General features: G+C 72.1%; 52 protein-coding genes (2 of these 52 only partly in view). 31 read left to right on the top strand and 21 right to left on the bottom strand.

What is annotated here, in order from left to right:
• Positions 1–640, top strand: partial view of an ABC transporter permease gene (locus AB0C02_RS05415; RefSeq protein ID WP_357541424.1) — the 3' portion only. Its footprint begins 71 nt before the window's first position; 640 of the gene's 711 nt are visible here — the last part of the coding sequence; its start codon lies beyond the left edge, outside the window; the stop codon is at positions 638–640.
• 37 nt (positions 641–677) lie between these two features.
• On the opposite strand, the gene valS is transcribed toward AB0C02_RS05415, so the two are convergent.
• The 5 genes from valS to AB0C02_RS05440 form a co-directional block, all read right to left on the bottom strand.
• The gene (valS, locus tag AB0C02_RS05420) at positions 678–3302 is read right to left on the bottom strand and encodes a valine--tRNA ligase (protein WP_357541426.1); all 2625 of its coding nucleotides are present in this window, start codon (positions 3300–3302) and stop codon (positions 678–680) included.
• A 66-nt stretch (positions 3303–3368) separates the two neighbouring features.
• The gene (locus AB0C02_RS05425; protein ID WP_357541428.1) at positions 3369–3881 is read right to left on the bottom strand and encodes a methylated-DNA--[protein]-cysteine S-methyltransferase; all 513 of its coding nucleotides are present in this window, start codon (positions 3879–3881) and stop codon (positions 3369–3371) included.
• On the bottom strand, positions 3878–5374 hold the full coding sequence (locus AB0C02_RS05430) for a DNA-3-methyladenine glycosylase 2 family protein (RefSeq protein ID WP_357541430.1): 1497 nt from the start codon (positions 5372–5374) through the stop codon (positions 3878–3880). Before AB0C02_RS05430 ends, AB0C02_RS05425 begins: the two co-directional genes overlap by 4 nt.
• 61 nt (positions 5375–5435) lie before the next feature.
• Positions 5436–5942, bottom strand: a complete 507-nt coding sequence (locus tag AB0C02_RS05435) for a hypothetical protein (RefSeq protein ID WP_357541432.1) — start codon at positions 5940–5942, stop codon at positions 5436–5438.
• Positions 5939–6448 carry a SigE family RNA polymerase sigma factor gene (locus tag AB0C02_RS05440; RefSeq protein ID WP_357541434.1) on the bottom strand — a complete coding sequence of 170 codons (510 nt, stop codon included), beginning with the start codon at positions 6446–6448 and terminating at the stop codon, positions 5939–5941. The genes AB0C02_RS05435 and AB0C02_RS05440 overlap by 4 nt, the downstream gene beginning before the upstream one ends.
• A gap of 175 nt (positions 6449–6623) precedes the next feature.
• On the opposite strand from AB0C02_RS05440, the gene AB0C02_RS05445 reads away from it, so the two are divergent.
• From AB0C02_RS05445 to AB0C02_RS05485, 9 genes are all read left to right on the top strand, one after another.
• The gene (locus tag AB0C02_RS05445; protein ID WP_357541436.1) at positions 6624–7070 is read left to right on the top strand and encodes a hypothetical protein; all 447 of its coding nucleotides are present in this window, start codon (positions 6624–6626) and stop codon (positions 7068–7070) included.
• 34 nt (positions 7071–7104) lie between these two features.
• Positions 7105–7851 carry a peptidase E gene (locus AB0C02_RS05450; RefSeq protein WP_357541438.1) on the top strand — a complete coding sequence of 249 codons (747 nt, stop codon included), beginning with the start codon at positions 7105–7107 and terminating at the stop codon, positions 7849–7851.
• A 51-nt stretch (positions 7852–7902) separates the two neighbouring features.
• Positions 7903–8988, top strand: a complete 1086-nt coding sequence (gene ychF, locus AB0C02_RS05455) for a redox-regulated ATPase YchF (RefSeq protein ID WP_357541440.1) — start codon at positions 7903–7905, stop codon at positions 8986–8988.
• 430 nt (positions 8989–9418) lie between these two features.
• Complete coding sequence (locus AB0C02_RS05460; protein WP_357541442.1) at positions 9419–9766, top strand: hypothetical protein; 348 nt, start codon at positions 9419–9421, stop codon at positions 9764–9766.
• Between the two features lie 275 nt (positions 9767–10041).
• A complete protein-coding gene (locus AB0C02_RS05465; protein ID WP_357541444.1) occupies positions 10042–11583 on the top strand; it encodes a hypothetical protein in 1542 nt (513 codons plus the stop codon).
• A 130-nt stretch (positions 11584–11713) separates the two neighbouring features.
• Positions 11714–12211 carry a SigE family RNA polymerase sigma factor gene (locus tag AB0C02_RS05470; protein ID WP_357541446.1) on the top strand — a complete coding sequence of 166 codons (498 nt, stop codon included), beginning with the start codon at positions 11714–11716 and terminating at the stop codon, positions 12209–12211.
• A complete protein-coding gene (locus AB0C02_RS05475; RefSeq protein ID WP_357541448.1) occupies positions 12208–13248 on the top strand; it encodes a hypothetical protein in 1041 nt (346 codons plus the stop codon). Before AB0C02_RS05470 ends, AB0C02_RS05475 begins: the two co-directional genes overlap by 4 nt.
• Positions 13249–13290: 42 nt before the next feature.
• Positions 13291–14082, top strand: a complete 792-nt coding sequence (locus tag AB0C02_RS05480; protein ID WP_357541450.1) for an alpha/beta hydrolase — start codon at positions 13291–13293, stop codon at positions 14080–14082.
• 12 nt (positions 14083–14094) lie between these two features.
• The gene (locus AB0C02_RS05485) at positions 14095–14622 is read left to right on the top strand and encodes a GNAT family N-acetyltransferase (RefSeq protein WP_357541451.1); all 528 of its coding nucleotides are present in this window, start codon (positions 14095–14097) and stop codon (positions 14620–14622) included.
• Positions 14623–14781: 159 nt separating this feature from the next.
• Here the strand turns inward: AB0C02_RS05485 and AB0C02_RS05490 are convergent, their stop codons facing one another.
• Positions 14782–15198, bottom strand: a complete 417-nt coding sequence (locus tag AB0C02_RS05490; RefSeq protein ID WP_357541453.1) for a GntR family transcriptional regulator — start codon at positions 15196–15198, stop codon at positions 14782–14784.
• 349 nt (positions 15199–15547) lie between these two features.
• Here AB0C02_RS05490 and AB0C02_RS05495 point away from each other — a divergent pair, with 349 nt between their 5' ends.
• Together AB0C02_RS05495 and AB0C02_RS05500 are read left to right on the top strand one after the other, a co-directional pair.
• Positions 15548–15772 (top strand): DivIVA domain-containing protein, encoded by a 225-nt coding sequence (locus tag AB0C02_RS05495; RefSeq protein WP_357541806.1) that lies wholly within the window; start codon positions 15548–15550, stop codon positions 15770–15772.
• 2 nt (positions 15773–15774) lie between these two features.
• Complete coding sequence (locus tag AB0C02_RS05500; RefSeq protein WP_357541455.1) at positions 15775–16035, top strand: hypothetical protein; 261 nt, start codon at positions 15775–15777, stop codon at positions 16033–16035.
• Positions 16036–16054: 19 nt separating this feature from the next.
• Here the strand turns inward: AB0C02_RS05500 and AB0C02_RS05505 are convergent, their stop codons facing one another.
• From AB0C02_RS05505 to AB0C02_RS05515, 3 genes are all read right to left on the bottom strand, one after another.
• Entirely contained in the window at positions 16055–16759 is a 705-nt protein-coding gene (locus tag AB0C02_RS05505; RefSeq protein WP_357541457.1) for an ElyC/SanA/YdcF family protein, read from the bottom strand.
• A gap of 458 nt (positions 16760–17217) precedes the next feature.
• A complete protein-coding gene (locus AB0C02_RS05510) occupies positions 17218–17580 on the bottom strand; it encodes a PH domain-containing protein (protein WP_357541459.1) in 363 nt (120 codons plus the stop codon).
• Between the two features lie 34 nt (positions 17581–17614).
• Positions 17615–17923 carry a 4a-hydroxytetrahydrobiopterin dehydratase gene (locus tag AB0C02_RS05515; RefSeq protein ID WP_357541461.1) on the bottom strand — a complete coding sequence of 103 codons (309 nt, stop codon included), beginning with the start codon at positions 17921–17923 and terminating at the stop codon, positions 17615–17617.
• A 184-nt stretch (positions 17924–18107) separates the two neighbouring features.
• On the opposite strand from AB0C02_RS05515, the gene AB0C02_RS05520 reads away from it, so the two are divergent.
• Positions 18108–18539, top strand: coding sequence for a (deoxy)nucleoside triphosphate pyrophosphohydrolase (locus tag AB0C02_RS05520; protein WP_357541463.1), 432 nt, complete (start codon positions 18108–18110; stop codon positions 18537–18539).
• Between the two features lie 58 nt (positions 18540–18597).
• Here AB0C02_RS05520 and AB0C02_RS05525 read toward each other — a convergent pair whose 3' ends face one another.
• The 5 genes from AB0C02_RS05525 to AB0C02_RS05545 all read right to left on the bottom strand — a co-directional run bounded on the left by AB0C02_RS05525 (position 18598) and on the right by AB0C02_RS05545 (position 25516).
• Positions 18598–19665, bottom strand: a complete 1068-nt coding sequence (locus AB0C02_RS05525) for a succinate dehydrogenase/fumarate reductase iron-sulfur subunit (protein WP_357541465.1) — start codon at positions 19663–19665, stop codon at positions 18598–18600.
• On the bottom strand, positions 19665–21578 hold the full coding sequence (locus tag AB0C02_RS05530) for a fumarate reductase/succinate dehydrogenase flavoprotein subunit (protein WP_357541467.1): 1914 nt from the start codon (positions 21576–21578) through the stop codon (positions 19665–19667). Before AB0C02_RS05530 ends, AB0C02_RS05525 begins: the two co-directional genes overlap by 1 nt.
• Before the next feature lie 13 nt (positions 21579–21591).
• The gene (locus tag AB0C02_RS05535; RefSeq protein WP_357541469.1) at positions 21592–22413 is read right to left on the bottom strand and encodes a hypothetical protein; all 822 of its coding nucleotides are present in this window, start codon (positions 22411–22413) and stop codon (positions 21592–21594) included.
• A gap of 248 nt (positions 22414–22661) precedes the next feature.
• The gene (locus AB0C02_RS05540) at positions 22662–24089 is read right to left on the bottom strand and encodes a metallopeptidase TldD-related protein (RefSeq protein WP_357541471.1); all 1428 of its coding nucleotides are present in this window, start codon (positions 24087–24089) and stop codon (positions 22662–22664) included.
• On the bottom strand, positions 24086–25516 hold the full coding sequence (locus AB0C02_RS05545) for a TldD/PmbA family protein (protein ID WP_357541473.1): 1431 nt from the start codon (positions 25514–25516) through the stop codon (positions 24086–24088). Before AB0C02_RS05545 ends, AB0C02_RS05540 begins: the two co-directional genes overlap by 4 nt.
• Before the next feature lie 239 nt (positions 25517–25755).
• On the opposite strand from AB0C02_RS05545, the gene AB0C02_RS05550 reads away from it, so the two are divergent.
• The 5 genes from AB0C02_RS05550 to AB0C02_RS05570 all read left to right on the top strand — a co-directional run bounded on the left by AB0C02_RS05550 (position 25756) and on the right by AB0C02_RS05570 (position 31750).
• Positions 25756–26859 (top strand): ABC transporter ATP-binding protein, encoded by a 1104-nt coding sequence (locus AB0C02_RS05550; RefSeq protein WP_357541475.1) that lies wholly within the window; start codon positions 25756–25758, stop codon positions 26857–26859.
• A 55-nt stretch (positions 26860–26914) separates the two neighbouring features.
• On the top strand, positions 26915–27913 hold the full coding sequence (locus AB0C02_RS05555; RefSeq protein WP_357541477.1) for a dipeptide ABC transporter ATP-binding protein: 999 nt from the start codon (positions 26915–26917) through the stop codon (positions 27911–27913).
• Entirely contained in the window at positions 27910–28908 is a 999-nt protein-coding gene (locus AB0C02_RS05560; protein WP_357541479.1) for an ABC transporter permease, read from the top strand. Before AB0C02_RS05555 ends, AB0C02_RS05560 begins: the two co-directional genes overlap by 4 nt.
• A gap of 9 nt (positions 28909–28917) precedes the next feature.
• Positions 28918–29904 carry an ABC transporter permease gene (locus AB0C02_RS05565; protein WP_357541481.1) on the top strand — a complete coding sequence of 329 codons (987 nt, stop codon included), beginning with the start codon at positions 28918–28920 and terminating at the stop codon, positions 29902–29904.
• Between the two features lie 109 nt (positions 29905–30013).
• Positions 30014–31750, top strand: a complete 1737-nt coding sequence (locus tag AB0C02_RS05570) for an ABC transporter substrate-binding protein (protein ID WP_357541483.1) — start codon at positions 30014–30016, stop codon at positions 31748–31750.
• 46 nt (positions 31751–31796) lie between these two features.
• Here the strand turns inward: AB0C02_RS05570 and AB0C02_RS05575 are convergent, their stop codons facing one another.
• The gene (locus AB0C02_RS05575) at positions 31797–33941 is read right to left on the bottom strand and encodes a prolyl oligopeptidase family serine peptidase (protein WP_357541485.1); all 2145 of its coding nucleotides are present in this window, start codon (positions 33939–33941) and stop codon (positions 31797–31799) included.
• An 86-nt stretch (positions 33942–34027) separates the two neighbouring features.
• Between AB0C02_RS05575 and mshB the strand changes: the two genes are divergently transcribed.
• The 3 genes from mshB to AB0C02_RS05590 all read left to right on the top strand — a co-directional run bounded on the left by mshB (position 34028) and on the right by AB0C02_RS05590 (position 35997).
• On the top strand, positions 34028–34951 hold the full coding sequence (gene mshB, locus AB0C02_RS05580) for an N-acetyl-1-D-myo-inositol-2-amino-2-deoxy-alpha-D-glucopyranoside deacetylase (RefSeq protein ID WP_357541487.1): 924 nt from the start codon (positions 34028–34030) through the stop codon (positions 34949–34951).
• Between the two features lie 17 nt (positions 34952–34968).
• Entirely contained in the window at positions 34969–35442 is a 474-nt protein-coding gene (locus AB0C02_RS05585) for a hypothetical protein (protein ID WP_357541808.1), read from the top strand.
• Positions 35443–35532: 90 nt separating this feature from the next.
• On the top strand, positions 35533–35997 hold the full coding sequence (locus AB0C02_RS05590; protein ID WP_357541489.1) for a hypothetical protein: 465 nt from the start codon (positions 35533–35535) through the stop codon (positions 35995–35997).
• A gap of 7 nt (positions 35998–36004) precedes the next feature.
• Here AB0C02_RS05590 and AB0C02_RS05595 read toward each other — a convergent pair whose 3' ends face one another.
• The gene (locus AB0C02_RS05595; protein ID WP_357541491.1) at positions 36005–36964 is read right to left on the bottom strand and encodes a GNAT family N-acetyltransferase; all 960 of its coding nucleotides are present in this window, start codon (positions 36962–36964) and stop codon (positions 36005–36007) included.
• A gap of 79 nt (positions 36965–37043) precedes the next feature.
• Between AB0C02_RS05595 and fdxA the strand changes: the two genes are divergently transcribed.
• Entirely contained in the window at positions 37044–37370 is a 327-nt protein-coding gene (gene fdxA / locus AB0C02_RS05600) for a ferredoxin (protein ID WP_088992046.1), read from the top strand.
• Positions 37367–38476: a succinyldiaminopimelate transaminase gene (gene dapC, locus AB0C02_RS05605; RefSeq protein ID WP_357541810.1), complete on the top strand. Its 1110-nt coding sequence runs from the start codon at positions 37367–37369 to the stop codon at positions 38474–38476. Before fdxA ends, dapC begins: the two co-directional genes overlap by 4 nt.
• A 57-nt stretch (positions 38477–38533) precedes the next feature.
• On the opposite strand, the gene AB0C02_RS05610 is transcribed toward dapC, so the two are convergent.
• On the bottom strand, positions 38534–40375 hold the full coding sequence (locus AB0C02_RS05610; protein ID WP_357541493.1) for a M48 family metallopeptidase: 1842 nt from the start codon (positions 40373–40375) through the stop codon (positions 38534–38536).
• Between the two features lie 209 nt (positions 40376–40584).
• Here AB0C02_RS05610 and AB0C02_RS05615 point away from each other — a divergent pair, with 209 nt between their 5' ends.
• From AB0C02_RS05615 to AB0C02_RS05625, 3 genes are read left to right on the top strand one after another with little or no spacing between them, the layout of a single operon-like run.
• Positions 40585–41589, top strand: a complete 1005-nt coding sequence (locus AB0C02_RS05615) for a prephenate dehydrogenase/arogenate dehydrogenase family protein (protein ID WP_357541495.1) — start codon at positions 40585–40587, stop codon at positions 41587–41589.
• Between the two features lie 5 nt (positions 41590–41594).
• A complete protein-coding gene (locus AB0C02_RS05620; RefSeq protein WP_357541497.1) occupies positions 41595–42242 on the top strand; it encodes an SIMPL domain-containing protein in 648 nt (215 codons plus the stop codon).
• Positions 42242–42889, top strand: coding sequence for a nucleoside/nucleotide kinase family protein (locus AB0C02_RS05625; protein WP_357541499.1), 648 nt, complete (start codon positions 42242–42244; stop codon positions 42887–42889). The genes AB0C02_RS05620 and AB0C02_RS05625 overlap by 1 nt, the downstream gene beginning before the upstream one ends.
• On the opposite strand, the gene AB0C02_RS05630 is transcribed toward AB0C02_RS05625, so the two are convergent.
• Positions 42866–45436, bottom strand: a complete 2571-nt coding sequence (locus AB0C02_RS05630) for a hypothetical protein (protein WP_357541812.1) — start codon at positions 45434–45436, stop codon at positions 42866–42868. The two genes, AB0C02_RS05625 and AB0C02_RS05630, sit on opposite strands and share 24 nt — an antisense overlap.
• 86 nt (positions 45437–45522) lie before the next feature.
• On the bottom strand, positions 45523–46089 hold the full coding sequence (locus tag AB0C02_RS05635) for a sugar O-acetyltransferase (RefSeq protein ID WP_357541501.1): 567 nt from the start codon (positions 46087–46089) through the stop codon (positions 45523–45525).
• A 140-nt stretch (positions 46090–46229) separates the two neighbouring features.
• Between AB0C02_RS05635 and AB0C02_RS05640 the strand changes: the two genes are divergently transcribed.
• On the top strand, positions 46230–49577 hold the full coding sequence (locus AB0C02_RS05640; RefSeq protein WP_357541503.1) for a S8 family serine peptidase: 3348 nt from the start codon (positions 46230–46232) through the stop codon (positions 49575–49577).
• A gap of 48 nt (positions 49578–49625) precedes the next feature.
• Here AB0C02_RS05640 and dapD read toward each other — a convergent pair whose 3' ends face one another.
• On the bottom strand, positions 49626–50585 hold the full coding sequence (gene dapD, locus AB0C02_RS05645) for a 2,3,4,5-tetrahydropyridine-2,6-dicarboxylate N-succinyltransferase (RefSeq protein ID WP_357541505.1): 960 nt from the start codon (positions 50583–50585) through the stop codon (positions 49626–49628).
• A 24-nt stretch (positions 50586–50609) separates the two neighbouring features.
• Between dapD and dapE the strand changes: the two genes are divergently transcribed.
• A complete protein-coding gene (gene dapE / locus AB0C02_RS05650; RefSeq protein WP_357541507.1) occupies positions 50610–51683 on the top strand; it encodes a succinyl-diaminopimelate desuccinylase in 1074 nt (357 codons plus the stop codon).
• Positions 51684–51748: 65 nt separating this feature from the next.
• Here the strand turns inward: dapE and AB0C02_RS05655 are convergent, their stop codons facing one another.
• Positions 51749–51910 carry a hypothetical protein gene (locus tag AB0C02_RS05655; RefSeq protein WP_357541509.1) on the bottom strand — a complete coding sequence of 54 codons (162 nt, stop codon included), beginning with the start codon at positions 51908–51910 and terminating at the stop codon, positions 51749–51751.
• A 156-nt stretch (positions 51911–52066) separates the two neighbouring features.
• Between AB0C02_RS05655 and AB0C02_RS05660 the strand changes: the two genes are divergently transcribed.
• From AB0C02_RS05660 to AB0C02_RS05670, 3 genes are all read left to right on the top strand, one after another.
• Complete coding sequence (locus tag AB0C02_RS05660) at positions 52067–52930, top strand: TIGR00730 family Rossman fold protein (RefSeq protein ID WP_357541511.1); 864 nt, start codon at positions 52067–52069, stop codon at positions 52928–52930.
• Between the two features lie 4 nt (positions 52931–52934).
• Positions 52935–53480, top strand: a complete 546-nt coding sequence (locus AB0C02_RS05665; protein WP_357541513.1) for a TIGR00730 family Rossman fold protein — start codon at positions 52935–52937, stop codon at positions 53478–53480.
• A 138-nt stretch (positions 53481–53618) separates the two neighbouring features.
• Positions 53619–56919, top strand: the 5' portion of a protein-coding gene (locus AB0C02_RS05670; protein ID WP_357541515.1) for an ATP-dependent DNA helicase. 230 nt of this gene lie beyond the right edge of the window; the window shows 3301 of its 3531 coding nt (coding positions 1–3301); the start codon lies at positions 53619–53621; the stop codon falls past the right edge of the window.

The following is a 56919-nucleotide window of genomic DNA, read 5'->3' on the forward strand; positions in this document are numbered from 1 at the left end:
GCCCGCGCTGCTGCTTACGCTCGCGATCGTCTCCCGCGCCCTGGGTGTGCACCCGAGCCAGTGGGGGCCGCCGGTGCTGGTCGGGCTCGGGTTGGCCGTGGTGCTGCCGGTGGTCGCGCTGATCGTCGGCACCGGCGTGCTCGGGGCCGAGATCGACGACGGCACGGTGGTGCACATTCTCACCAAGCCGCTGCCCCGCTGGCAGATCGTGTTGCCGAAGCTCGCGGTGGCCACCGGGGTCAGCGCGGCCACCGTCGCCGTCCCGCTCTACGTCGCGGGCGTGCTCGCCGATTCGGTACGCCTCGGCCTGGCGCTCGCCGCGGCCTCGGCGCTCGGCGCGCTGGCCTACTCGGCGCTGTTCCTGGCGCTCAGCCTGCTGACCCGGCGGCCCGTGCTGCTCGGCCTGGTCTACGTGCTGATCTGGGAGGGCCTGCTCGGCCGGTTCGTGGACGGCACCAAGGTGCTCTCCATCCAGCAGTGGGTGATCGCCCTCGCCGACCGGATGGGCCCCACCGAGTTGCTCGGCACCACGGTCTCGGTCCCGGTCGCCGTGGTCATGACCGTCCTGGTCGCGATCGGCTCCACCGCCCTCGCCATCGACCGCCTCCGCTCCTTCAGCGTCGCCGGCGAAACCAGCTGAGGTAAGGGAGGGGCCCCCGGGGCCCCTCCCTTACACCTCAGAAGGCGCAGGCGATGACGAGTTCGGGGGTGCGGTCGGGGAGCAGGTCGAGCTTGGTGATCCGGCCCGCCGCCCGGACGTCGTCGGCGACCAGGGTGAGCTGGTCGAGCAGGGCCGAGGGGCCGAGCGCCTCGGCCAGCGGCACGTCCGCCTTCATCGACAATTTCCGCTCCGACTTGGCCCGGCGCACCTGGCTCAGCGCGTCGGCGGCCAGCCGCAGCAGTTCCGGGTCACCGGGCCCCTGCACCGCCCGGCCCACCTCGTATGTGGTGGGCCACGGCGCGCGATGCACCGAGCCGTACCGCCACCAGGACCAGACCTCCTCGGTGACGAAGGGCAGCACCGGGGCGAACAGCCGCAACTGCACCGACAGCGCGGTGGCCAGGGCCGCCCGGGCCGAGTCGGCCCCCGACCCGGAGCCGTAGGCGCGCTCCTTCACCAGCTCGATGTAGTCGTCGCAGAACCGCCAGAAGAACGCCTCCGTCGCCATCAGGGCGGCGGTGTGGTCGTACCCGTCGAACGCGGACGTCGCCACCCCGACCACGCCGGAGAGTTCGGCGAGCATGGCGGTGTCCAGCGGCTCGGTCACCGACAGCTCCAGGTCGCGGCGCGGCGTCAGACGCGCCGAGCTGGAGTTGTCGTACGGGGCGCGCAACGCGTCGGCGGCGCCCAGCCCGAGGGCGAACTTCGAGGCGTTGAGCAGTTTCGTGGCGAGCCGTCGCCCCACCTTGATCTGCGCCGGGTCGAAGGAGAGGTCCGTGCCGGGCTTGCCGTTGGCCGCCCAGTAGCGCACCGCGTCCGAGCCGTGCTGCGCCAGCAGGCCCATCGGGGTGACCACGTTTCCCTTGGACTTGGACATCTTCTTCCGGTCCGGGTCGAGGATCCAGCCGGAGAGTTCCACGTCCCGCCAGGGCAGCACCCCGAACTCCAGGTGGGACCGGAGCACGGTGGTGAAGAGCCAGGTGCGGATGATGTCGTGCCCCTGCGGGCGCAGGTCCATCGGGAACACCAGGCGGAACAGCTCCGGGTCGGTCTCCCACCCGCCGACGATCTGCGGGGTCAGCGAGGAGGTGGCCCAGGTGTCCAGCACGTCCGGGTCGCCGACGAACCCGCCCGGCAGCCCGCGCTGCGCCTCCTGGTAGCCCGGCGGCGGCTCGCCGGACGGGTCGACCGGAAGGATCGCCTCGTCGGGTGTGAGAGGGTGGGACCAGTCCGGCTCGCCAGCGTCGTCGAGCCGGTACCACACCGGCACCGGCACGCCGAAGAAGCGCTGCCGGCTGACCAGCCAGTCCCCGGTCAGGCCGCCCACCCAATGCTCGTAGCGGTGCCGCATGTGCTCCGGCACCCAGTGCAGCTCCCGACCCCGGGCGAGCAGATCCTCCCGTAGCCCGGCGTCCCGTCCGCCGTTGCGCAGGTACCACTGCCGGGTCGAGACGATCTCCAGCGGGCGGTCGCCGCGCTCGTAGAACTTCACCGGGTGGGTGATCGGGCGCGGCTCGCCGACCAGGTCGCCGGCGTCGGTCAGCAGCTCGACCACGGTCCGCCGCGCGCCGTTCACGGTCTGCCCGGCGAGCGCGGCGTAGGGTTCCGCGGGCACCCCGGCCGGCGGCTCGGGCAGCAGCCGCCCGTCGCGGCCGATCACCACCCGGGTGTCGAGTTGCAGCTCCCGCCACCAGGTCACGTCGGTCAGGTCGCCGAACGTGCAGACCATCGCGATGCCCGTGCCCTTGGCCGGGTCCGCCAGCGGGTGCGCGCGCACCGGCACCTCCACCCCGAAGACCGGGGTACGCGCCGACGTGCCGACCAGGTCCGCGTACCGCTCGTCGTCGGGGTGGCAGACCAGCGCCACGCAGGCCGGCAGCAGCTCCGGCCGGGTGGTGTCGATCAGCACCTCGCGCCCGCCCGGCCCGTGGAACCGCAGCCGGTGGTACGCGCCGGGGCGCTCCCGGTCCTCCAGCTCGGCCTGGGCCACGGCGGTGGCGAACCCGACGTCCCAGAGCGTCGGCGCCTCCGCCTGGTACGCCTCGCCCCGGGCCACGTTGCGCAGGAACGCCCGCTGGCTGGTTGCCCGGGCCGCCCGCCCGATCGTGGTGTACGTCAACGACCAGTCCACCGACAGCCCGAGCCGCCGCCACAGCGCCTCGAAGACCTGTTCGTCCTCCGCCGTCAGCCGCTCGCACAGCTCGACGAAGTTGCGCCGGGAGATCGGCACCGGGTCCTTCCGCCGTGCCTCGGTCACAGGCGTCGCCGGCGGCACCCAGCCCGGGTCGTACGGCAGGGCCGGATCGCAGCGCACCCCGTACACGTTCTGCACCCGCCGCTCGGTGGGTAGGCCGTTGTCGTCCCAGCCCATCGGGTAGAAGACCGTCCGGCCGCGCATCCGCTGGAACCGGGCGACCGTGTCGGTGTGCGTGTACGAGAAGACGTGTCCCATGTGCAGTTCGCCGGATACGGTCGGCGGCGGGGTGTCGATCGCGTACACGTGCTGACGTTCCCCTGCGCGGGTGCGGTCGAACGCGTACGTCCCGTCCTCCTGCCAGCGACGCGCCCAGGTCTCCTCGATGCCGTCCAGGGACGGACGCTCGGGGACGCCGGTGCGGGCCGTTCTCGCCGTATCGGTCATCGACCGATCGTAGGCAGCGGGTGACCCGGCGGCGACGGGTTTAGCCGTCCCGCGTCGCCGCTCCGGTCAGCCGGTCGGCAACCGCCGCTCATGACCGAGAAGCCACGTCTTCACGTCCAGCCCCCAGCGGTAGCCGCCCAGCGTGCCGTCGGTACGCAGCACCCGGTGACACGGGACGAAGAGGGCGGCGGCGTTGCGGGCGCAGGCCGCCGCGGCGGCGCGTACCGCCGCCGGTCGCCCGGCCAGTGCGGCGAAACCGGTGTACGTCACCGGCTCGCCCGGCTGCACGTCGCGCAGCACCTGCCAGGAGTGGGCCTGAAAGGCGCCGCCGGTGTGCTGCTCCACCGGGATCGCGTCGATCGCGGCCAGGTCACCGTCCAGGTAGGCGCGGACCGCGGCGGTCACCGGGCCGAGTTCCGCCCGGTGTCGCAGGTCGCCGCGCAGGCTCGGATGCGCCAGCGGGACCAGCGCGGCCGGATCGGCGGTGAACCCGGCCGCCCGGACCGCCCCGTCGGGTCCGGTGAGCACGCTCAGCGGGCCGGCGGGGGTGTCGATGATGGTGCTGTCCAGGATGGTCATGCCGCTCTCCAGAGTCTGATCACCGCGTACGACCGCCAGGGGCGCCAGCGGTCCGCGTACGCGTCGAGGGTCTTCGGGTCGCCCGGATGGCCGAGCGCGGCGGCGCCCCGGCGTACGCCCAGGTCGGTGGGGAGGAAGACGTCGGGGTCGCCGAGGGCCCGCATGGCGACGTAGCCGGCGGTCCACGGCCCGATCCCGGGCAGCGCGCTCAACCGCCGTACCGCCTCCTCCCGATCCCCACCCGGCTCCAGGTCCAGGTCGCCGTCCGCCACCGCCCGAGCCACCGCACGAATGGTCTCCCGCCGCGCCCCCGGCATCCGAAACCCCCGTTCCGCTACCCCCAGCACCTCTTCCGCCGTCGGAAACGCCCGCAACCCTCCCCGTTGATCATGAGGTTGGCCGTGATTCGGGAGATCCACTTCGCCGCCAACCTCATGATCAACGGGGGGGTCGAGGGGGGCGGCGGCGGACAGGAGGTGGGTGAGGGTGGTGCGGGCGGATTGGAGGGAGATTTGTTGGGTGGTGATGGCGCGGATGGCCATTTCGAAGCCGTCTACGGCGTGAGGGAGGCGGACGCCCGGTTCCGTCTGGACCGCCGGGGCCAGGGTGGGGTCCTGGGCCAGGGTGGTGTCGATCGCGATGGGGTCGGCGTCCAGGTCGAGCAGGCGCCGGCAGCGGGCCACCGCGGGGGCCAGGTCGCGCATGTCGGCCAGGCGCAGCGTGGCGGCCACGTGCCCGTCAACCGGGGTCAGCGCGACCGTGCCAGCGCCGTGCGGCAGGCGCAACCCCCGGCGGTACGTCCCGTCGCGCACCTCCTCGACCCCCGGCAGCGCCCGGAGGGCGAGGAAGTCCAGCAGCGCCGTCGCGTGCAACGGCGGCCGGTACGCCAGCCGTAGCGTGATCGTGCCCGCCCCGCCGGCCGCCGCCCGCCGCCCACGGGCGATTCGCAGCTCGGACGGCGTCGCCCCGTACACCTCGCGGACCGTGTCGTTGAACTGCCGGACGCTGCCGAAGCCGGCGGCGAACGCGACCTCGGCCAGGCCGAGCCCGGTGGTCTCGATGAGAATCCGGGCGGTCTGGGCGCGCTGGGCCCGGGCCAGGGCCAGCGGCCCGGCGCCCAACTCGGCGCGGAGCATCCGGTGCAGATGCCGCTCCGTGTAGCCGAGCCGGGCCGCCAGCCCCGGCACGCCGTCCCGGTCGACGACCCCGTCCGCGATCAGCCGCATCGCCCGCCCGACCACGTCCGCGCGGACGTCCCACTGCGGCGAGCCCGGGGCGGCGTCGGGGCGGCAGCGGCGGCAGGCCCGCAGCCCCGCGCCCTGTGCCGCGGCTGCGGACGGGAAGAACCGGACGTTCTGCCGCTTCGGCGTCATCGCCGGGCAGGACGGCCGGCAGTAGATCCCCGTCGACGTCACGCCGGTGTAGAACCAGCCGTCGAAGCGCTGGTCACGGCTGTCGACAGCGCGATAGCACCGCTCGAAGTCCAACTCCACGCCACCGATCCTGCCTTGCAGGTCCAGCCCTCGGCTGGCGGGATTCGGACCTCGCCGTAGGTCAGCCCTGCGGGCTGGGCCGAGGCGACGGCAAGGCGGGGCTGGGTGCGACCGGCGGCGAGGCCGCCGGCATCCGCAGGCCGGGTGAGGCCGGCACCGGGACCGCGTCGGGTGAGGCCGCCGGCATGGTCGGGCGCCCTGCCGGCAGGCGGCCGCCGCTGCTGGAGGAGGCGACCGGGGCCGGTGGGCGGTCGCCGGTGCTGGAGGAGGCGACCGGGGCCGGTGGGCGGGAACCCTCCCAGGGGCTGGGCACCACCTCGGGGCCCGACGGGATGCTCGCCACCGGCGAGGGCGGGGCGCTGGGCGCGGCCGGGCGCGGCGACGCGATCGCGAACGGCGCGGCGATGAGCACGGCGGCGATCGTCCCCGCCGTGCCCAGCGCCATGGTGGTACGCCGTCGATTCCGGGCCCGGCGTTCCGCCGGGATCAACTGGTTCTGCACAGGTGGTGCCTCCTCGGCCAGGTCGGAAAGGGTGGTGCGGATGAGGTCCTCGAGCGGCGTGCTCACAGCCGTACCTCCAGGAGTTCGACGTCCGGCAGGAGCTGTCGCAGCCGGCTCACCGCTCGGTGGGTACGGCTGCGTACCGTGCCGATGCTGCAGCCCAGCACGTCGGCCACCTGGGTCTCGGTGAGGTCCTCGTAGTAGCGCAGGACCAGCACCGTGCGCTGGGCCGGCGGCAGCCGTCGCAGCGCCGCCCGCATCGCCAGGCGTACTTCGATGCCGGCGCTCGGGTCCGGCTGGACCGCCTCGTCGGCCCCGGTGAGCGTCGTCTCCCGCCGTCGGCGCAGCCGCCGCCACCAGCTCACCTGCTCCCCGTACATGACCGCCCGCAGGTAGCCCTCCGGGTCGGCGTGCCGCAGCGTCCGCCACTTCGGGATGGTCTTGGCCAGCGCCGACTGGAACAGGTCCTCGGCGGCGTACCGGTCGCCGGTGAGCAGGTACGCGACCCGCATCATCGCCGGCGTGCGGTTGGCCACGAACTCGGCCAGCCGGGCCCGGTCGTCCTCGTCCACGCACCCTCCCGCGCTTGTCTGTCACCTATTCAGACGCCCCAGGTCAGCCCAGCTATCCCTGATGCGGCAACGGATTCCGGGGCGAGAAGTGTCGGTAGTGGCCGGTACGGTCCCGCCGATCAACTCAAGAAAAGGTGCGGGGAATGGCGAGCGTGGCCGGGCGAGGTGCCCGCTGATGCGGTCGGGGCGGATGCGGCTGGACCGCGCGGTGATGCAGGGCTTCTACGACCGGATGCGGCTGGTGGCGCCCGCCGCGTACGGCGCGATCGAACGGGATCGGGCGGACGACCCGGGGCGCGCCTTCGCCGAGACCGCGTGCGGCCGGCTCGCCGGCTCGCTCGACGCGGCGGGGCTGCGGGCGCTCGGCATGTGGGCGCACCACTGGTGCATGCGCTTCTACGACGACGACACCCGGGTCGGCGTGCGGCTGGTCCGGGAGATCGCCGGCCGGCGCGGGCTGGGCTGGACGGTCGACGAGGTGCGCTGGCTGCTTGATCAGTCGTACGCGGCCGGCCCGGCCGCCCCGCACCGGTTCACGTTGCCGCTCGCCGCCGAGGCGGAATTGCCGACCGGGGCGGAGTGCGGGCGGGCTGCGGGGCGCCCGGCCGATGGCGCAGGATGATCGGAGATCGCCGTCATCCGACCGGGAGGACATCATGCCGGCCGCCGAACCGACTATCGTCGCCACCAGCACGGGCTTCCGCGGCCGTCATCGCGGCCCGTGGGACGCGCAGCCCGGGCCGATCTTCGAGCTGATGGCCGAGCTGGCAGAGGCCGGCGACGCGCCGAAGATCTGCTACCTGAACCAGGCCGTCGGTGACCAGCCCACCTCGTACATCGTTTTCTACGGTGCGTTCGCCGGCACCCGGTACCGCCCGTCCCACCTGGCTCTGTTTCCGATGCCCAACGTCGAGGACATCCGGACCCACCTGCTCGCCCAGGACATCATCTGGGTCGGCGGCGGCAGCGTCGCCAACCTCTGCGCCGTGTGGCGGGTGCACGGCCTGCCGGACATCCTGCACGAGTGCTGGCAGGCCGGCGTGGTGCTGGGCGGCGTCTCGGCCGGGTCGATCTGCTGGCACCTCGGCGGCGCCACCGACAGCTACGGCCCGACCCTGCGGCCGTTCACCGAGGGGCTGGGCTGGCTCCCGTACGGCAACGGGGTGCACTACGACGGTGAGGAGCAGCGCCGGCCGCTCATGCACAAGCTGGTCGGCGACGGCACCCTGCCGACCAGCTACTGCACCGACGACGGGGTGGGGCTGGTCTACCGGGGCACCCGGCTGGCCGAGGTGGTGGCGGACCGGGAGGGCGTCGCCGCGTACCAGGTGACCCGGGAGGCGGACGGCAGCGTGCGGGAGACCCGGATCGAACCCCGGCTGCTGACCGCCCAGTCCCGCTGAGCCGGGCCTGCCTGCCCGCGCCGCGCGGAGAGGCGCGTAAGCTGGCTCGTCGTGAGTCTCACCATCGGCATCGTCGGCCTGCCCAACGTCGGCAAGAGCACCCTGTTCAACGCGCTGACCAAGAACGACGTGCTCGCGGCGAACTACCCGTTCGCCACCATCGAGCCGAACGTCGGTGTGGTCGGGCTCCCCGACGAGCGGCTGGACAAGCTCGCCGAGATCTTCTCCTCGCAGAAGGTCCTGCCGGCGCCGGTCTCGTTCGTCGACATCGCCGGCCTGGTCCGGGGTGCCTCCAAGGGGCAGGGCCGAGGCAACGCGTTCCTGGCCAACATCCGTGACGCCTCGGCGATCTGCCAGGTGGTGCGCGCCTTCTCCGACCCGAACGTGGTGCACGTCGACGGCAAGGTCTCCCCGGCCGACGACATCGAGACGATCAACACCGAGCTGATCCTGGCCGACCTCCAGACCCTGGAGAAGGCGCTGCCCCGGCTGGAGAAGGAGGCCAAGCTCCGCAAGGACCGGGCCGCCGCGGTCGAGGCCGCGAAGAAGGCCGTCGAGGTTCTGGACAGCGGCAGCACCCTGTACGCGGGCGCGGCCGCCGCCAAGATCGAGCTGGAGCACCTGCGCGAGCTGCACCTGCTCACCACCAAGCCGTTCCTCTACGTCTTCAACGTCGACGAGGCCGAGCTGGGCAACGCCGAGTTCCTCGACGAGCTGCGCGCCCTGGTCGCCCCGGCCGAGGCGGTCTTCATGGACGCCAAGATCGAGTCCGAGCTGGTCGACCTGCCCGAGGAGGAGGCCCGCGAGCTGCTGGAGTCGATCGGGCAGTCCGAGCCGGGTTTGAACCAGCTCGTCCGGGTCGGCTTCCGTACCCTCGGGCTCCAGACGTACCTGACCGCCGGCCCGAAGGAGGCGCGGGCCTGGACCGTCTCGGTCGGCGCGACTGCGCCGGAGGCCGCGGGGGTCATCCACAGCGACTTCCAGCGCGGCTTCATCAAGGCCGAGGTGGTCTCCTACGCCGACCTGGTCGAGGCCGGATCGATGGCGGCGGCCAAGGCCGCCGGCAAGGTCCGGATCGAGGGCAAGGAGTACGTCATGCAGGACGGCGACGTCGTAGAGTTCCGCTTCAACGTCTAGCGTTCTCGTTGGTGCAAGTCACGGGGTCATAGATCCCAGGGCCGACGATGCGTCAGCGAAACAGGCCCTAATCGTGCCTGGCGCTGCCGAGGGCAGGGCGTGCCGTGATGCCCGTTTCGTCACCGGTGGTCTTGTGCTTCGTTTTCCAACCGCTACCCTGAAGCTCCCGTGGGGAGGCACTATTGGGGTATTGGAAGAGGCACCCGAACAAGGATCTTGAGAATGTCCTGCGTGTTTTCGACCGACACGGGTACACGATCAAGAACCCGCCGAAGTACTACACGCTGCGCTGCCCCTGTGGCCAACACCAGCGACAACTGCATCTGACGCCATCCAGCCCGTACCACGGTAACCATGCCTTGAAGTGGGCCGTGAGCCTGCCGTGCTGGACGGCCAAGGACGACGACGACCAGGACGGAGGGGAGAGTCAATGATCCAGGCCCAGATCTCACGACACTTCGATGTCCGTAGCGCCGACGGCCAACCTCTAGATGCCGAGGACCTGCACGCTGAAGGCGAGCGGCTGATGGCAGCCCTGCTTGACCTTGAAGCATGCAACAACGACGTGAGCGACGCGGCGACCGCCAGCGATGCCCTGGCCGGCACTGTCCTCGTTGAGCTGCTGATCACCGCCGAGAGCGAAGCCGCCGCGGTGGAGAAGTCCCGCATGATCGTCCGCACCGCGATCCACGCCATTGGCGGCGCCACCCCTTGGGAGGCCGCCGTAGACGACGGCGCCGACTACCGCCCCCGCAACATGCAGTTGGAGTACGTCTAGCCACCCCCTACCCCACGTACAACAACGATCTGCGCCCCGGCCACCAGAAGGCCGGGGCGCAGATCGATTTCCGGAGCAGCGGGCCGCAAGAGACATCGACGCCTGGGTGTATCGCTAGGGGAGCGTGGCCTACCATCGATATTTCGCCGTTGAGCGGCGAAACCGGCTTCCATCGGTAGGGACTCGTGGAATTGGTCACCTTGCTTGCGTGGGCCGCATCCGGTCTCGGCTCATCCGTCCATAGTGGCCGTAGGGCGGTCACCAGGGTCCTCGCGGTGGCCCTCGTGCCGGCCGTCCTGGTCGGCGGCGGCGTCCCCGCGGTCGCTGCGGGCGACACGCTCACCATCACCACCCTGGATCGGGGCGGCAAGAAGGTCGCCGTCACGACGACCGTGGTCGACCTCGCCACCAACCGGAGCCGGTCGGTCAAGTCCGGTCAGGCCAAGGAGCTGCCGAAGGGCACGTACGCGGTGCTCGCCAGGATCGACACCGGCTTCGTGTCGACGCTCGGGGCAAGCGTCGTCAAGGTCTCCGGCACCACCGCGACCACCCTGGACGCGCGTAGGGGCCGCCGGGTCACGCTGGACGTCAGCCCGGTCCCTGCCAGCGACGACGGGCTCGAGATACAGACCGTCGCCCAGGTCTGCGCCGTGTCCAAGTTTGGGGTTGCCGAGGTCCAGGCTTCGGACTTCATGAGCGGTGATTTGCATGTGATTCCGAACTCGTCGAAGAAGCTGGCCTTCGCGGCGATGCGCACCTGGAGCGCCCTCTCCGGCGAGACCGATCGCTACGCGGTCAGGTATTCCACCACTGGCATCCCGAGCACGCCGGCGCGGACCTTCAGCCGGTCCTCACTCGCCACGGTCAACATGGAAACCCGGCGCGGCCCGTCCGCATCCGTCGACAGCAGTCTCGCCGTGCAGTCGATCGACCGCTCCTGCGGAAGCATGATGTACAGCGGTCTGTTCACCACCGACCGGCCGTATCGAACAAAGGTGCTCCTGTCACCGGGCAAGTGGGACATTCACGCCGAGCGTTGGGCAACGATCAAGGATGGTTCCTCGCGGTACATCGGCGGTATGTCCGCGCCGCGCCAGGTCGCTGCGGGCAAGACGTACAACCTGCGGTACGTCCAAGCCGCGTGGGGCCCGGCCGCAGTGGTGCCGCAGTTGAACGGCGGCTGGATTTCCTACTCGTTGAACAACATGTTCGCCGATCCCGGCTTCCCCCAACACAGCGCCGAGGGCGGTGACAAGGCGACGGCGACCCTGACCTTCCGTGGCAAGACGGTCAAGACGGTCAAGGACCGGGGCTGGGAACCCACCGAGAAGTATCTCGACTACAAGGTGAAGAAAGCCGGCTGGTACACCCTCACCAACACGGCGACCCGCTACTACCCGGAGATCACCTTCCCGTCCGGCATGCTGTCGCCGAAAACCAGCATCACGTTCCGGTTCAAGGCGAAGCCGAAGTCCTGGGTGACGCCGGCCGTTTACGCCGTCACCATGCAGCCCGCCGGCCTGAACCTCTACAACCAGGCGAAGCCGGGCAGCACCACCAACGTTCCGCTGAAGCTGACCCGACCCAAGGCCGGCCCGTACGCGGGCAAGAACCCGACGGTGAAGACGGTCACCGGCAAGGCCTCGTTCGACGACGGGCGGACGTGGCGGTCGGTGCCGGTCAAGAAGATCAACGGTACGTGGACCGCCCTGGTCGGCAACCCGCAGTCCGGCGCGGTCTCGCTGCGGGTACGGGTCACCTACACCACCGGCGGCTACACCGACGTGACGATCATCCGGGCGTACGGGATCGGCTGAACAGCAGCGCGGTCCGGACGGCTTCTGACGGGCTCGGTCACATCTGCTTGGCCGAGCGGAGTTGGCCGTGCAACCTTCTCGGATCACAGCCGGTACTACCTGGTGACCGACTGGACGGGAGGGCCGGCACGTGATCACACCGGAGGGTTTCGACGACTTCGTCGTCACCCGGTCACCGCGGCTGTTGCGCACCGCGTACCTGCTCACCAGGGACTGGGTGTCGGCCGAGGACCTGCTGCAGACCGCGCTCGCGCGGGCCTGGGAGGCGTGGCGGCGCATCGACGGTGACCCGGAGCCGTACGTACGGCGGATCATCGTCAACGCGTACGCGTCGTCGTGGCGGCGTCGGTGGCGGGGTGAGCTGCCCACGGCCGACCTGCCCGAGCCGGTCGTCGAGGCCGACCCGCACGCCGGCCTCGACGACCGGGACCGCCTGTGGCGGGCGCTGGGTCGCCTGCCGCGCCGGCAGCGGGCCGTGCTCGTGCTGCGCTACTTCGAAGACCTTTCCGAGGTCGAGATCGCCGAGGTCCTCGGCTGTTCGGTCGGCACGGTCAAGAGCCAGGCCAGCCGGGCGCTGGCCAAGCTCCGCCTCGACGAGACGCTGATGCCGGAAGGGACGCTGCGATGAATCTGACCGACCTGAAGCAGGTGTTCGACGAGCGCTCCGGCGACCAGGCCGAGCACGTCATGCACCACCTGCGGCTGAATGGCGTACGCACCAAGGTGGTCGCCCGCAGGCGTCGGCGTGTCGCGACCTGGACCGCCGGCGCGATCGTCGCACTGGCCGGGGTCGCGGCGGCCGCCGTCGTGCCCGGGCTGCGCTCCGACGGCACCCCCACCCCGGCGGACACCCCCTCGCCGGTACGCACGATCGAGGGTTTCCCGGAGTACGCGAGCGGAGCGCGCGTCGTGGCCGCGAAGTCCGCCGCGCTGCCGCAGCAGAGCGTCGAGCTGACGATCGTGCCGACCACCCTCGATCTTGTCGTCATCAACCGCTGTGACGGCGCGGGAGAGGCGGTCATGGTTGAGGACAAGGTGACCGTCAACGGCCATCTGTTGTTCAGTGGGAGCTGCGGCGGCACCCACCGACCCCAAGGCTGGGCCGGGCTGGGTGTCGCGGTCGGCAAGCCGGCTACCTTCGTCATGACGATCACCGGAGCGGAGCGATACGACGAGCCGGACGGCGTCTGGGTGCCGATCCCGGAGACCGGCACGTTCGGGCTCGCGATCGGTGAGCGGGTCCCGTTCGACCAGTACCCGCTGCCACCTCGGCCTGGCACACTCGACCCGCTACGCGAGGATCTGCCCGCCGGCTGCACCGAGGCCACGTGCCCGGACGTCGTCATCATCAGATCCGACCCCGCCGACCCGACTCGCACCATACGGCGGACCCTGACCTGGGAGACGATGCACGGGATCGACATGGTCGCTCAGACTCCCGGGTTCCTCCGCGTGCGCGTCAACGGCGTGGAGGTCGCGACCGGCGAGTGGTGGGACTACGCGATGGGCGGCTACGGGATGTACGGCGACAAGGATGGTGGCTGGAAGCAGTTCGGCCTCGACCCGCATTCCGGCGACTCGGTGACGATCGAGGTCGTACCCGAGCACATCACCGGCACCTGGCAGGTCGTCTTCTCGCCCGAAAAGGCGGGTGGGGGCGAGTAGCGTCCGTGATGCCGCTGCGCATCCCAGGGAGGCTGACCCGTAATGGCGGAGACCATCACGTCCAGGGACGGCACGATCCTCGTCGTCGACACGATCGGTCAGGGCGCGCCGGTGATTCTCGTCGGCGGCGCGTTCAACGACCGCTCCACCGTGGCCGGGCTTGGCGCCGAACTCGCATCGGGGTTCACGGTGGTGACCTATGACCGGCGCGGCCGGGGAGCCAGCGACGACAGGAGCGAGGACTATGCGGTCGCCAACGAGGTCGACGACCTGGCGGCGGTCATCGCGCACGTCGGCGGCCGGGCCTCGGTGTTCGGCCACTCCTCCGGTGCGGTGCTCGTGCTGGAGGGGGCGATGCGCGGGCTCCCGATCGACCGGGTCGCCGTCTACGAGCCCTCGTACCAGGCCGACGAGAGCCTGCCGATGCCGTCGGCCGACGTTTACGACCGGCTCAAGGCTCTGGTCGCGGCCGGGGATCGTGACGGCGCGGTGGAGCTGTTCCTCGGTGGGGTGGTCGGCGTTCCGGCCGGGGCGGTCGCCGGGATGAGGGCCGGGGAGACGTGGCCGTTCCTGGTCGACAAGGCGCCGAGCCTGCCTTACGACGTGCTGCTCAGTACGCCGTGGCAGCTGATGCCGTTCGACCGGCTCGCCCGGATCGGCGTACCGGTGCTGGCCGTCTACGGTGACCAGACCGCGCCGGGTCTGGCGGCGGAGACGAAGGCGGTCGCGGCGACCGTGCCGGGCGCGGCGCTGGAGGTGATGGCCGGGGAGGACCACGCGGTGTTGCAGCGGCCGGCGGTCCTGGCGACGATCCTGGCCAAGTTCTTCTCCTGAGACCATGACCGGGTGAACCTCACCCGGCTTGTGGCGCTCGATGACGCGCCGGTCCTGGCGGAGTCGCTCCGTCGCAACCGCGACTTCCTCGCACCGTGGGAGCCGATCCGGGGCGAGGACTATTTCACGGCGGACGGCCAACGCGCCGTCCTCCAGGCCGATCTCGTGCAGCACGCGCAGGGGTCGAAGCTGCCGCACGTCATCCTGGATTCCGGCAGCGTGATAGGGCGCATCACGTTGAACGGCATCGTGCGTGGCCCGTTCCAGTCGTGCAGCCTGGGCTACTGGGTGAGCGCCAGCCACAACGGCCGTGGCTTCGCGACCCGGGCGGTCCGGGAGATCGTACGGGTGGCCTTCGAGGAGTTGGGGCTGCACCGGGTGCAGGCGGAGACGCTGCTGCACAACACCGCGTCGCAGCGCGTGCTGAAGCGCAACGGGTTCCAGCCGATCGGGGTGGCTCCGGCGTACCTCAACATCGCCGGCGAGTGGCAGGACATGGCCCTGTTCCAGGTGGTGAACAACGCCTGGTCGGCGGGCTGATCGCCCGCCCTGGCCGCCAGGCCTTCACCCCGCCGGGATGCCAGTCGCGTCTGGATGCTGTCGAGTCCCCTCGAACGGTGACGGTGCAGCAAGTCGACACGCCGGGGCGACTACAGCTATGCCGTCACCGATCGGGGCCGGTCATCATGGGCGGCCGGTTCACTCCGACTCCGGGCGGATCAGCTCGACGGCGTCGCCCGGTAGGACCTCCACGCCGCCTTGGGCGTCGCGGATTTCGAGGATCGGTACGCCCTCGTCGATGTCGAGGGAGCGGCGCTCGTTGCTCGTCGGCATTCGGGCGATCACCGAGGTGCCGGGCGACAGTTCGATCCGCTGTCGCTCTGGCCGTTGTCGCACGGTCGTGCTTTGGCCCCGACTGGTGCTGACCAATCCCTCGTAGCGCAGGACCCAGATGGCCTCGCGTACAGCGTCCCTGCCGATCCCGTACTCCTGGCTCAGCCGCGTCTCGCTACCGATCGGCGCACCGGGTGGGAGCTCGCCGGACTCGATCCGGGCTCGAAGCAGGTCGGCGAGCTGCACGTAGACGGGAGTGTGCGAGCGCGGATCGATGGTCATGCCTCCAGCGTTGACGCCTAATGGGTAAGGGAACATTTGGCCAAAAGGCCTTGTGGCCATAAGCCGCTAGGGGCTAGGGTGGCAGCCACAGCAAGTGATCGGGCGATGACAGGCGCGCTATCACTCGTCGGTGAGCTGGCTCTGGTGCCGTACTGCCGAACAGGGCTGCGGTGGCAGGGCCGGGGTGGGCCGCCCGCGCGCGGCGGGCGGGCGGACCACCCCTTCCAACGGGCAACCCCGTCAACGGAAAGGTGGGAACGTCGTGCGGTTCTTCCGGCGTACCGGTCGGCACGAAGGGACCAGGTGGAACAGCAAGCCCGGCTACTACCGGTCGGCGGCCTGTCCGCCGCTGCGCCCGTGGCAGGTGCGGGAGCGGCGGTTCCGGCCGAGCCGGTTCGGTCGGCGCGGGCTCGACCCGCAGGAGGTGCACGAGTTCCTCGACCGGGTGGCCGACGACCTCGCCACCGTCTACGACGCGCTGGGCAACAGCCGGCAGGAGACGTCCCGGATCAAGGACGCGCTGCGCTGCTGGCAGTCCGAGCAGGCGCGGCGCGCCAACGCGGGGGCGCGATAGTGATGCCTCCCGACCGTCAGCGCTACGTCATTCATCTTCCGGTGCTTGCCGGGGACCTGGTCGGTGCCGTACGCCTGGCCCGGGTGGTGGCCCGGTGGTCGAGCCTGCTCTCCGCGACCGACCCGGGCGAGACCACCGTCTCCGCCGAGGACGAGCAGGGCGTACGCCATCGGATCTTCTGCGACCTGCGGTTGCCCGGCGGCCGGCGCTGCCTGCTCCGGGCCGACCACGACGGGCCGTGCACGCGGCGGTTGGCCCGGTGATCGGGGCAACCAGGGCGCGTCAGCTTTCGCGGAGGGCGTCGTCGACGCCGGTCTCGCGGCGACCGAGGTGGACCGGGTCGCGGCCGGAGACCAGGTCCACCACCGCTTTCACGCAGGCGCCGTATTCGCGGGTTGAGCTGATCCGCCACTTCATGGTGTACCGCCCCCGGACACTGTCGTCGCCCACGCCGTTGGCCTCGATGCCGAGGTGTCGGCACAGCGAGACGGCACGGGGCAGGTGGAAGGACTGGGTCACCACCGTGAGGCGATCCACCCCGAAGATCCGCTTGGCCCGCACACAGGAGTCGTACGTGTCGAATCCGGCGTAGTCGAGCACCACCTTGCCTCGCGGCACGCCCCGGTCGACCAGCCAGCGGCGCATCGCCTCGGGCTCGTTGTAGTCGGCGTGCATGTTGTCGCCGGACACCAGGATCGCGTGGACCTTGCCGGCGTCGAACAGGCGCTGGGCGAGCTCCAGCCGGGCGGTGAGGAACGGTGCCGGGTTGCCGTCCGCCTCCACCTTCGTGCCGAGTACCAGGGCGACCGGGGCGTCCGGCACGTCGGCCTCGGTGAAGATGTGGCCCTCGGCACCACCGCGGACCCACACCAGACTGGCCACGCTGACCACGCCCGCCAGCACCGCGCCGACGGCGACCCCGAGCAGCGCCCGGCGTACCCGGCGAACAGCCCACCATCGCTTGACGACCGCGAACCATCTCAGCATGGGGATGAGTGTCTCAGGCAGGCGCATCTGTGGGATGACCCGTCACGCGGCAATGCCGGACCCCGAGCTGTGGCAGCTTGTCGCCTGGCGCGCTGTCGATAACTGAGGGTGATGTCGGTCTGCGGAGATCCGTTATCACCCACCGTGACGGCGTTGGATCTGCCCTCGTTCGGCGCTACGGAGGTCTCGGCTGCTTGACCAGCGGAAACCCATGAAGCGGAGTCCGCGCGGTGACCTCGCCCGTCCACCTTTGCTCTGCAGCCATATGCGCAGCAGAAAACCGTGCGTGACTGCTGCGTATGTGGCTGCAGAGCAAAGTCACCCGTGCCCCTTCTGGGCGCTGAGGGAGATGTGCACAGATAGTGATGGCGACTCGCCGCACCTGAAGCCACGGCTCGTGGGTGCCGGCGGCGGGACGCGTCCGTGGTCCAGCGCTTCCAGCGGCGCGCCGGAGAGGCTCAGGAGATGTGGTGCAAGATCACGTTGTGCACGTGGTGGCTCTTCTCCGCGCCGCGGAACTCGACCTCGTAGGTCTGGCCGCCGACGTGGATGGCGATCGCGCCGGTGGAGAAGAACGCACCGCCCCACGACTTGTTGCTGACCACGCTGACGCTGGTGATCTTCGAGTACGGGATGCTGGTGATGGCGTACCGCTTGCCGATGAAGGAGCGGTCCTGAATGATCACGCGCCGGTCGGTCAGGCCGATGAACCCGGTGCCTGTCCCGATCGCGTCGTAGACGGCGATGATCTGCTCGCCGGCCAGGAGCCCGCTCTGGATCTGCTGGAACTGTTCGTTGCGGTCGTATGTGGGGGTGGTCATGCCCTACGACGGTAGGCGGGGCGTGCCAGGCGGCTCAGTGTTGGGTGACGGCGCGGACCGCGTCTTCGATGCGGGCGGCCAGCAGGACCTCACCCTCGGTCAGCGGGTCGCCGTCGCCGTGACCCACCCGGATCTGCGTACGGTCGGCGCGGCGCCTGATCTCGGGACGCAGGTGCAGCGCGTCGGCGACCACCTTGACCCGCTCGGTCAACGCGGCGTGCTGGGTGTCGTCGAGGACGATCGTCCGGTGGATCTGCTCGCCTTCGCGGGCCCAGCCGGACAGCAGGGCGAGGGCGTCGCTGAGATAGTCGTGCTTTGCCCGGCCGCTGAACAACGCGCGCATTACCGCACCTCCCAGGCGTTGTTGCCGGCTCGTGGCCAAATCGTCGCTGTCTCGTGTCCTGGTCGACGGTCTCTAGTCTGTCGTCGGGCGGATGGTGTGTCCACGCCCACACTTCCGTCTTCTGCTGTCCTGACGGCGAGCTCAGCTACCCAAACCGCCGATTGATCTGGCACGCTGGATGCTCGTGCAGACCGAACGGGCGAGCGATAGTGGGCAGGCCGACCGGCGTGAGCCGAAGGTGGTCGTCGGGGCGGCAATCATCGTCGACGGCAGGGTGCTGGCCTGCGCCCGCTCCGGGCCCCCTGAGGTGGCCGGCCGCTGGGAGTTCCCGGGCGGCAAGGTCGAGTCGGGGGAAACCGAGGCCGCCGCGCTGATCCGCGAGTGCGCCGAGGAACTCGGCGTACGGGTGGAGATCGGTGCCCGGGTCGGCCGGGACGTCCGGATGGCCAACGGCCGGTCCGTCCTTCGGGTGTACGTGGCCCGCCTCCTCCACGGCGACCAGCCGGAGGCCCTGGAGCACTCCGAGCTGCGCTGGCTCTCCGCCGCCGACCTCGGCACCGTGCCCTGGTTGCCAGCCGACGTGCCGATCGTCGCCGCCCTGCGCCCCCTGTTGTAAGGAGAGAGCCCCTTGTTAACAGACGGCTGTTAACAAGGGGCTCTCCTCACCCGAGTGTTCAGTGCTTCGGCTCGTCCTGCTGCGGGTGAGCGAAGTTGAGGTGCTGCGGCGGCAGCGGGAACCGGACGTCGTCGCCGAACGGCGACGGCGCGGCGGCCTTGTCGAAGGTCAACTCGGTCAGCGGCAGCCGGCCGTTGGCGTCGACGGCGGGTGCCGTCGGGTGCGGCACCTCGCGGTGCCAGTTGACGCCCTGCTGCGCCTGCGCCTCGGACCGCACGTCGTGCGAGCCGCCGGCGTGCGAGTGCATCTCCAGCGGGTCGCCGGTCGTCGCGGGGTCGCTGTGATGACCGCTGGTCACGCTGGTCTGAGGCACCTGACCCCTCCGGAAGATCTTGCTACCAAGCCACACAAGGGGATCGTACCTGCGGTCGACGACCCGCTCCTTCATGGGGATGATCCCGTTGTCGGTGATCTTGATGTGCTCGGGGCAGACCTCGGTGCAGCACTTGGTGATGTTGCAGAAGCCGAGTCCCATCTCGGCCTGCGCGTACTCCTTGCGGTCGGTCTTCGCGTCGAGCGGGTGCATGTCCAGCTCGGCCGCCCGGATGAAGAACCGGGGACCGGAGAACGCCTGCTTGTTCTCCTCGTGGTCGCGGATCACGTGGCAGACGTTCTGGCACAGGAAGCACTCGATGCACTTGCGGAACTCCTGCGAGCGCTCGACGTCCACCTGCTGCATCCGGTAGTCGCCGGGGCTCACGCCGGCCGGCGGCGCGAACGCCGGGGTCTCCCGGGCCTTCTCGTAGTTGAACGAGACGTCGGTGACCAGGTCCCGGATGACCGGGAACGTCCGCAGCGGGGTGACCGTGACGGTCTCGTCCTCCTCGAACGTCGACATCCGGGTCATGCAGCTCAGCCGCGGCTTGCCGTTGATCTCCATGGAGCAGGAACCGCACTTGCCGGCCTTGCAGTTCCACCGGCAGGCCAGGTCCGGCGCGTCGGTGGCCTGGAGCCGGTGGATCACGTCGAGGACGACCTCGCCCTCGTTGACCTCGACCGCGTAGTCCTGCAGGTCGCCGCCGGTCTCGTCGCCCCGCCAGATGCGGAAATCTCGTTTGGTGCCCATTACTTGCCCGCCTCCTCGGTGAGGGCGTCGAACTCGGCGAGTTCCTCGTCGGTCAGGTACTTGGCCAGCTCCGCCCGGTCGAAGAGGGCGATGAGCTCAGGACGCAGCTTCGGCAGCGGCTTGTGCGTCAGGCGGACCGCGTCGCCGTCCAGCGAGCAGACCAGGTTGACCCGCCGCCACTTCGGGTCCATCTTCGGGAAGTCCTCCCGGGTGTGCCCGCCGCGCGACTCCTGCCGCTCCAGCGCGGCCTTCGCGGTGCACTCCGAGACCACCAGCATGTTGCGCAGGTCCAGGGCCAGGTGCCAGCCCGGGTTGTAGCGCCGACCGCCGGCCGCGCTCACCTTGGCCACCCGCTCCCGCAGCTCCGCCAGCTTGGCCAGCGCGTCGGCCAGCTCGCCCTCCCGGCGGATGATTCCGACCAGATCCCCCATGACCGCCTGGAGGTCCTGCTGGAGCTTGTACGGGCTCTCGCCGGTGTCCCGCTGCAGCGGGGCGAGGGCCGTCTCCACCGCGGCCTCCACCGCCGCCACCGACACCGTCGGGCGCGCGGTGAGCTGGTCGGCGTACGTGGCGGCGTGGCCGCCGGCCCGCTTGCCGAAGACCAGCAGGTCCGACAGCGAGTTGCCGCCGAGCCGGTTGGAGCCGTGCATGCCGCCGGAGACCTCACCGGCGGCGAAGAGCCCGCGTACGGTGCCCGCCGCCGCGCCGGAGTCCGGGTCCACCTCGACGCCGCCCATCACGTAGTGGCAGGTCGGGCCGACCTCCATCGGCTCCTTGGTGATGTCGACGTCGGCCAGCTCCTTGAACTGGTGGTACATCGACGGCAGGCGGCGACGGATCTCCTCGGCCGACTTGCGGGAGGCGATGTCCAGGTAGACGCCGCCGGCCGGCGTACCCCGACCGGCCTTGACCTCGCTGTTGATCGCACGGGCGACCTCGTCGCGGGGGAGCAGCTCGGGCGGACGCCGGTTGTTGTCCGGGTCGGTGTACCAGCGGTCGGCCTCCGCCTCGTTGTCGGCGTACTGCTTGCGGAACACGTCCGGCACGTAGTCGAACATGAACCGCTTGCCCTCGGAGTTTTTCAGCACCCCGCCGTCGCCGCGGACCGACTCGGTGACCAGGATGCCCTTCACCGAGGGCGGCCAGACCATGCCGGTCGGGTGGAACTGGAGGAACTCCATGTTGATGAGCGTCGCCCCGGCGCGCAGCGCGAGCGCGTGACCGTCCCCGGTGTACTCCCACGAGTTCGAGGTGACCTTGTAGGAGCGGCCCACGCCGCCGGTCGCGAGGACCACGGCCGGCGCCTCGAGGAGGATGAACTCGCCGGACTCCCGGTAGTAGCCGAACGCGCCGGCGACCCGGTCGCCGTCGAGCAGCAGCTCGGTGATGGTGGTCTCGGCGAAGACCTTGATCCGCGCCTCGTAGTTGCCGAACTCCCGCTTGTCCTCCTGCTGCAGGGAGACGATCTTCTGCTGGAGGGTGCGGATCAGCTCCAGCCCGGTCCGGTCGCCGACGTGCGCCAGCCGCGGGTACTCGTGGCCGCCGAAGTTGCGCTGGGAGATCTTCCCGTCCTTCGTACGGTCGAACAGCGCGCCGTACGTCTCCAGCTCCCAGATCCGCTGCGGCGACTCCTTCGCGTGCAGCTCGGCCATCCGGAAGTTGTTGAGGAACTTGCCGCCGCGCATGGTGTCGCGGAAGTGCACCTGCCAGTTGTCCCGGGAGTTCACGTTGCCCATAGCGGCTGCGGCACCGCCCTCGGCCATCACCGTGTGCGCCTTGCCGAACAGCGACTTCGAGATGATCGCGGTCTTCTTGCCGGCCAGTCGGGCCTCGATCGCCGCGCGCAGGCCGGCGCCACCGGCTCCGATCACGACGACGTCGTAGTGGTGTCGTTCGATTCGTGTCTCAGTCATGGTCCAGGGGCCTCTAGTTGATGAACCGCAGGTCGGGGAACCACTCGGCGGCGATCGCCATGACGTAGAAGTCGGTCAGCGCCAGGGTGCCGAGGGTGATCCAGGCGAGCTGCATGTGGCGGACGTTCAGCCAGGAGACGAAGGACCAGGCCTTGTAGCGCACCGGGTGCTTCGAGAAGTGCTTCAGCCGGCCGCCGATGATGTGCCGGCAGGAGTGGCAGGAGATGGTGTACGCCCAGAGCATCACCACGTTGCCGATCAGGACCAGGTTGCCCAGCCCGAAACCGAAGCCCTTGGGGGAGTGGAAGGCGTAGATCGCGTCGTACGTGTTGAGCGCCGAGATGATCGCGGCGGCGTAGAAGAAGTAGCGGTGCAGGTTCTGCCCGAGCAGCGGGAACCGGGTCTCCCCGCCATAGGTGGCGTGCCCGTCGGGGACCGCGCAGGCCGGCGGCGAGAGCCAGAACGACCGGTAGTAGGCCTTGCGGTAGTAGTAGCAGGTCAACCGGAACAGCAGCAGGAACGGCAGGGTGAACGCCGCGTCCGGGATGATCCACCAGCCGGGCAGGACGGTGCCGAGGTGCGAGGAGCCCTCGACGCACCGGTCGGTCACGCAGGGGGAGTAGAACGGCGTCAGGTAGTGGAACTGGTCCACCCAGTACCACCTGTGCATGAAGACCCGGACCGTCGCGTAGATGATCCAGGCGCTGAGGCCGACGACGGTGATCAGTGGCGCGAACCACCAGCGGTCGGTTCGCAAGGTCTTCGCCGCGATCGCGGCGCGTGCCCGCGCCCCGAGCGGCTGGGTTATCGGCGTCGTAGCCGACTTTGATGTCATTCAAGTCTCCCTGACGGCGCCCTCGCGGGGCGGCGGATCACCTTTCGTACCGGCCAGCGGACCGGCGACCGCGTCCACTGCCACGTCTTGCGCACGCATACGACCACGCCGGCGAACCGGCGCAGCTAAGTGACACACGTTACGCCGATCTTCGCGGCGTGGCCGCGCATCGCAGTGTCCCGTGTGTCCTGCCTGTTGGAAAGGCCTAAAGCAAGATCAATATTTGTGTGGGTCGTCCGCGTCGTCCGTCAGCCGGACGCGCCGCCGGTGAAGTTCCACGCCGTCAGCCGCAGCGGCGGCGCCTCCCACCAGGAGCCGTCGACCCGGTCCGGCTGGCGGACCGGCTGCCGGCCCAGGCCCAGCACCCGGCCCGGCCCCAGGGCGCGGGGGTACGACTCGGTGAAGCGGAAGTCGCGGACCGCCCGGGTGGGCACCCCGTCCTCGACCAGCCAGACCCCGTTGCGGGTCAACCCGGTGATGACCAGCCGTTTCGGATCGAGCACCCGGGTGTACCAGAAGTCGCTGACGAGTAGCCCGCGCCGCACCCCGGCGACCAGCGCGGCGGTGTCCGCATCGGCCAGCGCGCCGTCGGCCAGCACGCCGTCGGTCGTCGCGCTGCCGGTCGTTGGGCCGACGGGCGTCGGGTGGCCGCCGATTGCGCCGGTGGCGGCGGGAAGCAGGCGAAGGTTGTGCGGAAGCGGGCCGAACGTGGCCCCCTCGGGCGTCCCGTGACCGGTGGAGGCGGCACCGGCCTCGCCGCCGCTGCGCCGGTCGTGCGCCACCGCCGTCGTGGTGCCGGCGTCAACCAGGGTCAGCGCGCGTCGGGGCGTACCCTCCAGGTCGTACGGCAGGGCCGAGGCGTGCAGCGGGTCGTCGACCAGGGTCACCGACGGGTCGAACTGGGCGGCGCCGAGTTCGGCGAAGGACTGCCGCTCGGTGTGCCGCTTGCCGTTGAAGCCGAACCAGGCGAGGTTCTGCAGCAGGTCGGCGACGGCGGCCGGTTCGAGCACCACCTCGTACCGCCCCGGGGGCAGCTCGACCGGATCCGTCGCGGCCCGCGCCTTCGCCGCCGCCCGCGCGCCGAGCATCGCGCCGTCCAGCTCACCGAGCCGGTTGGCGCAGCGGCGGGCCACCCCGTCGGCCCCGCCGGTACGCGCGATGCCGTCCATCGCCGCCTCGGCCGTACGCCCCGCCGCCGAGTGCCCGGCCGAGTTGGCGAATGCCCCCGACCGGTACGCCGTCCGGCAGTAGCCGGCCGTCTCCAGCCCACCGGCGGCGTCCACGAAGGCGCGTACCCGGGCGGCTCGCTCGTCCGGGGTCGCGTACGCGGTGGCCTCGTCGAAGACCGCGCCCGGCGGGACCGGCGCCGGCGTGGTCAGCCCCGGCCAGGCCGGGTCGGCCGGGACGAGCCGGGCCGCCGCCAGGGTCCGCTCGACCAGCGCGGTCAACCCGTCGGAATCGAGCAGGCTGCCGGTGCCGGCGGCGGTCCGCCCGTCGACGTGCAGCCGCAGCCGCACCGCGGTGCCCGACTCGGCCATGTTCTGGTGGATGAACGAGTTCGCGAACCGGGTCAGCGCCAGGTCGGCGCGGGTCACCGTGACCTCGGCCTGCGCGTCCGGCCCGGCGAGCTGGCGGACCAGCTCGACGACCTGACCAGCGATATCTAGCTCGGTCATGCCCGCACCCCCACCCGGACGTTGCGGAAGCGGGCCGGGGCGGCCGGATGGCCGGTGTGCCCGACCTGGCCCGGCTGGCCCTTGCCGCAGTTCGGCGTGCCCCACGGGACGGTCTCCGAGGAGAGCATGTCCATCGAGCGCCAGAAGACCGGCCCGATCCCGGTGTAGGTGGGGTTGCGCAGCATCCGCCCCCGCCGGCCCTTCTTGACCTCCCAGCCGACCTCGCAGCCGAACTGGAAGTTGAGTCGCTTGTCGTCGATCGACCAGGAGCGGTTGACGTCCATCAGCACCCCGTCGTCGGTGGCGTCGATGATCTCGTCGAGGGTGTGTGGGCCCGGTTCCAGGCCCACGTTGGTCATTCGTACCATCGGCAGCCGGGCCCAGCCGTCTGCCCGTACGCTGCCGCCGTAGCCGAGGCCGGCGACGGCGGCCGAGTCCCGGCCGGCGAGCACCCCCACCCAGCGCCCCGCGCGGACCGCGTCCCGCTTGACCGCCGGGGAACCCTCGTCGTCGAAGCCGAAGCTGCCCAGCGCGCCCGGGATGGTCGGGTCGATGGTGATGTTCATCAGCTCGGAGCCGTACCGCAGCGCGCCGAGCTGGCTCAGGTCCAGCCAGGACGTCCCGGCGAAGGCGGCCTCCCAGCCGAGGATCCGGTCGAGCTCGATGGCGTGCCCGACCGACTCGTGGATCTGCAGGGCGAGCTGCTCGCCGCCGAGGATCAGGTCGGTCTCGCCGGACGGGCACTCGGGAGCGGTGAGCAGCTCCCGCGACTCCTCGGCGATCCGGGCGGCGTGCGCGGCCAGGTCGAGCGAGGTGACCAGCTCCCAGCCGGTCGTGCCGTACTGGCCGCCGTAGCTCGGGTAGGACCGGCGCTGGGTCTCGCCGTCGCCGATCGAGGTGGCCGAGATGCCGCCGCCGCACTCGCGGATGCGCTGGTCGATGCGGTGCCCCTCGCTGGAGACGAACCACTTGGCGGTGTCCCAGATCTGGTAGAGCCCCTCGGCCAGGTCGGCGCCGTGCGCGCGCATCGTCTCGGTGGCGCGCACCAGCAGGTCGCCCTTGTCGGAGAGGGGAACGCCGAGCGGGTCCACCTCGCATCCGGATACCCAGCTCGCGACGGTCGCCGCGACGGGGACCAGGTCGATCGGCGGACCGGGGACCCGCGCGCTCGCGGTGGCGATCGCCGCGGCGCGCCGGCCGGCCTCGCGGGCCTCCGACAGCTCGGGTACGGCGTGGAAGCCCCAGCTCGACCCGACCAGCGCCCGGACCCCCAGCCCGATGCTCTCGTCCTGGGTCAGCTCCTCGACGTCGCCGTTGCGGGCCGACATCGACTCGTAGCGGCGGTGCATCACCCGGGCGTCCGCGTACCGGGCTCCCGCGTCGAGCGCGGCCTGGACGGCGTCGGCCGCCGCATCGAACTCGCTCATGATGCCGACCCTAGGCGAGCGCGGCGACATCTGTCAGGAGACGAGATCCTCCGGCCGGATCGTGGCGCGCTCCGAGCCGGCGTGTCGACCAGTTGTCGATGTGCGTCTTCCGTTCATGGGCTGGTCTGGCTTGACGCTCACTCGTTACGCTCAGCGCACTGACATCCCACGTTTTGTAGGTTATTTTCGCCTCCAGAAATTTGCTGTAAGTTCTCTTCATTACTGAAGGGGAGGCGGCCGTGGGCAGGTCGGAGTCGGCGCCGTCCGGGGAACCGGACCGCCCCGAAGTCCCGGAGCAGCGCTCCGGCGAGGGTCCCTACCTGCGGGTGAAGGACCTGCGGGTGCGCTTCGACACCGAGGACGGCGTGGTCCGGGCGGTGGACGGGGTGTCGTTCAACGTCGAACGGGGCCGCACGCTGGGCATCGTCGGCGAGTCGGGCTCGGGCAAGAGCGTCACCTCGCTGGCGATTCTGGGTCTGCACAACGCGAAGCGGGCCACGATCACCGGGGAGATCCGGGTGGGTGGTCGTCAGCTGGTCGGGCTGCCGGAGGAGGAGGTGCGGCGGCTGCGCGGCCGGGACATGGCAATGATTTTCCAGGACCCGTTGTCGGCGTTGCATCCGTACTACACGGTCGGTAGGCAGATCGCGGAGGCGTACCGGGTGCATCACCCGGGGGCAGGGAAGCGGGAGGCCCGGGCGCGGGCGGTCGACATGCTGGGCCGGGTGGGGATTCCGCAGCCGGGGAAGCGGTTCGATCAGTATCCGCACGAGTTCTCGGGCGGGATGCGGCAGCGGGCGATGATTGCGATGGCCCTGGTCAACGATCCCGACCTGCTGATCGCCGACGAGCCGACCACCGCCCTCGACGTCACCGTGCAGGCGCAGATCCTGGACCTGGTCGAAGACCTTCAGCAGGAGTTCCGATCGGCGATCATCCTGATCACCCATGACCTGGGGGTGGTGTCCCAGGTGGCCGATGACGTGCTGGTGATGTACGGGGGCCGGGCGGTTGAGCACGGCAGCGTGACGCGGGTGTTGCGCGCACCGCAGCATCCGTACACCTGGGGGTTGTTGTCGAGCGTGCCGTCGTTGCACGGTGACGCGGACGCGGACCTGGTGCCGATCCGGGGCAACCCGCCGTCGTTGATCAACCTGCCGGCGGGGTGCGCGTTTCATCCGCGTTGCCGGTACGCCGGCCGTAACGGCGACCGTTGCCGCACGGTCGTGCCCGAGTTGCGCGCGGCCGGGGAGGCGGGTCATCTGGTCGCCTGTCACCTGCCGGCCGAGGAGCGCACCCGGCTCTACCGGCAGGACATCGCCCAGGTGGGAGTCGCTCAGTGAGCGCGAGGAACGCAGCGCAGCGGAGTCCCGCAGTCGCGAACGAAGGTGGGCTCCGATGACTGAGCCGCTGTTGACGGTGCGTGGGTTGACCAAGCATTTCCCGGTGCGGAGCGGCGCCGTGCGGGCGGTCGACGGCCTGGATTTCGAGGTACGTCCGGGTGAGACGCTGGGCCTGGTCGGGGAGTCCGGGTGCGGCAAGACCACCACCGGGCGGATGCTGGTACGCCTGCTGGAACCCACCGCCGGGACGATCGAGTTCGCCGGGCGGGACATCACCCACGCCCGCCGCCGGCAGTTGCGGCCGCTGCGGCAGGACCTCCAGATCATCTTCCAGGACCCGTACGCCTCGCTGAACCCCCGCCACACCGTCGGCCGGATCGTGGCCATGCCCCTGCAGGTCAACCGGATCGACCCGCCGGGCGGCATCAAGAAGCGCGTCCAGGAGTTGCTCGAACTGGTCGGGTTGAATCCGGAGCACTACAACCGGTACCCGCACGAGTTCTCCGGCGGGCAGCGGCAGCGGATCGGCATCGCCCGTGCCCTGGCGCTGCGCCCGAAACTCATCGTCGCCGACGAACCCGTCTCCGCGTTGGACGTCTCGATTCAGGCCCAGGTCATCAACCTGCTGCGCGACCTGCAACGCGACCTCGACCTCGCCTTCGTGTTCATCGCCCACGACCTGGCCGTGGTACGCCACTTCTGCCACCGTGTCGCCGTCATGTACCTCGGCAAGATCGTCGAGGTCGGCGACCGTGACGACATCTACCAGCGCCCCCAACACCCGTACACCCGGGCGTTGCTCTCCGCGATCCCCGACGTCACCACCCAGGGACCCGCCGGACGCATCCGCCTGGCCGGCGACGTCCCCACCCCACTCAACCCACCCTCGGGCTGCCGCTTCCGCACCCGCTGCTGGAAGGCCCAGGACCGGTGCGCCACCGAGGAACCGGCACTGATCACCCGCGACGGCGGTAGCCAACTCACCGCCTGTCACTACCCCGAGCAGGGGCCGATCGGCGTCGGGGCCGGCGAATCCGTGGAGGTGTCACAGTGAGCCTGTCCCCGGTCGAGGGCGCCGTGCGGGCCGACATCGAGCCGCCCGTCGACACCGACAAGCAGGCGGTTGCCGGCCGCTCGCCTGGTCAGCTTGCCTGGGCTCGGCTGCGCCGGGACCGCACCGCCATGGTCAGCGGCGTCGTGCTGCTGGTCCTGGCCGGGCTGGCCCTCGCCGCGCCGCTGGTCTCCAAGCTGTACGGGGTCGGCCCGGACGAGCAGTTCCAGCAGCTTCTGGACGGCAACGGCATGCCGCTGGGCTATGCCGGCGGCATCACCGGCGACCACTGGTTCGGGCTGGAACCCCGGCTGGGCCGGGACATCTTCATCCGGATGGTCTACGGGCTGCGTACCTCGCTCTTCATCGCGCTGGCGGCGGCACTGGTCACCACCACGATCGGCGTCGTGCTGGGCATCCTCGCCGGTTTCCTCGGCGGGCTGGTCGACACGGTGATCAGTTGGGTCACCGACGTGGCGTTGGCCCTGCCGTTCCTCATCTTCGCGCTGGCCGTGGTGCCGACCGTGGCGCTGCGCTTCTACGGCCCCCGCGAGGAGGTGCCGCCGGCGTTCCAGGTGGCCGTCCTCATCGGCGTCTTCGCCGCGTTCGGCTGGACGAGCACCGCCCGGCTGGTCCGTGGCCAGGTGATGTCGCTGCGCGAACGGGAGTTCGTGGAAGCGGCCCGGGCGAGCGGTGCGGGCCTGGGGCACATGCTCTTCCGGCAGCTTCTGCCGAACCTGTGGGCGCCGATCCTGGTCGCGTTCTCGCTGGCGGTGCCGCAGTACATCACCGGCGAGGCGGCGCTGTCCTTCCTCGGCATCGGCATCCTCGAACCCACCGCTGACTTCGGCCGGATGATCTTCCAGAGCATCCCGTACCTGCAGACCGATGCGGCGTACGTCTTCTTCCCCGGCATCACGATCTTCGCGCTCGTGCTCGCCTTCAACCTGTTCGGTGACGCGCTGCGTGACGCGCTCGATCCGAAGTCCTCCCGGTAGGGGTGCAACATGGCGCGATTCCTGGTCAAGCGGCTGCTCGCCGCGGTGCTCACGCTCTTCGCGGTGAGCGTGCTCAGCTTCCTGATGTTCTTCGGGCTGCCCCGCGACCCGGTCAGCGGGATGTGCCCGAAGAACTGCAACGCCGAGCGACTGGAGCGGGTACGCGTGGAGCTGGGGCTGCGGGACCCGCTCCCGCAGCAGTACGCGAACTACATGAAGGGCATCGTCGTCGGCCGTGACCTGGGCAGCTCGCAGGGCGGCCAGTGCGACGCCCCGTGCCTGGGCTACTCCTACGTACGCAGCGAGGCGGTCACCGACACCCTTGCCCGGGTGCTGCCGGTGACGTTGAGCATCGTCATCCCGGCCGCCATTCTCTGGCTGGTGCTCGGCGTCGGGCTCGGCATGATCTCCGCGCTGAGACGGGGCAGCGTGCTGGACCGGATGGCCATCGGCTTCTCGCTGGCCGGCGCCTCGATGCAGCTCTACTTCGTCGGCGCGGTGCTGCTGCTGATCTTCACGTACAACCTGCACATCACCCCGGTCCCCGGCTACACGTCCATCTTCGACAATCCGGTGAAGTGGGCGAGCGGCCTGGTGCTGGCCTGGGTCGCGCTGGCCTTCCTATTCTCGGCGATCTACGCCCGGCTGTCCCGGGCGCAGATGCTGGAGACCCTGTCCGAGGACTTCGTGCGGACGGCCCGAGCCAAGGGCGTGCCAAAACGACAGGTCTACGGCCGGCACGCCCTGCGGGCCGCGATCACGCCGATCGTGACGATCGCCGGGCTGGACGTGGGTGGCGCCCTGGGCGGCACGGTGATCACCGAAACCACGTTCGGCCTCCAGGGGCTCGGCCGCACCGCCGTGGACGCGGTCAAGTCGGGCGACCTGCCCACCATCATGGCGACCGTGCTGATCTCGGCGTTCTTCATCGTGGTCGCCAACATCGTCGTCGACCTCCTCTACGCCGCGATCGATCCCCGGGTCCGGTTGCGATAGGGCATCGCCTCGGCAACGGTCCATGGAAAATTCTGTCGATCTCTGCTACACAAGCCGCAGCTTTCTTACGGATGACCGAAGTTCGACGAGATACGGGAGGAGGCGCGACATGCGCCTGAAGAGGGCAGCCGCCCTGGGCGGAACGCTCGTGCTGCTCGTGACGACGGGAGCGTGCACCGAGAACAAGGGCACCAGCGGCGGCAACGACGAGACCCGGGTCAACACCGGGTCGATCGCCATGGACCCCAAGGAGTCCATGGGTCCCGCGCCGGAGGTGCCCGGGGCCGGCAAGGGTGGGACCTTCCACGTCATTCGGCAGTCGCAGATCTCGCACCTGGACCCGCAGCGGATCTACTCGTTCGCCGGCCTGATGAACGCCCCGCTGTACGCCCGGTTCCTGACCACGTTCAAGGACGACGGCTCGGGCAAGGTGACCCTGGTCGGCGACCTCGCCGAGACCCCCGGCGCCGATGTCAACTCCGACTGCAAGGTCTGGGAGTTCAAGATCAAGGACGGGGTCAAGTTCGAGGACGGCTCCCCGATCACCGCCAAGGAGATCGCGTACGGCATCGCGCGCTCCTTCGACCCGGACCTCACCGGCGGCCCCACCTACATCCAGGAGTGGCTCGCCGACACCCCGCAGTACGACACCAAGTGGGACTTCAAGGCGAACAAGACCTCGCTGCCCCCGGGCCTGAGCACGCCGGACGCGAAGACGCTCAAGTTCGAGTTCGCCAAGCCGCACTGCGACCTGCCGTTCGCCGCGTCGCTGCCGTACACGGCGCCGCTCAAGCCCGAGAAGGATACCGGGGTCAACCTGGACAACCAGCCCTTCTCGTCCGGGCCCTACAAGATCAGTAAGAACACCCCCGGCGTCGAGCTGGTGCTGGAGCGCAACGACAACTGGGACCCGGCGACCGACCCGGTGCGGCACGCGTACCCGGACAAGGTCGTCTGGAACTTCGGCCCGGACGAGGAGGCGGGCGCCAACCGGGTGATCGCCGACAACGGCGACGACCAGACGGCGCTGGGCTGGAACGGCGTGCCCTCCTCGCTGATCGCCCGGGTCACCGGCGACTCGTCGCTCACGAACCGTTCGGTGCGCGGCCAGACCCCGAGCCTCTGGCGGCTCACCATCAACACCAGCCGGGTCCCCGACCTGTCGGTGCGCCAGGCGCTCAACTACGCCATCGACCGGGACGGCTTCATCAAGGCGTACGGCGGTGAGGCGACCGCCAAGGCGGTCACCACCCTGATGCCGCCGTCGACCATCGGCTGGCAGAGCTTCGACGCGTACCCGGCCGGCCCGACCGGCAACGTCGACAAGGCCAAGGAGCTGCTCGCCGGCAAGACCCCGGAGCTGGTGCTCGGCATCGGCGACGACCACCCGGAGTACGGCACCCAGCTCAAGGGCAACCTGGAGAAGGCCGGCTTCAAGATCACTCTGAAGAGCATCCCGGCCGACGCCAAGCTCGACGAGACCAAGAAGAAGGACAACCCCTGGGACCTCTACCTCGACCAGTGGGCGGCCGACTGGCCCAGCGGCGCCGCCATTCTGCCGGTGCTCTTCGACGGCCGTGGCATCAAGGCCGAGGGCAACAGCAACACCTCGTTCGTCAACAGCGACGACATCAACAAGGAGTTCGACCGGGTGCTCGCCGTGCCCGCCGGTGAGCAGGGCGGGGAGTGGGCCAAGCTCGACAAGCAGATCATGACCGACCTGGCCCCGGCCGTGCCGCTCTTCGTCGAGCAGGGCTACTACCTGCACGGCTCAAAGGTGGGCGGGATCTACCTGTCCAGCATCTTCGGCTACCCGGCCCTCACGAACGCCTACGTGCAGCAGTGACCGCCTGAAAGCAGGGGCCCGCTCGTTGTTGATAGCGGGCCCCTGCTTACAAATTCCGGCGGAGGAAGTCGAGCTCCAGGCGTAGCAGGTGCTCGGCGACGCCCCCGGCGGCCATGTGGGAGGCCCCGGTCAGCGGCAGCACCGCGTGCGGCCGGCCGGCGGTCAGCAACGCCGCCGAGAGGCGCAGCGTGTGCGCGGCCACCACGTTGTCGTCGACCAGGCCGTGCACCAGCAGCATCGGCCGGGCCTGCGCCGGGTCGCCGACCGGCTCGGCGGCCAGTTCGACAAGCGAGTGGTGGGCGTAGACGTCCATGCCGTCGTCAGGCAGGCCCAGGTAGCGCTCGCTGTACGCGGTGTCGTACAGCGTCCAGTCGGTGACCGGGGCGCCGACGATCGCGCAGCGGAACAGCTCCGGGTGGCGCAGCACCGCCAGCCCGGCCAGCCAGCCGCCGAACGACCAGCCTCGGACCGCCACCCGGGCCAGGTCCAGGTCCGGGTGCTTGCCGGCGAGCGCGGTCAGCGCGTCGACCTGGTCGGTCAGGATCACGTCGGCCACCCGTCGGTGGATCGCCTTCTCGAACGACGGGGCGACGCCCGGGGTGCCCCGGTTGTCGATGGTCACCACCGCGAAGCCCTGGTCGGCCCACCACTGCCGCTCCAGCCAGGCCGCCCGCGCGGCGACCACCTCCTGATGCCCCGGCCCGCCGTACACGTCCAGCAGCACCGGCAGCTTCGTGCCCTTGACGTGTTCCGACGGGTAGAGCACCGCGCTCGGCAGCCGCCGGTCGGTCACCCGCACCATGGTCGGCCGCGGCGCGTACGGCGGGGTCGCGGCCAGCGAGCGGAGTCTCCCCACCTCCCGGTCGCCGTGCCACACCGACCAGCTGGTGCCCGGGTGCTCCAGCGACGCGGCGCCGACCACCAGCGTGGTGCCGCCGATCGCGGCGGTGTGCCAGCCCGGGTCGCTGCCCATCCGGCGGGCGTCCACCCCGCCGCCGATCACCGTCCGGACCCGGTAGAGGTGGCGCTGGCTCGGCTCGCCCTCGCTCGCCTCCACCAGCAGGTCCGCCGGGGCGTTCCCGCCGCCCGGCAGCCGCCCCACCACCCGGCGTACGTAGAGCGAGGGCGGGGTGAGCAGGGTGCCGTCGGCGAACAGGCAGCGGGCGTCGTACCCGTCGTGGGCCAGCTCGCCGCCGACCAGCACCCGACCGTCGGGCAGGTGCGCCGGGGTGCCGGGGATCGGCTCCACCCAGCGCGGGTCGGCCAGCTCGGCGTGCACCTGCGTCTCCCCGGTACGCGGGTCCACCGCGAGCACCAGGCCGTGCTGCTGTGACCGGCGCAGCACGGTGATCAGCGGCCCGCCGTCGGCCCAGCCGACCGAGGTCAGGTACGGGTAGGTCTCGCGGTCCCAGTGCACGTCGACCCAGCCGCCGTCGAGGTCGAGCAGGTGCAGGCTGACCTCGGCGTTCGGCCCGCCCGCCTGGGGGTACGCGACGGTCGTCGGCGGGCTCGCCGGGTCGGCCGGGTCGTGCAGGTGCCAGTGCGGCAGCCGGGACTCGTCCACCCGGGCGGCCAGCACCGAGCGCCCGTCCGGGGCCCACCAGTAGCCGCGGTAGCGGTCGAACTCCTCGGCGGCGATGTGCTCGGCGAGCCCCCAGGTCACCCCGCTGTCCTCGCCGGCGAGCAGGTTGTCGGCGCCGTCCGGCTCGACCACCCGCAGTTGGCCCCGGCGGATCCCCTCGGCGGCGTCGGTGACGTAGGCCAGCCGCTCGCCGGTCGGGTCGGGGCGTGGGTCGATCACCGGGCCGACGGCGGCCACCTCGACCACGTCGCCGTGCACCAGGTCGGCCCGGAACAGCCGGCCGGCCAGCGCGAACGCGGCCACCCGGCCGGCCCCGTCGAGCGCGTAGGAGCCGATGCCGCCGGCGCTGAGCCGCAGCCGCTCGCGCAGCGCGCGTTCGCCCGGCGCCAGCGGGGCCGGCTCGCCCTCGGAGCCGAGCAGCACCGCCGGGTCGGCGACCAGCCGCTCCTCGCCGGAGGCGACGTCGAGCAGCCAGAGCGCGTCGGCCGGGTCCTCCGGTCCCGATGAGCGCAGGAAGATCACCCGGGAGCCGTCGTCCGCGACGGAGACGGCGCGCGGCGCCCCGTGGCTGAACCGACGGGTACGGGCGGCCAGCTCGGGAAAGTCCACAACTCGGATCGTAAGACCGGGCCGCGCGTGATGTGGCCGACCTACGCGGACGCGTGAGCATCGCCGGGGCAGGACCGCCGGATAGAGTGACGCTCGTGACGACGCTGCCCGACCGACGCCTGCTGCTGGTCCACGCGCACCCCGATGACGAGTCCATCGGCACCGGCTCGACGATGGCGCACTACGCCGCCACCGGCGCTCACGTCACCCTGGTGACCTGCACCCTCGGCGAGGAGGGCGAGATCCACGTACCGGAGCTGGCCCAGCTCGTCGCGGCCGAGGCCGACCAGCTCGGCGGCTACCGGATCGGCGAGCTGGCCGCCGCCTGCGCCGCGCTCGGCGTCACCGACCACCGCTTCCTCGGCGGCGCGGGCCGCTACCGGGACTCCGGCATGATGGGCCTGGCCACCAACGAGCACCCCCGGGCCTTCTGGCGGGCCGACCTCGACGAGGCCGCCGGGTACCTGGTGGAAATCATGCGCGAGGTCCGCCCGCAGGTCATGATCACGTACGACCCCAACGGCTTCTACGGCCACCCCGACCACATCCAGGCGCACCGGGTGGCGATGCGCGCACACGAGCTGGCCACCGCCGAGGGGATCGCCCCGGCGAAGGTCTACTGGACGGCGATGCCGCGCAGCGTGCTGGAGGCCGGTTTGAACGCGTTCACCGAGTCCTTGGACAACCCGTTCGCCGGCGTCAACAGCGTCGACGACCTGCCGTTCGGCACGCCCGACCCGGAGATCGCCGCGCGGATCGACGCCACCGACCAGCACGTCGCGAAGGAGGCGGCGATGCGGGCGCACGCCACCCAGATCCCGGCCACCTCCTGGCTCTACTCGATCGCCGGCAACTTCGGCGGCGAGTTCATGGGCGTGGAATATTTCAACCTCGCGGTCGGCGAGAAGGGGCCGGGCGCCGGCCCGTACGGCTGGGAGGACGACCTCTTCGCCGGGCTGCCGCTGGACGGGCCGGACCGGTCCCCGGTCGCCACGGCCGGCGCACGGTGACGCTGCCGGCCGTGCCGATGCCGGTCGCCGCCGAGCCGCCGCCCACCGAGCCGCCCACGAGGTCGGCGCGGCCCCTGGACGTTGCCCTGCGGATCGGCGGCGGCGTCGTGGCGATCTGGGCGGGCCTGCTCGCCGCGGTACTGGAGCTGATCTTCGCCACCTGGGCCTGGGAAGTGATGAAGGGCCGCCCCGGCGGCCTGGCCGAAGGGGTGGTCGGCACCTCACTGGCGGTGGGCGGCATCGCCGCGGTGGTGGTGCTGACGGTCCTGGTGGGCTGGTTCGCGCACGCCGTGGTCGGCACCCGCTGGGCGGTGGTGCTGCCCGCCCTGTCCTGGTTCTTGGTCGTCGTCGCGGGCTCAGTCAAGACCACCGAAGGCGACCTCGTGCTCACCGGCGACAACGTGATCGGCCTGGGGATGATCGTGGCCGGCGCGGTCACCTTCGCGGTGCTGGGTTTCCGGCAGCTGGTCGTGCCGCCGGCCGTCGACTGACGGGTACTGACGACGCACAGGTAACGGTGGTAGATATTCCTGCCAAGGAGTCCGTCGTCGGGGCGGACGGGTGATGGCGGGAGACGTGCGATGCGGGAGCGGTGGGGTGCCGTCGGTGTGCTGGCGGCGGCGCTGTTCGTGGTGAACGTGGTGGCTCGGCTGTTGATCAAGTTTGCCTTTCCGGACAATGACACCGCCAACGACCGCGTTTCCCTGGCGATGTTCCTGGTGATCGGGCTGGTCCTCGCCGTGCTGGCCTTCCGCTGGGGTGCCGACCGGCCGGCGAGCCGCCTGATCGGCGACCTGGCCGTCGCGGTCGGGGCGGCGCTGGCGCTGACCGTGTTCATCGGCCCGCTGCTGGTCGGCGAGAACCCGTTCGGTGGGGGCGCCGGCCTCTTCTTCGCCCAGATCTGGCTCTACGCGGCGGCCACCGGGGCCGGCGTGCTGGTGGGCTACCTGAGCCTCACCGCGCTCGGCCGGGATCACCGTTCCCAGCAGCTCAAGCGGTTCGCCGAGCTGAAGGCCGCCAAGCCGCGCAAGGTCGTCCGCCGCTGACCCGCGCTCAGGCCGGGGCGACCCGGGTCAGGTAGGTGTGGTGGGTGGTGAAGCCGAGCCCCCGATAGAGGGCCACGGCGGGCGTGTTGCGCTGCTCGACCTGCAGGAAGGCGTGCGTGGCGCCCTCCGCCACGCCCCAGTCGACCAGGGCGCGGACCACCCGGCCGGCCAGCCCCTGCCGGCGTGCCTCGGGCAGCACCTCGATCAGGGTCAGGCCGAGCCACCGCCGCTCGCCGGTGACCGTGCCCCGGCCGATGGCGAGCAGCTGACCATCGGCGTACACGTGGGCGAAGCGGGCCCGGTCCACGGCGGTGAGCACGTGCCGGGCGGCGTCCGGCAGGTCGCCCTTGCGGCCGGCGACGACGGCGAGCCAGGCGTCCGACGGCGAGTCGGTCAGCTCGACCGGCGGAAGGTCGACACGCGCGGGCGAGCCGGGCGGCAGCGCGCCGAGCGCGGCGGTCTGCACCAGCACCGGCGGTCGGGCGGCCCAGCCCCGCGTGTCCAGCTCCGCGCCGACCGGGGTGGCCAGCGGCAGCGGGGTGTTCACCAGGGCCGGCTGGCCGTGGTCGGCGTACCAGCGCTGCACCGCGTCCAGCGCGGCGGGCAGCGGGCGGTCCGGGTCGCCGACAGGCAGCGCCGAGTTCGCCCGCCCGGTCCAGCCGGCCGCGCTGCGCAGCAGCCAGTCGCCGAGCCGGCCGCGGACCGGGGCCGGCCACGCCTCGTCGGCGGCCAGCTCCACGGCGAGTACGGCGGTGGCGGTCGGCCGACGGGCCGGCGGTACGCGCTTCGCCCGGTGCACCTCGTCGACCGGAACCCGCAGCCGACCCCGGTCGGTGGTCAACGTGATGTGGGTCTCGCTCAGCTCGACCAGCTCGCCGAGGGCGTCGGAGAAGAGCGGCCGGCCTTCGCGAATACCCACAATTCGCCGGACCACGATCCGGTGTCCCACGTCCTGCTGTCGGAGCACGATCGACCTCCTCCCCGGCGAGATACTAGGCTCTTAGCGTCGCGGTGATCGCGACGAGTCTTGCGGAGGAGAAGATCCGGTGACCTACATCATCGCCGAGCCGTGCGTGGATGTGCTCGACAAGGCATGCATCGAGGAGTGCCCCGTCGACTGCATCTACGAGGGCAACCGGATGCTCTACATCCACCCCGACGAGTGCGTCGACTGTGGTGCCTGTGAGCCGGTCTGCCCGGTCGAAGCGATCTTCTACGAGGACGACGTCCCGGAGCAGTGGAAGGACTACACCGCGGCGAACTACGAGTTCTTCGAGGACCTCGGCTCGCCCGGTGGCGCTTCCAAGATCGGCAAGGTGGAGAAGGACGCGACGTTCGTCGCCGCCCAGCCGCCGCGCGGAGAGGGCCACTGAACCGGCCCGCGCCGGTCTCGTCGCGGCTGCCCGACTTCACCTGGGACACCCTGGACGCCGCGGCCACGATGGCCGCGGCGCACCCGGACGGTCTCATCAACCTCTCGATGGGCACGCCTGTCGACCCGGTGCCCCCGGTGATCCGGCAGGCCCTCGCGGACGCGTCGGACGCGCCCGGCTACCCGCTGACCGCCGGCACCCCAGTGCTGCGGGACGCCATCGCGGCCTGGGTGGCCCGGGCGTGCGGCGCGGGCGTCGACGGGCTCGGCGTGCTGCCCACGATCGGTTCCAAGGAGTTGGTCGCCTGGCTGCCCACGCTGCTCGGCGCCGGCCCCGGCGACGTGGTCGTGGTGCCGTCGATCGCCTACCCGACCTACGAGGACGGCGCCCGGCTGGCCGGCGCCACCACGGTACGCACCGACTCGCTGACCGCGGTCGGTCCCACCTCCCGGGTACGGCTGGTCTGGGTCAACTCGCCCGGCAACCCGACCGGTCGGGTGCTGCCCGCCACCCATCTGCGCAAGGTGGTCGACTGGGCGCGCGAGCGCGGTGCCGTGGTCGCCAGCGACGAGTGCTACCTCCCGCTCGGCTGGGACGCCGAGCCGGTCTCGGTCCTGTCGCCCGAGGTCTGCGGCGGGTCGTACGAGGGTGTGCTGGCGGTGCACTCGCTCTCCAAGCGCTCCAACCTGGCCGGCTACCGGGCCGGGTTCGTGGCCGGTGACCCTGCCCTGGTGGCCGAGCTGCTCAAGATCCGTAAGCACGCCGGCATGATCGTGCCCGCCCCGGTGCAGGCGGCGATGGTGGCCGCGCTGGGCGACCAGGCGCACGCCGACGAGCAGCGGGAGCGGTACCGGCGCCGGCGGGAGCGGCTGCGCGCCGCGTTCACCGACGCCGGCTTCACCGTCGAACACTCCGAGGCCGGCCTCTACCTCTGGCTGACCCGCGACGAGGACTGCTGGGACACCGTCGACTGGCTGGCCCGGCGGGGCATCCTGGTTGCCGCCGGGATCTTCTACGGCCCGGCCGGCGCCCGGCACGTCCGGGTGGCGCTGACCGAGTCCGACGAGCACATCGCGGCCGTCGCCGATCGGCTCGCCCAGCCCTGACCGTTGGCGTGGCGGCCGGCCCCGTGAATCATGCAGGGACCGGCCGCCACGTCTCTGTCAGTCGTTGATTCGCTCGAACACCCGTAGCAGGGTGTCCCGGCTGTGCTTCTCCAGGAACTCGCTGGACATCAACTCCTGCACCTGCACGGTTCGGCCGTCGTACAGGGTCAGGGTCGCCTTCAGCGGCACCTCCCGCGTCACCTCGACCGAGGTGATCTCCTCGTACGGCAGGTACGGGTGCCGGGCGGCCAGTTCGCCCACCGGCTCCGCGCTGACCAGCTCCGTGAGCCGCTTCTCGCCTTCGCTGGACCTGCCCGGCTCGGGAATCAGGACGAGCCCGTTGTCCAGCACGAGCACGTCGTGCTCCCGACCGTCGATCTTGATGTTGGCCAGCCCGCCGATCAGGTCGGCGTCACGCGCCGACGCCCGGGCCTGCACCACCGTCGCCTGCGCCGCGTCGACGCCCCGCTCAACGAGGCGGGACAGCGCCTCGTCCAGCGTCTGCGGCGACACCGCCAGCTTGGCGACCTCGGCCAGGTCCCACGGCTCACCGTCCGGGCCGACCAGCCGGGCCGGCGCGGACCAGGAAAGCTGCCACCGGGCCCGCCCCGAGCGGACCGCCGCGTTGTCGAGCAGCGTCTCCATCGGGCCGGCGAAGGCGACCGCCGCCTCCTTCCGGGTGGCGTCGGGGAAGAACTGCTCGGCGAACTCGCCGAGCCGGCCGGCGCGGATCAGCTCCAGCACTGTCGGCAGGCCCGGGGACGCGGTGCCGGTGAAGCGGCCGGCCGCCCGGTAGATGCCGTCCGCCCGCTGCTGCACCCCGGCGGCCACCGCCTCGGCGATGAACTCGGGCCAGGGCAGGATCCGCCGCGAGCCGTGCTCGACCACCAGCTCCTGGAGCTGCCGTCCGGCGGTCGCCACGTCGGCGAGCATGATCGAGGCCGGCCGGTCGTCCGGCCGCGCCTGCTCCGCCGGCGCGTCACCCATCGCGGCGACCCGTACGCCGATCGGCGGGTGGGTGTCCCAGCGGGACGCCTCCTGCTCGGGCGCGTTCTCCCGCAGCTCGTCGATCTCGTCCCGGCGGGCCTCGATCAGCTGGGCGAAACCGCCGAAGAGGTCGTTCGGCGCGAGCCCGGCCGACCAGCCCGACTCGACGTACGCGTTCATGTAGAACGCCCAGGCCGCGTCGAGCGCGGGCAGCGTACGCAGCGCGGAGGTGGCGGCCTCGTGGCCGGCGAGCCGCACCGACGCCCGGTCGGCCTCCAGCTCCTGCCGGCGGGACGCCGCGTTGTCGACCAGCAGGTAGAGCCTCGCGTAGCCCCGGAAGACCCAGCCGATCGGGTTGCGCCGGCTGATCCGCTCGATGGTCCCCCCGATGGCCAGCCGGCCCCGGTAGGCGATCCCGCCGAGCCGGGTGTGCCGGCCCGAGTAGTGGCCCAGCTCGTGCGCGAGCACCGAGCGGAGCTGGTCGACCCGCATCGCCTGCAGCAGCGGCAGTCCGACGTAGAGGGTGCGCCGGCCACCGATCAGGCCGAGCAGTCGACTCTGCTCGCCGACCGCCGCGTTCACCTCCGGCACCAGCCGGATCTCGTCGGGCGCGCGGGTGCCGACCGCGGTGGCCAACTCCCGCACGGTGGCCCAGAGCTGTGGCGCTTCCCGCTCACCCAGGATCAGGCCGGGTGCCGGCTCGTTCTTCGTGCGGATCGCCTTCCAGAGCCCGACGGCGACCGCGCCGAGCGCGGCCACCAGCGGGAGCAGAAGCTTGCTGGTCAGCAGGCCGTTGGTGTGGCCGAACAGCCAGACCCCGAGCGCGGCGACGGCGGCGAGCTGAAGCAGCGCGACGACGTAGAAGCCGACCAACATGACCACCGAGGCGAGCGCCCGGTACGTCGCGGACATTCGTTTCCTTCCCTGAGAGGTGAGGTGCCCGCCCCGAACCCGGACGAGCCGTCCGGGGACCGTACGACGTGCGCGCCGCTCGGGCAACATCCTTCCGCCCGCCCGCACCCCTTGCGTTCGGCGGCCACCACGCGAGGCCCGGGCGATATCCTCGGCGGGACTTCCAGTGGGGCCGACCCGGCCCCGTACGACGGGACCCCGAGGTGGGCATGGGCGGGCAGCGGCGGGCGGCGGTGGTCGGCACCGGTCTGATCGGTGGCTCGGTGCTGCTCCGGCTCCGGGACGCCGGGCTCGACGTCGCCGGCTGGGATCCGGACCCGGCGACCCGTCGGTTCGCCGCCGAGCGGGGCATCGCCGCCCCGGACGCCTTGGAGGAGGCGGTCGCCGGCCGGGACGTCGTCTTCCTCTGTGGCCCCCTGCCCACCCTGCCTGCGATGCTGACCCGGGTGGCCGGGGTCACCGACGACCGGTGCGTGCTCACCGACGTGGGCAGCATCAAGGCGGACGTGGCCACCGTCGCCACCGCGCAGGGGCTCGGGCACCGGTTCGTGCCCGGCCACCCGATGGCCGGCGCCGACCGGGCCGGCGTCGCCGCCGCCTCCTCGGACCTGCTCGACGGGGCCGCCTGGGTGCTCTGCCCGGGGCCGACCGGGCTGGCCGCGTTCCGCCGGCTCACCGCGCTGCTCATCGACGTCTTCCACGCCCGGGTGGTGCCGATGTCCGCGCCGGAGCACGACACCGCCGCGGCGCTCGCCTCGCACGTGCCACACCTGCTCGCCGGCGCGCTGGCTGGGGCCGTGCAGCGGGCGGCGCTGCGCGACGCGGTGCTGGCGCTGGCCGCCGGCAGCTTCACCGACGGCACCCGGGTGGCCGGTGGCCCGCCGGTGCGGACGGCGAACATGTTGCTCGGCAATCGCGACCGGGTGCTGGCCGAGCTGGGCGCGGTCCAACGCTTCCTCGACGAGCTGTGCGACGCGCTGACAGCCGGGGACGCCGAGGCGCTCACCGCTCGGCTCGACGAGGCCCGGGCGGCCCGGGCCGCGCTGGGCAGCCGTTCGTACACCACCCAGCGGCGCGAGTTCCCGGCCACCGCCGAGCACGCGGGGGAGCTGGCGTACATCCGGGAGCTGGGCGCGGCCGGCGGGCACCTCATCGGCTGCCACGTGGCGGCCGGCGCGGTCAGCTACACGGCCCAGCTGCCTGGCCTAGGGTGAGGGGCATGGCGGACGCACCTGTGGTGGCGGTACGCGGCGAGGCGTACCGGGAGGTCGCGCCCGAGCTGGCCCGGTTCACGGTCACCGCGTCCGCTCGGGACCGGGACCGGGAGACCACGCTGACCCGGTTGGCCGAGCGGGCCGCCGCCGTCCGGGTGCTGCTGGACGGGGCCGGGCCGGCCGTGGAGCGGCGGGAGACCGGCCAGCTCCGGGTCTGGCCGGAGACGAAGCGTTCCGGTGAGCGGGTGGTGGCGCACCACGGCAGCGTCACCACGACCGTCACGGTCGCCGACTTCACCGCGCTGGGCGAGCTGATGCTCCGCCTGGCCGACCAGGAGCAGGTCGAGGTGGCTGGCCCGTGGTGGTCGCTGCGGCCGGACAGCCCGGCGTACCGCGAGGCGCGGCACGCCGCCATCGCGGATGCGCTGGCCCGCGCCCGGGAGTACGCGGAGGCGCTCGGCGCCCGGGTGACCGGCCTGCTCGAGCTGGCCGACACCGGCCTGGCCGCCGCCCCGCCGATGCTGGCCCGGGCCGCCGGCTCCGGCGGCATGGCCGGCGGCGCCCCGCCCGAGCTGGAGCTGGATCCCCGCCCGCAGCCCGTGCAGGCGGCGGTCGAGGCCCGGTTCACCATCAGCGAGCCGGCGCTCGGCTGATGCCGCCGGCACAGGTGCTCCCGCTCGACGAGCTGGTGACCCGGGCCCGGGCGCTGGCCGCCGCCGGGCCGCGGCAGTTGCTCGGCATCGCCGGCGCGCCCGGCGCGGGCAAGTCCACCCTGGCCGAGCGGATCGTCGCCGAGGTCGGGTCGGCCGCTCGGCTGGTGCCGATGGACGGCTTCCACCTGGCCCAGTCTGAGCTGGTCCGGCTGGGTCGGGCGGAGCGCAAGGGCGCCCCGGACACCTTCGACGCCAACGGCTTCGTCGCCACCATGCGGCGGCTGCATCGGCTGGAGCCGACCTCGGTGTGGGCGCCGATGTTCCGCCGCGACCTGGAGGAGCCGGTCGCCGGGGCGATTGAGGTGCCGCCCGAGGTCCGGTTGGTGGTGACCGAGGGCAACTACCTGTTGCTGCGCGAGGACCCGTGGGACGAGGTGCGTTCCCTGCTGCACCAGGCCTGGTTCCTCGACCTGGACGTCGAGCTGCGGCAGCGCCGGCTGACCGCCCGGCACGAGGCCTACGGTAAGACCCCGGAGCAGGCGCGCGCCTGGGCGCTGGGTAGCGACGAGGCGAACGCCGCCCGGGTCGCCGGCACCGCCGAGCGGGCCGACCTGGTGGTCCGGCTAGTCGACCCCCTGCCGGGGTGACGGCACGGTCCGGCGGAGCAGCCGGGCCACCAGCGCCCGTTCGCGGGCGAACTCCACCGCGTCCGGGTAGCCGCTGTGGTTGCGGATCGGCGGGTCAACCACCTCACCCCCGCTGGGGTGCAGCGCCTCCGGGTCGGCGACCGGCACGTCCCGCTCGCCGGCGCTGACCTGCCAGCCCAGCGGGTCGGTGGGGCGCCAGAAGTTGGTCCAGGCGATGCCGTCACCGGGCCAGGTCAGCGCCCGGGTGAGCACCCGCAGCCGGGCCGGCCCGAAGTACGCCGGGAAGACCCGGCCGTAGAGCCGGGTGAACTGGCAGCCGTACGAGAAGAACCAGATCCGCCGCCGCCACCGACGGGCGAGCTGGAGCAGCGTGGCGGCGCAGATGACGGTGCCCTGGCTGTGCCCGGAGAGGATCACCCCATCCATCCGGCGGGGGTCGTGCTCGGTGAGCGCCAGCAGGCCTGCGATCCGGGTCTGGAGTTCCGGCACCGCGCGCTCGGCGTAGCTGGGCGGGGCGAGCGGGTGCGCGGCGCGTGGCCAGAATGTGCCGATGTCCCAGATCACGCCGACCGACCGGCGGACCGTGTCGTTGCGGTAGACCAGCAGGCCGAGGGCGGCGACTACCAGCGGAAGCCAGCCGAGCAGCCATCCCCCGAGGTTGGCCGTCCAGTCGACGAGGATCTGCCAGCCGGACGGGACCCGCGAGCTGGGTCGGCCGCCGGAGAGCGCCGCCGCGCAGCAGAGGGCCACCAGCGCCGCCGAGCCGGCGGCATAGCGGCCGACCAGCCGGATCGCGTGCTCGCCGACGAGTCGGTGCAGTGCCCGGAACGTGCTGACGTCGTGGCAGCGGCGCAGGTCGTGGGCGGAGAGGTCCTCGGCGGTCGCGGTCAGGGTGGCGTACTCGGCCGCGCGCAGGCGGCGGAAGAGGAGGGCGGCCCGGATCAGCAGGCCGACGAGTGCGAGCAGGGCGATCACGCAGGCCAGCCCCGCCCAGGACACCGCCGGTGGGGGTGTCACCCGTCCGCCCGGGCCGGTCCGGCTGTCGAGCAGGCTGCTGCACCAGTGCAGCAGTCCGGCGCAGTAGGCGGCCGCCAGCATCCAGCCGAAGCCGGCGATGATCGCCGGTCCCCGCCCGCCCCAGGCGAGGCCACCGTCCGGGTCCGGCGACCGCTCGGCCACGGCGGGCCCGGTGCGCGGCAGCAGCAGGCCGGTCACCGCGACGGCGATGGCCGGCACGGCCAGCATCCAGGGCCGCAGCCCGGCGGGGGCCGCCGGCAGGCCGGGCAGCCCCCGCTCGGTCCACACCAGCCCGAGCGGCAGCAGCATGCCGCCGGCCACCGGGGTGATCAGCGCCCGCCGCCCGGACCGGGTCACCGCGCCGATCGCCATCAGCAGCAGCGCCTGGTAGGTGGCGAGCCAGACGACGATCGTGTCGTACCCGGGCAGCGAACGGTCGACCTCGCAGCCGATGATGCCGGGATCCCGGACGCAGCCGGTCGGCTGCCGGAGGTCGGCAAACAGTCGCCCGGCGGGGCCGTCGGGGAGCAGCAGGAGCAGGAAGGTGCCGAGCAGGCCCAGCCCGGTGAGCACCGCCACCGTCGCGCTCCACCGGCCCAGCGGGGTGTGGCCCTGCCGGCGGGTGAGCCAGGGCCGGCCGAGCGCGACCACGGCGATCGCCACGACCGTGGCGAGCACGGCGACGGTCGGCCAGGCGACGGCGGCCCGCAGACCCCGCGGCGGGTCCATGACGATCACCCCGGTGACCGGCACCGCCGCGGCGATCACGGCCCCGGCGCAGAGGTGCAGGACGGCGGCCCGGCGTAGCTGCCCCTCGCCGCACCAGAAGGTCGGATCCTGGAGCGGATTCTCCAGTGGCTCGGGCTCGACCAGCGGCTGCGGCTCGCGAGCCGTTGGCCGAGGGCGGGGGTCGGCGGGCATCTCCGCCTCGTACTGGTAGGTGCGCCAGGCGACCGCGCCGATCAGCATCAGCAGGAGCAGTGGCAGCAGCAGGCCGACGGCGAGCGCCCGGGTGCCCTGGCGCCACCAGCCGCCGGCGAGGAAGTCCCACGGGCCGGGGAGATGGTCCAGGCAGCCCTGGCCGACGCACTGCCAGGCGAGCAGGTTGACGCCGACCCCGGTCACCGCGATCACCAGGGTGCCGGTGAGGCTCAGGCCGAACAGCCGGATGAGCCACGCCGTGATGCCGGAGCGGCTGCGCCAGCGTTCCCGGTCCGGGTCGGGCGGGATGCCGGTGCGGGCGTAGAGCGCCACGTTGGCCAGCGCGAAGGGCAGCAGCAGCGTCCACAGCGCCCGCTCGACGTCCCGTGCGGTCCGCGCGCCGGAGGTCAACTGCCCCCAGCTGTACGCCTCGACGGTGATCGGGTCGTCGGAGCCGGTGGTGGTGGAGCGGTAGAAGCCGGTGACCGCGTCGCCGGCGACGAGCCAGGGCTGTGGCCCGTCGCCGCCCGGGGCGGGACGCAGACCGAGCAGTTGGTCGGGTGGAGTGTTCGACACCCCGTGCACCCGAAGTTCGAGCACCCGTTCCATCATCGCTGCCCCCTGGGAAGCCCTACTACCCAGAGTGCATCTTCCAGTGCCGAACCGCACCCCATCGGAAGTGTCGTTTTAGCAGCTCAGATGGCTTGTTCCAGGGTGCGTACGGGGCGAGCGGGATTACCCACGGCAACCACGTTGGGCGGCAGGTCCCTCGTCACCACGGCACCCGCGCCGACCACCGTGTTGTCGCCGATGCTGACGCCGGCCAGCACGATGACCCCGCCGCCGAGCCAGACGTTGTCGCCGATGGTGATCGGTCGGGCCGACTCCCACTTGTCCCGCCGGGCCGCCGGCTCGATCGGATGGGTGGCCGTCAGGAGCTGCACGTTCGGCCCGATCTGGACGTCGGCGCCGATGGTGATCCGGGCGACGTCGAGGAAGACCGCGTTGAAGTTGACGAAGCTGCGCGGCCCGATGTGGGTCTGCCAGCCGTAGTCGCATTGGAACGGTGGCCGGACCCAGGCGCTCTCGCCGAGCGAGCCGAGCAGCTCCCGCAGGGTGGCGAGCCGGCCCTCCGGGTCGTCGGCGGAGCCGGTGTTGAAGCGTTCGGTGAGCCGGGCCGCCCGGTCCAGGTCGGCGGCGATCTCCGGATCGTCGGCGATGTACAGGTCACCGGCGAGCATGCGTTCCTTCATGGTCCTCATCGGAGGATCATGCCGCGCCGGGACGCCGTTGCGCGGCCCTGTGTGTGGGATTGTGGGCTTTTCTTTGCATACTCAGTATGCAATCCTGGGCTCCGCCGTCGATGTGCCTCACATCGATGGGGACGCCCGTTGAAGGAGGAATGTTGCTCCGTAACAGAAGGAAACTAGCCGGGGTCGGCCTCACCCTGGGGCTGGCGCTCGGCGTACCCGGGTCGGCGTCCGCCGCGCCGGGGACCGGCCCGGCCGCCCGCGCCGACGCCCCGGCGGATGCCGGCCGGTCCGCCACCGTCACCCTGATCACCGGCGACCAGGTCACCGTGACCGCCTCCGGCGACGCCGCGGTACGCCCCGCCGCCGACCGGGCCGGCATCCACTTCCTGGTCGGTCGGGAACGCGATCACCTCACCGTTGTCCCGCAGGACGCGCTGCCGCTGGTCCGGGCCGGCCGGGTCGATCGGCGGCTGTTCGACGTCACCGAGCTGATCGCGTCCGGCTACGACGACGCCCACCGGGACACGCTGCCGCTGCTGGTGTCGTACCCGCCTGGGTTGGCCCGGCGCGCGGCGTCCCCGGTCGCCGGCGCGCGGGTGATCCGTGAGCTGCCGGTGATCGGCGGCGCGGCGCTGGTCGCGCCGAAGGCCGACGTCGGCGCGGTCTGGGCTGCGGCGTCCGCCGCCGGCCGGGCCGGCCTCCGGGCCGACGCGGCGGGGGGCGTCGACCGGATCTGGCTGGACGGCCGGCGACGGGTGACCCTCGACCACAGCGTTCCGCAGATCGGCGCGCCCGCCGCCTGGGCCGGCGGCTGGACCGGGAAGGGGGTGACGGTCGCGGTGCTCGACACCGGCGTCGACCTCACCCACCCCGACCTGGCCGGCAAGGTCGCCGAGTCGCGCAACTTCAGCGTGGCGGCGGAGGCGGACGACCTGATCGGGCACGGTACCCACGTCGCGTCGACCATCGCCGGCAGCGGGGCCGCCTCCGCCGGCCGATACCGGGGTGTCGCTCCCGACGTCACCCTGCTTTCCGGCAAGGTCTGCGAGGACGAGTACTGCTCCGATTCGGCGATCCTCGCCGGCATGCAGTGGGCTGCGGCGGAGAAGCACGCCACCGTGGTCAACATGAGCCTCAGCGGCGGGGTCAGTCCGGAGATCGACCCGCTTGAGCAGGCGATCGAGACGTTGACCGAGCAGTACGGAACGCTCTTCGTCGTCGCGGCTGGCAACGACGGCCCGGACGGCTCGGTCGGCTCGCCGGCCACCGCCGACGCAGCGCTGGCCGTGGGGGCGGTCGACCGGAACGACGAACTGGCCGACTTTTCCAGCCGTGGGCCGCGCACCCGCGACGGCGCCATCAAGCCGGACATCACCGCCCCCGGCGTAGACATCTTGGCAGCCCGGGCCGCTCACGGCGCCATCGGCAACCCGGGGGAGAGGTACGTGGCCCTCTCCGGCACCTCGATGGCCACCCCGCACGTGGCCGGCGCGGCGGCGTTGCTGGCCCAGCAGCACCCCGGCTGGACGGCCGCTCGGTACAAGGCCACCCTGATGGCCTCCGCGAAGCCGCACCCGGGCCAGACGGTGTTCCAGCAGGGTGCGGGACGGGTCGACATCGCGCACGCGATCACCGAGGAGGTGACCAGCGATCCGGTCAGCGTCTCGTTCGGCATGGCGGCCTGGCCGCACGACCGCAACCAGCCGATCGCTCGGACGGTCACCTACCGCAACTCCGGCAGCGGCCCGCTCATCGTCGACCTGGGCACAGAGGTGACCGGCCCGGACGGGCGCACCGCGCCGACCGGGATGTTCAACCTCAGTACGTCCCGGCTCGACGTACCGGCGGGCGGCGCCGCACAGGTGACGGTCACCGTGGACACCCAGCTCGGCGGGGTGGACGGCGACTGGACCGGGCGGCTGGTCGCCCGCGCTGGCGCGGTGGTGGCGGTCACCCCGTTGGCCGTCAACCGCGAGGTGGAGAGCTACGACCTGACGGTCGTCCACCGGGACCGGGCCGGCGCGCTCACCGCTGACTACGACACCGTCCTGAGCAATCTGGACGACCCGGGGCGTCGGTACTACCTGTGGGGGCAGGGCGGCGAGACGCGGCTCCGCCTGCCCAAGGGGCGGTACGGCGTGGCGAGCCTGCTCTACCGGCCGGACGGCGAGGACTGGTCCGAGCTGTCCATGCTGGTCCAGCCCGAGCTGATGGTGGACCGCGACCAGCGGATCACCCTCGACGCCCGACTGGCGAAGCCGGTCCGGACCAACGTGCCGCAACGCGGGGCCGTCCCGGTGTGGATCGACTTTACGGCGACCTGGCTGGCCGACGGCCACCCATACAATTGGTCGCTCTGGGCGGACAGCTTCGACGGGCTGTACAGCGCCCAACTCGGCAAGAACGTCTCCGACTCGCGCTTCGTCGGCACGCTGGCCAGCCAGTGGGCCGCGGCGAGGTACTCGGCCAGCCCGTACTTCTACGCCCTCAACGAGCACTTCCCCGGCCGCTGGCCGACCGGGTACGTACGGCAATACCAGCCGGCGGACCTGGCCACCGTGACGCACCGGTTCCGTGGCGGCGATCCGGGGCTGGCGACGATCCTGCGGGCGGTCGTCCCCGAGTCGGACTACGACCTCGGCTACGCCTCGGCGGCGGTCCTGCCGGTGACCGTCCCCGGCCGGCGCATCGAGTACTACAACGCGAGCCGGACGAGGTGGCGTTCCCTGACCGAGTTCGGCGGCCCCGGTGAGGACGGCTGGTACGAGACGAGGGCGGTGCTGGCGTCGGTGCCGACCCGGTACCGAGCCGGCGGGAGCTACCAGGAGGAGTGGAACTCCGCGCCGTACGGGCCGTCGTTCCCGCAGCCGGACAGGCCGAGGCAGGGCGTGACGCGCAACGGCGACACGATCGTTGTCAACCTGCCGACGCACAGCGACGCCGCCGGGCATCCAGGCGGTTCGGTCAACGACACCGAGCGGACCGCGCTGTATCGCAACGGCAGGCTGCTTGACGAGCAGCCGGACGCCGGGTACGGCGAGTTCAACGTCCCGCCGGGCGTGGCCAACTACCGGCTGGAGACCTTCGCCACACGGCGCTTCACCGACCTGAGCAGCGAGGTGTCGACCGCCTGGACGTTCCGCTCGAAGCACGTCCCGGGTGACGACTGGACGCGGCTGCCGGCCATGGCGGTCCGCTTCGCGCCGTCGCTGGCGGCCGACAACAGCGCACCGGCCGGCCGGGCGTTCAACATCCCGGTGACGGTGCAACGGCAGCCCGGTGCGCCGGCCGCCAAGGTAGCGGCGCTCACCGTCGACGTCTCGTACGACGGCGGGCGGACCTGGCGCAAGGCGGACCTGCACAAGCAGGGCGCGGGCTGGACGGCCGACGTCCGGCACCCCGCCGGCCACGGCTACGTCTCGCTGCGCGCCACCGCGCGGGACAGCGCCGGCAACACGGTGACCACGCGGATCATCCAGGCGTACCGTCTGCGGTAAGTCAGCCGGTCCGGGTCCGCGGTTTTCCCGCCGCGGACCCGGACCGGGTCAGTCGTTGGCGTGCAGGGCGGCGTTCAGCTCGATGCCCCGGCCGGTCCGCGGCTTCGCCTCCAGTGCCCCGGTGACCGAGTTGCGCCAGAAGAGCAGGCCGTCCACGCCGGAGAGCTCGCGGGCCTTGACCACCCGGCCGTCCGGCAGGGTGATCTTCGACGCGGCGGTGATGTAGCAGCCGGCCTCCACCACGCAGTCGTCGCCGAGCGAGATGCCCACCCCGGCGTTCGCGCCGATCAGGCTCCGCTCACCGATCCGCACCCGCGCGGTGCCGCCGCCGGAGAGGGTGCCCATGATCGAGGCGCCGCCGCCGATGTCGGAGCCGTCGCCGACCACCACGCCCTGCACGATCCGGCCCTCGACCATCGAGGTGCCCAGCGTGCCGGCGTTGAAGTTGACGAAGCCCTCGTGCATCACGGTGGTGCCGGCGGCCAGGTGGGCGCCGAGCCGAACCCGGTCCGCGTCGGCGATCCGTACCCCGGCGGGGACCACGTAGTCGGTCATCCGGGGGAACTTGTCCACTCCGTACACCGCGAGGTGGCGGCCGGCGGCGCGTTCGATGACGCGCAGCTCGTCCACCCGCTCCGGCGGGCACGGCCCGGCCGAGGTCCAGGCCACGTTGGCCAGCTTGCCGAAGATGCCGTCGAGGTTGAGCTCGTTGGGGCGCACCAGGCGGTGGGAGAGCAGGTGCAACCGGAGGTACGCGTCGGCGGCGTCCTTGATCGGGTCGTCCAGCGAGCCGATCACGGTGACCACCTGGACCGTACGCAGACCGGGCAGCGCCCGCTCGCCGACCGCGCCGGGCGGCAGGTCGAGGACGTCGGCCTCGTCCTCCCCGGGGACGAGCGGCAGCTCGCCGAGCCCGAGCTTGCCGGTCGGGTACCAGGTGTCGAGCACCAGGTCGTCAGCGGTGATCGTGGCCAGGCCGATGCCCCAGGCGGCTTCTGCGGTCGTCACGAGGATGACGGTACCGTGCGAGACATGCAGAACCCGCTGACCCCCGAGGTCTTGGCTGATCCGGTGGCGCTCACCCGCGCCCTGGTCGACATAGAGTCCGTCTCCCGTAACGAGAAGGCGATCGCCGACTTCGTCGAGGAGGTGCTGCGGGGCGTGCCGCACCTGACCACCTACCGGCACGGCAACACGGTGATGGCCCGTACCGACCTGGGCCGGGCGCAGCGGGTGGTGCTCGCCGGCCACCTGGACACCGTCCCGCACAACAACAACTTCCCGTCGACCATGCGCGGCGACCTGATGTACGGCTGCGGCACCTCCGACATGAAGTCCGGGGTGGCCTTCGCGCTGCACCTGGCGGTGACCCTGCCCGACCCGCGCTACGACGTCACGTACTTCTTCTACGAGGCCGAGGAGATCGAGTCGCAGTACAACGGTCTCACGCTGGTCTCCCAGGCCCACCCGGAGTGGCTCCAGGCCGACTTCGCGGTGCTGTTGGAACCGACGTACGGGATCGTCGAGGCCGGCTGCCAGGGCACCATGCGGGCGATCGTCACCACGTACGGCGAGCGGGCCCACGCGGCCCGGTCCTGGTACGGGGTGAACGCCATCCACGGCGCCGGCGAGGTGTTGCGTCGGCTCGGCGGGTACGAGGCGCGTCGGGTGAGCATCGAGGGCTGCGAATATCGCGAGGGCCTGAACGCGGTCCGGATCGGCGGCGGGGTGGCCGGCAACGTCATCCCGGACCGTTGCGAGATCGAGATCAATTATCGGTACGCCCCGGACCGCGCCCCCGCGGCGGCCGAGGCGCACCTGCGCGAGGTCTTCGCCGGCTTCGAGCTGGCGGTCACCGACGCGGCGGCCGGCGCGGCCCCGGGGTTGGACAACCCGCCGGCGCGGGAGTTCCTGGCCGCGGTGGGCGCGGCCCCGATCGGCAAGCTGGGCTGGACCGACGTGGCCCGGTTCGCCTCGATGGGCATCCCGGCGCTGAACTTCGGCCCGGGCGACCCCAACCTGGCCCACCACAAGGACGAGCACGTCGAGCTGACCAAGATCCGCGACGGGGCGGCCACCCTGCACCGCTGGCTCGCCGCCAACTGACACCGGATACGCGACCGGGGGCCCTGTCGGGTGAGGCGGGCCCCCGGGATCGTGTCGGCGCGGCGTCAGACGGTCGTCGTCAGCGAGGTGTCCGGCTCGGCGGACTCGCCGGTGAGGTCGGTGTGGTGGGCTTCCATCAGGCGGGCGCGGCGGCGCTCGGCCACCACGTCGCGGATCCGCCGCTGCATCTGCCGGCGGATCCGGATCATCTCGGTGTTGTTGATCAACGCTGGCTCCTCCCCCGAAGGCGCGCGCCGGGGCATACCCCGTATGTGTGAATAGTAAGACGTGCGGGCGACCGAATTAGTTGCCCAAGATCGCCAAGAATTTTCCAGCTCGCCGGCCTCCGCGCCCGGCCGCCGTGGCTCCATTACGGTGGCCCCATGAGCCAGAGCAACGGGCGGCAGTCCGGCCGCGGTCCGCGCAGGGAACGGCACCGGGGCGCCGTCACGCTGCGCAATCACGCCATCCCGACCAGCACCGCCGACCAGCGGCTGCTGGACTCCCGGGGCCGGGGCGACTGGAAGACCAAGGACGCCTGGCGGGCGTTGCGCATCCTGTCGGAGTTCGTCGAAGGCTTCGACACCCTGGCCGACCTGCCGCCCGCGGTCAGCGTCTTCGGCTCAGCCCGCAGCAGGCCGGAGAGCACCGAGTGCCGGATGGCCGAGGAACTGGGCGCCGCACTGGCCCGGGCCGGGTACGCGGTGATCACCGGAGGCGGCCCCGGGGTGATGGAGGCGGCCAACCGGGGGGCCAGCGAGGCGGGCGGGGTCTCCGTCGGGCTCGGTATCGAGCTGCCGTTCGAGCAGGGCATCAACGAGTGGGTCGACCTGGCCATCGACTTCCGCTACTTCTTCGCCCGCAAGACCATGTTCGTGAAGTACGCGCAGGCGTTCGTCGTGCTGCCCGGTGGCTTCGGCACCATGGACGAGCTCTTCGAGGCGCTGACCCTGGTGCAGACCGGCAAGGTCACCCGCTTCCCGGTGGTGCTGATGGGCCTCGACTACTGGCGGGGCCTGATCGACTGGCTGCGCGACAGCATGGCCGCCGAGGGCAAGATCGGCCCGACCGACCTGGAGCTGATCTGCCTCACCGACGACGTCGAGGAGGCGGTCCGGCACATCGTGGAGGCCGAGGCGGTGCTCTCCGCCGAGCAGGAGGCGATCCGCGAGGAGGCGGTCGCCCGGGTCGCCGCCGACCAGCAGGCCGCCGAGGCCGCGTCCGAGCGGCCGGCGGGGCAGGGCTGACCCGGTGGCGGCTATCTGCGTGTTCTGCGCGTCCTCCCGTACCCTCGAGCAGCGCTGGCTGGATCTGGCGGCCGACACCGGCGCGGAGCTGGCCCGGCGCGGGCACACCCTGGTCAGTGGCGGCGGGTGCGTCGGCATGATGGGCGCGGTGGCGGACGGCGCGCGGGCCGCCGGAGGCCAGACCGTCGGGGTGATCCCGCAGGCCCTGGTCGACCTGGAGGTCGCCGACCTGGCCGCCGACGAGTTGCTGGTCACCGACGGGATGGCCAGCCGCAAGACGCTGATGATCGAGAAGTCGGACGCGTTCATCGCCCTGCCCGGCGGGCTCGGCACCCTCGACGAGCTGTTCGAGGTGTGGACCACCGCCACCCTGGCCATGCACGCGAAGCCCGTGGTGCTGATCGACGCGGACGGCTTCTACCGCCCGCTGCTGGACTGGCTGGGCACCCTCGCCGACCGCCACTTCCTCAAACCCGCCGGCCTGGACCTCCTCCTGGTCGCCCCCACCGTCCCAGCAGCCCTGACCCTCCTCGAATCCCACCTCACCTGATCCCCACCCCTTCGGCCCGTCGTCGATCATGAGGTTGGCGGCGAAGTCGATCTCCCTGAGTGCCGCCAACCTCATGATCGACAGAAGGCGGGGTGGGGGCGGCGGGACGGTGTCGTAGGGGAGTGGTGGGATGGGGGGGTGCAGGCGTACCGGTTGGTGCGTCGGCCTGGCGGGGCGGCTACGGGGGGTGGCCGCGACGGCGGGGCGGGGCAGGGGGGCGGTCGACCCGGCGGGGCGACCTCGGCGGAGCCGCGATCCGGGGGGTCGGCGGGCGATGTCGCACACCCGCCCTCGCGCCGGCCGGATGCGGGGCAGGTCGAGGTGGTCGCGCACACCGCCGGGCCGATGCTGGTCGTCGGCGGGCCCGGCACCGGCAAGACCAGCACGCTGGTCGAGGCGGTCGCCGCGCGGGTGGCCGAGGGGGTCGACCCGGAGCGCATCCTGGTGCTCACCTTCAATCGGCGCGGCGCCACCGACCTGCGCCACCGCATCGAGGCGCGGATCGCCGGCGCCGGCCAGCCGCAGGGGAGCGGGCGGCGGGCGGGCAGCACCGCACCCCGGCCCGCCCGGGTGGTCCGCGAACCGCTGGTCCGCACCTTCCCGGCGTACGCGTTCGGCCTGCTCCGCCGGGCCGCCGCCGAGCGGGGTGAGCCGTCACCCCGGCTGCTCACCGGCCCCGAGCAGGATCTGATCATCCGTGAGCTGCTCGACGTGGTCGGCGAGGAGCCGGGCGACGACCCGGTCGGCTGGCCGGAGGACCTGCGGCCGGCGCTGCGTACCCGGGCGTTCGCGCAGCAGCTGCGCGACCTGTTGATGCGCGCGGCCGAGCGGGGCGTCGGCCCGGTCGAGCTGGCCCGGCTGGGGGAGAAGCTGGGCCGCGCCGACTGGCCCGCCGCCGCCCGCTTCCTGCGGGAGTACGTCGCCGTCCTCGCCCTGCGCGACGTGAGCAACCGTGGCTCGGTCGCGTACGACCCGGCCGAGCTGGTCCGGGCCGCCACCGGCATGCTGCTGGACGACCCGGAGCTGCTGGCGGCCGAGCGCCGCCGGCTGGCCCACGTCTACGTCGACGAGCTGGCCGACACCGACCCGGCCCAGCTCGACCTGCTCGGCGTCATCGCCGGCGGGGGCAAGCCCCTGGTCGCGTTCGCCGACCCGGACTCCTCCACGTACGCCTTCCGTGGCGCCGACCCGGCCGGCGTGACCACTTTCCCGCACCGCTTCCGCACCGCCTCCGGGGCACCTGCCGCGCAGGTGGTGCTGACCACGTCGTTCCGGGCCGGTTCGGAGCTGCTGGCGGCGACCGCCCGGCTGGACCGCAGGCTGCGCGGGCCGGCGGCGCACCGGCGGCTGCGCCCGCTGCCCGACGCGCCGCCCGGCACCGTCGAGGTACGCACCTTCCGCTCGGCGACCAGCGAGTCCGCCTGGCTGGCCCACGCGCTGCGCGAGGCGCACCTGCTCGACGGGGTGCCCTGGTCCCGGATGGCGGTGCTGGTCCGCTCCACCGGCCGGCAGCTGCCGTCGTTGCGCCGTGCGCTGCACACCGCCGGCGTGCCGACCGTGGTGCACGGCGAGGACCTGCCGCTGCACCTCCAGCCCGGCGTGGCCCCGCTGCTGCTCCTGCTCCGCTGTGCCCTCGAACCCGACCGGCTGGACGAGGAGGCGGCGGTCGCCCTGCTGCACTCGCCGCTGGGCGGCGCCGACCCGCTCGCCGAGCGGCGGCTGCGGCAGGGGCTGCGCGCCCTCGCGTTGGCCGCCGGCGACCGCCGCCCCTCCGGCGAGCTGATCGTCGAGGCGCTGCGCGACCCGGCCGAACTGGCCGTCATCGAGCGCCGCTGGGCCGCCCCCGCGCAGGCGGTGGCGCACCTGCTGGCGATCGCCCGGCAGGCGGCGGCCACCCCGGCGGGCACCGTCGAGGACGTGCTCTGGGCGGTGTGGCGGGAAAGCGGGCTGGGCGAGCGGTGGGCGGGGGCGATCACCCGAGGCCGGGCGGCCACCGGGGAGCACGAGACCGCCCAGCGCTGGCGGGCCGAGGCCGCCGACCGGGACCTGGACGCGGTGCTGGTGCTCTTCGACGCGGCGGCCCGGTTCACCGACCGGCTGCCGGGCGCGCGTACCGAGGTCTTCCTCGACCACGTGCTGGGGCAGGACCTGCCGGCCGACACCCTGGCAGCCAGCGCCGACCGGGGCGAGGCGGTACGCCTGCTCACCGCGCACGCCGCCAAGGGCCTGGAGTGGGACCTGGTCGCCATCGCCGGGATGCAGGAGGGCGTCTGGCCGGACCTGCGGCTGCGCGGCAGCCTGCTCGGCTCCGAGCGGCTGGTCGACGTGCTCGCCGGCCGGGCCGACGGCATGGGTGTGCGGGCCGCTCTGGTCGGGCAGACCTCGGCGCTGCTCGACGAGGAGCGCCGGCTGTTCCACGTCGCGGTCAGCCGGGCCCGGCGTCGGCTCCTGGTCACCGCGGTCGCGTCGGCGACGGTCGGCGGCGACGACCACGAGGAGCAGCCCAGCCGTTTCCTGCACGAGCTGGGTGCCACCGAGCCGCCCACGGCCGGCGGTCCCGCTCCGCAGCCGACCGGCCCAGGCGCGGCCGCGCCGGACGATGGGCCGGTGCCGACCGGCGACGAGGAGCCGTCGGACGAGGCAACCGCGGTGCTCCCGGTGACCCTGCCGCCGCGCGGGCTCACCCTGTCCGCGCTGGTGGCGGAGCTGCGTACCGCGGTGGTCGACCCGGCAGCGCCGTCCACCCGGCGGCGCGCGGCAGCGGCCGAACTGGCCCGGCTGGCCGCCGCCGGGGTGCCCGGCGCGCACCCCGACGAATGGTGGGGGCTGCGCGGCCTCTCCGACGACCGGCCATTGATCGACGAGGGTGAGCCGGTCCGGGTCACCCCGTCGGCGATGGAGAGCGCGCTCCGGTGCAGCCTGCGCTGGCTGCTGGAACGGCACGGCGGCGCCGCCCCGGCCAGCGCCGCCCAGGGCGTCGGCAACCTGGTGCACGCCGCCGCCATGCTGGCCGAGGACGCCAGCGTCGACCGGGCCGCCCTGGTGGATTACGTGGCCGCCCGGTTCGACGCGATCGAGCTGGCCGCCCGTTGGCTGGTCGGCCCGGAACGCGTCCGCGCCGAGGCCATGGTGGACAAGCTGCTTCGCTGGCTGGCCGGCAACCCGCGCCGGCTGCTGGCCATCGAGCACGAGTTCGCGGTACGCCTCGACGACCCGCACCGGCCGGTCGAGCTGACCGGGCGGGTGGACCGGCTGGAGGTGGACGCCGAGGGCCGGCTCGTGGTGATCGACCTGAAGACCGGCAAGTCGACCGCGGTCACCGAGCGGGAGGTGGCCGAGCACCCGCAGCTCGGGGCGTACCAGGCGGCGGTGGAGGCGGGGGCGTTCGCCGAGTTCGGCGACGAGTCCGGGGGCGCCGCGCTGGTGCAGCTCGGCACGA

The organism is Micromonospora sp. NPDC048999 (assembly GCF_040649295.1).
Lineage (GTDB): Bacteria > Actinomycetota > Actinomycetes > Mycobacteriales > Micromonosporaceae > Micromonospora.

Bases quoted from the DNA above. Each gene is read 5' to 3' on its own strand.
- valS (WP_357541426.1), bottom strand. From the start codon at position 3,302: ATGACCGATACGGCGAGAACGGCCCGCACCGGCGTCCCCGAGCGTCCG.
- AB0C02_RS05425 (WP_357541428.1), bottom strand. From the start codon at position 3,881: ATGACCATCCTGGACAGCACCATCATCGACACCCCCGCCGGCCCGCTG.
- AB0C02_RS05445 (WP_357541436.1), top strand. From the start codon at position 6,624: ATGCGGTCGGGGCGGATGCGGCTGGACCGCGCGGTGATGCAGGGCTTC.
- AB0C02_RS05450 (WP_357541438.1), top strand. From the start codon at position 7,105: ATGCCGGCCGCCGAACCGACTATCGTCGCCACCAGCACGGGCTTCCGC.
- AB0C02_RS05460 (WP_357541442.1), top strand. From the start codon at position 9,419: ATGATCCAGGCCCAGATCTCACGACACTTCGATGTCCGTAGCGCCGAC.
- AB0C02_RS05475 (WP_357541448.1), top strand. From the start codon at position 12,208: ATGAATCTGACCGACCTGAAGCAGGTGTTCGACGAGCGCTCCGGCGAC.
- AB0C02_RS05480 (WP_357541450.1), top strand. From the start codon at position 13,291: ATGGCGGAGACCATCACGTCCAGGGACGGCACGATCCTCGTCGTCGAC.
- AB0C02_RS05490 (WP_357541453.1), bottom strand. From the start codon at position 15,198: ATGACCATCGATCCGCGCTCGCACACTCCCGTCTACGTGCAGCTCGCC.
- AB0C02_RS05500 (WP_357541455.1), top strand. From the start codon at position 15,775: ATGCCTCCCGACCGTCAGCGCTACGTCATTCATCTTCCGGTGCTTGCC.
- AB0C02_RS05505 (WP_357541457.1), bottom strand. From the start codon at position 16,759: ATGCTGAGATGGTTCGCGGTCGTCAAGCGATGGTGGGCTGTTCGCCGG.
- AB0C02_RS05510 (WP_357541459.1), bottom strand. From the start codon at position 17,580: ATGACCACCCCCACATACGACCGCAACGAACAGTTCCAGCAGATCCAG.
- AB0C02_RS05515 (WP_357541461.1), bottom strand. From the start codon at position 17,923: ATGCGCGCGTTGTTCAGCGGCCGGGCAAAGCACGACTATCTCAGCGAC.
- AB0C02_RS05525 (WP_357541465.1), bottom strand. From the start codon at position 19,665: ATGGGCACCAAACGAGATTTCCGCATCTGGCGGGGCGACGAGACCGGC.
- AB0C02_RS05530 (WP_357541467.1), bottom strand. From the start codon at position 21,578: ATGACTGAGACACGAATCGAACGACACCACTACGACGTCGTCGTGATC.
- AB0C02_RS05535 (WP_357541469.1), bottom strand. From the start codon at position 22,413: ATGACATCAAAGTCGGCTACGACGCCGATAACCCAGCCGCTCGGGGCG.
- AB0C02_RS05540 (WP_357541471.1), bottom strand. From the start codon at position 24,089: ATGACCGAGCTAGATATCGCTGGTCAGGTCGTCGAGCTGGTCCGCCAG.
- AB0C02_RS05545 (WP_357541473.1), bottom strand. From the start codon at position 25,516: ATGAGCGAGTTCGATGCGGCGGCCGACGCCGTCCAGGCCGCGCTCGAC.
- AB0C02_RS05555 (WP_357541477.1), top strand. From the start codon at position 26,915: ATGACTGAGCCGCTGTTGACGGTGCGTGGGTTGACCAAGCATTTCCCG.
- AB0C02_RS05565 (WP_357541481.1), top strand. From the start codon at position 28,918: ATGGCGCGATTCCTGGTCAAGCGGCTGCTCGCCGCGGTGCTCACGCTC.
- AB0C02_RS05570 (WP_357541483.1), top strand. From the start codon at position 30,014: ATGCGCCTGAAGAGGGCAGCCGCCCTGGGCGGAACGCTCGTGCTGCTC.
- AB0C02_RS05585 (WP_357541808.1), top strand. From the start codon at position 34,969: ATGCCGGTCGCCGCCGAGCCGCCGCCCACCGAGCCGCCCACGAGGTCG.
- AB0C02_RS05590 (WP_357541489.1), top strand. From the start codon at position 35,533: ATGCGGGAGCGGTGGGGTGCCGTCGGTGTGCTGGCGGCGGCGCTGTTC.
- AB0C02_RS05610 (WP_357541493.1), bottom strand. From the start codon at position 40,375: ATGTCCGCGACGTACCGGGCGCTCGCCTCGGTGGTCATGTTGGTCGGC.
- AB0C02_RS05615 (WP_357541495.1), top strand. From the start codon at position 40,585: ATGGGCGGGCAGCGGCGGGCGGCGGTGGTCGGCACCGGTCTGATCGGT.
- AB0C02_RS05620 (WP_357541497.1), top strand. From the start codon at position 41,595: ATGGCGGACGCACCTGTGGTGGCGGTACGCGGCGAGGCGTACCGGGAG.
- AB0C02_RS05625 (WP_357541499.1), top strand. From the start codon at position 42,242: ATGCCGCCGGCACAGGTGCTCCCGCTCGACGAGCTGGTGACCCGGGCC.
- AB0C02_RS05630 (WP_357541812.1), bottom strand. From the start codon at position 45,436: ATGGAACGGGTGCTCGAACTTCGGGTGCACGGGGTGTCGAACACTCCA.
- AB0C02_RS05635 (WP_357541501.1), bottom strand. From the start codon at position 46,089: ATGAGGACCATGAAGGAACGCATGCTCGCCGGTGACCTGTACATCGCC.
- AB0C02_RS05640 (WP_357541503.1), top strand. From the start codon at position 46,230: ATGTTGCTCCGTAACAGAAGGAAACTAGCCGGGGTCGGCCTCACCCTG.
- dapE (WP_357541507.1), top strand. From the start codon at position 50,610: ATGCAGAACCCGCTGACCCCCGAGGTCTTGGCTGATCCGGTGGCGCTC.
- AB0C02_RS05660 (WP_357541511.1), top strand. From the start codon at position 52,067: ATGAGCCAGAGCAACGGGCGGCAGTCCGGCCGCGGTCCGCGCAGGGAA.